The sequence below is a fragment of the Alteromonas sp. ABE4_545 genome, from assembly GCF_056161325.1.
In genome coordinates this window covers 115,344-173,014 of the sequence record NZ_JBSWYY010000002.1, presented here as the reverse complement: position 1 = coordinate 173,014, position 57,671 = coordinate 115,344, and the positions used below count along the sequence as shown (strand labels likewise).

Annotated in this window: 48 protein-coding genes (2 of these 48 cut by a window edge); 19 read left to right on the top strand and 29 right to left on the bottom strand. The window is 46.2% G+C overall.

Annotation, left to right across the window (positions count from 1 at the left end; translation table 11 throughout):
* The 3 genes in view from waaA to ACXAH6_RS03185 are tightly spaced (at most 35 nt apart) and all read left to right on the top strand, a layout consistent with a single transcriptional unit that may run on beyond the window.
* On the top strand, window positions 1–925 hold the 3' portion of the coding sequence (gene waaA / locus ACXAH6_RS03195; RefSeq protein ID WP_474875189.1) for a lipid IV(A) 3-deoxy-D-manno-octulosonic acid transferase. 416 nt of this gene lie to the left of the window's left edge; only the last 925 of its 1,341 coding nucleotides appear in the window; its start codon lies off the left edge, out of view; its stop codon occupies window positions 923–925.
* Window positions 926–960: 35 nt separating this feature from the next.
* On the top strand, window positions 961–1,536 hold the full coding sequence (locus tag ACXAH6_RS03190; protein ID WP_474875188.1) for a hypothetical protein: 576 nt from the start codon (window positions 961–963) through the stop codon (window positions 1,534–1,536).
* A complete protein-coding gene (locus ACXAH6_RS03185; protein ID WP_474875187.1) occupies window positions 1,536–4,436 on the top strand; it encodes a prolyl oligopeptidase family serine peptidase in 2,901 nt (966 codons plus the stop codon). The genes ACXAH6_RS03190 and ACXAH6_RS03185 overlap by 1 nt, the downstream gene beginning before the upstream one ends.
* Before the next feature lie 299 nt (window positions 4,437–4,735).
* Here ACXAH6_RS03185 and ACXAH6_RS03180 read toward each other — a convergent pair whose 3' ends face one another.
* Window positions 4,736–6,535, bottom strand: coding sequence for a cation:proton antiporter (locus ACXAH6_RS03180; RefSeq protein WP_474875186.1), 1,800 nt, complete (start codon window positions 6,533–6,535; stop codon window positions 4,736–4,738).
* Window positions 6,536–6,734: 199 nt separating this feature from the next.
* On the opposite strand from ACXAH6_RS03180, the gene ACXAH6_RS03175 reads away from it, so the two are divergent.
* Window positions 6,735–7,589 (top strand): hypothetical protein, encoded by an 855-nt coding sequence (locus ACXAH6_RS03175; RefSeq protein ID WP_474875185.1) that lies wholly within the window; start codon window positions 6,735–6,737, stop codon window positions 7,587–7,589.
* Between the two features lie 41 nt (window positions 7,590–7,630).
* Here the strand turns inward: ACXAH6_RS03175 and ACXAH6_RS03170 are convergent, their stop codons facing one another.
* The 3 genes from ACXAH6_RS03170 to thpR form a co-directional block, all read right to left on the bottom strand.
* Complete coding sequence (locus ACXAH6_RS03170; protein ID WP_474875184.1) at window positions 7,631–9,802, bottom strand: M3 family metallopeptidase; 2,172 nt, start codon at window positions 9,800–9,802, stop codon at window positions 7,631–7,633.
* 147 nt (window positions 9,803–9,949) lie between these two features.
* Window positions 9,950–10,804: a formyltetrahydrofolate deformylase gene (gene purU, locus ACXAH6_RS03165; RefSeq protein ID WP_474875183.1), complete on the bottom strand. Its 855-nt coding sequence runs from the start codon at window positions 10,802–10,804 to the stop codon at window positions 9,950–9,952.
* Between the two features lie 128 nt (window positions 10,805–10,932).
* Window positions 10,933–11,544, bottom strand: coding sequence for an RNA 2',3'-cyclic phosphodiesterase (gene thpR, locus ACXAH6_RS03160; protein ID WP_474875182.1), 612 nt, complete (start codon window positions 11,542–11,544; stop codon window positions 10,933–10,935).
* A 53-nt stretch (window positions 11,545–11,597) separates the two neighbouring features.
* On the opposite strand from thpR, the gene hrpB reads away from it, so the two are divergent.
* The 3 genes from hrpB (at window position 11,598) to soxR (ending at window position 15,900) form a co-directional block, all read left to right on the top strand.
* The gene (gene hrpB / locus ACXAH6_RS03155) at window positions 11,598–14,075 is read left to right on the top strand and encodes an ATP-dependent helicase HrpB (RefSeq protein WP_474875181.1); all 2,478 of its coding nucleotides are present in this window, start codon (window positions 11,598–11,600) and stop codon (window positions 14,073–14,075) included.
* A 349-nt stretch (window positions 14,076–14,424) separates the two neighbouring features.
* A complete protein-coding gene (phbB, locus tag ACXAH6_RS03150; protein WP_474875180.1) occupies window positions 14,425–15,147 on the top strand; it encodes an acetoacetyl-CoA reductase in 723 nt (240 codons plus the stop codon).
* A gap of 312 nt (window positions 15,148–15,459) precedes the next feature.
* A complete protein-coding gene (soxR, locus tag ACXAH6_RS03145; RefSeq protein ID WP_474875179.1) occupies window positions 15,460–15,900 on the top strand; it encodes a redox-sensitive transcriptional activator SoxR in 441 nt (146 codons plus the stop codon).
* Between the two features lie 40 nt (window positions 15,901–15,940).
* Here the strand turns inward: soxR and ACXAH6_RS03140 are convergent, their stop codons facing one another.
* The 7 genes from ACXAH6_RS03140 to ACXAH6_RS03110 all read right to left on the bottom strand — a co-directional run bounded on the left by ACXAH6_RS03140 (window position 15,941) and on the right by ACXAH6_RS03110 (window position 22,342).
* Window positions 15,941–17,164, bottom strand: coding sequence for a lytic murein transglycosylase (locus ACXAH6_RS03140; protein ID WP_474875178.1), 1,224 nt, complete (start codon window positions 17,162–17,164; stop codon window positions 15,941–15,943).
* Between the two features lie 66 nt (window positions 17,165–17,230).
* Window positions 17,231–18,448, bottom strand: coding sequence for a polyhydroxyalkanoate depolymerase (locus ACXAH6_RS03135; RefSeq protein ID WP_474875177.1), 1,218 nt, complete (start codon window positions 18,446–18,448; stop codon window positions 17,231–17,233).
* A gap of 143 nt (window positions 18,449–18,591) precedes the next feature.
* On the bottom strand, window positions 18,592–18,936 hold the full coding sequence (locus tag ACXAH6_RS03130; protein ID WP_474875176.1) for a phasin family protein: 345 nt from the start codon (window positions 18,934–18,936) through the stop codon (window positions 18,592–18,594).
* 23 nt (window positions 18,937–18,959) lie between these two features.
* The gene (locus ACXAH6_RS03125) at window positions 18,960–19,574 is read right to left on the bottom strand and encodes a phasin family protein (RefSeq protein ID WP_474875175.1); all 615 of its coding nucleotides are present in this window, start codon (window positions 19,572–19,574) and stop codon (window positions 18,960–18,962) included.
* A 167-nt stretch (window positions 19,575–19,741) separates the two neighbouring features.
* On the bottom strand, window positions 19,742–20,173 hold the full coding sequence (phaR, locus tag ACXAH6_RS03120; RefSeq protein ID WP_474875174.1) for a polyhydroxyalkanoate synthesis repressor PhaR: 432 nt from the start codon (window positions 20,171–20,173) through the stop codon (window positions 19,742–19,744).
* A 137-nt stretch (window positions 20,174–20,310) separates the two neighbouring features.
* Window positions 20,311–22,086: a PHA/PHB synthase family protein gene (locus ACXAH6_RS03115; protein ID WP_474875173.1), complete on the bottom strand. Its 1,776-nt coding sequence runs from the start codon at window positions 22,084–22,086 to the stop codon at window positions 20,311–20,313.
* 16 nt (window positions 22,087–22,102) lie between these two features.
* A complete protein-coding gene (locus tag ACXAH6_RS03110) occupies window positions 22,103–22,342 on the bottom strand; it encodes a DUF6489 family protein (RefSeq protein WP_474875172.1) in 240 nt (79 codons plus the stop codon).
* Between the two features lie 171 nt (window positions 22,343–22,513).
* On the opposite strand from ACXAH6_RS03110, the gene mrcB reads away from it, so the two are divergent.
* Entirely contained in the window at window positions 22,514–24,829 is a 2,316-nt protein-coding gene (gene mrcB, locus ACXAH6_RS03105) for a penicillin-binding protein 1B (protein ID WP_474875171.1), read from the top strand.
* 125 nt (window positions 24,830–24,954) lie between these two features.
* Here mrcB and ACXAH6_RS03100 read toward each other — a convergent pair whose 3' ends face one another.
* The 4 genes from ACXAH6_RS03100 to ACXAH6_RS03085 form a co-directional block, all read right to left on the bottom strand.
* Window positions 24,955–25,125, bottom strand: coding sequence for a hypothetical protein (locus ACXAH6_RS03100; protein ID WP_474875170.1), 171 nt, complete (start codon window positions 25,123–25,125; stop codon window positions 24,955–24,957).
* Between the two features lie 5 nt (window positions 25,126–25,130).
* Complete coding sequence (locus ACXAH6_RS03095; RefSeq protein WP_474875169.1) at window positions 25,131–25,430, bottom strand: hypothetical protein; 300 nt, start codon at window positions 25,428–25,430, stop codon at window positions 25,131–25,133.
* 305 nt (window positions 25,431–25,735) lie between these two features.
* A complete protein-coding gene (locus tag ACXAH6_RS03090; RefSeq protein WP_474875168.1) occupies window positions 25,736–26,650 on the bottom strand; it encodes a DUF808 domain-containing protein in 915 nt (304 codons plus the stop codon).
* A gap of 62 nt (window positions 26,651–26,712) precedes the next feature.
* Complete coding sequence (locus ACXAH6_RS03085; RefSeq protein ID WP_474875167.1) at window positions 26,713–27,480, bottom strand: hypothetical protein; 768 nt, start codon at window positions 27,478–27,480, stop codon at window positions 26,713–26,715.
* A gap of 263 nt (window positions 27,481–27,743) precedes the next feature.
* Here ACXAH6_RS03085 and glnK point away from each other — a divergent pair, with 263 nt between their 5' ends.
* From glnK to ACXAH6_RS03065, 4 genes are all read left to right on the top strand, one after another.
* Window positions 27,744–28,082 carry a P-II family nitrogen regulator gene (gene glnK, locus ACXAH6_RS03080; RefSeq protein WP_474875166.1) on the top strand — a complete coding sequence of 113 codons (339 nt, stop codon included), beginning with the start codon at window positions 27,744–27,746 and terminating at the stop codon, window positions 28,080–28,082.
* Window positions 28,083–28,116: 34 nt separating this feature from the next.
* Entirely contained in the window at window positions 28,117–29,352 is a 1,236-nt protein-coding gene (locus tag ACXAH6_RS03075; RefSeq protein WP_474875165.1) for an ammonium transporter family protein, read from the top strand.
* 151 nt (window positions 29,353–29,503) lie between these two features.
* On the top strand, window positions 29,504–31,192 hold the full coding sequence (gene ggt / locus ACXAH6_RS03070) for a gamma-glutamyltransferase (protein WP_474875164.1): 1,689 nt from the start codon (window positions 29,504–29,506) through the stop codon (window positions 31,190–31,192).
* Between the two features lie 40 nt (window positions 31,193–31,232).
* Window positions 31,233–32,150, top strand: coding sequence for a Dyp-type peroxidase (locus tag ACXAH6_RS03065; protein ID WP_474875163.1), 918 nt, complete (start codon window positions 31,233–31,235; stop codon window positions 32,148–32,150).
* A 1-nt stretch (window position 32,151) separates the two neighbouring features.
* On the opposite strand, the gene ACXAH6_RS03060 is transcribed toward ACXAH6_RS03065, so the two are convergent.
* Genes ACXAH6_RS03060 through ACXAH6_RS03050 form a run of 3 tightly spaced genes read right to left on the bottom strand, consistent with a single transcriptional unit; the run spans window position 32,152 to window position 35,565 of the window.
* Window positions 32,152–33,252 carry an adenylate/guanylate cyclase domain-containing protein gene (locus ACXAH6_RS03060; protein ID WP_474875162.1) on the bottom strand — a complete coding sequence of 367 codons (1,101 nt, stop codon included), beginning with the start codon at window positions 33,250–33,252 and terminating at the stop codon, window positions 32,152–32,154.
* 15 nt (window positions 33,253–33,267) lie between these two features.
* Window positions 33,268–34,548 (bottom strand): glutamate-1-semialdehyde 2,1-aminomutase, encoded by a 1,281-nt coding sequence (hemL, locus tag ACXAH6_RS03055; RefSeq protein ID WP_474875161.1) that lies wholly within the window; start codon window positions 34,546–34,548, stop codon window positions 33,268–33,270.
* A gap of 3 nt (window positions 34,549–34,551) precedes the next feature.
* A complete protein-coding gene (locus ACXAH6_RS03050; RefSeq protein ID WP_474875160.1) occupies window positions 34,552–35,565 on the bottom strand; it encodes an aspartate carbamoyltransferase in 1,014 nt (337 codons plus the stop codon).
* Between the two features lie 329 nt (window positions 35,566–35,894).
* Here ACXAH6_RS03050 and ACXAH6_RS03045 point away from each other — a divergent pair, with 329 nt between their 5' ends.
* Window positions 35,895–36,587 (top strand): DUF2982 domain-containing protein, encoded by a 693-nt coding sequence (locus ACXAH6_RS03045; RefSeq protein WP_474875159.1) that lies wholly within the window; start codon window positions 35,895–35,897, stop codon window positions 36,585–36,587.
* Between the two features lie 16 nt (window positions 36,588–36,603).
* Here the strand turns inward: ACXAH6_RS03045 and ACXAH6_RS03040 are convergent, their stop codons facing one another.
* Window positions 36,604–39,741 (bottom strand): hybrid sensor histidine kinase/response regulator, encoded by a 3,138-nt coding sequence (locus ACXAH6_RS03040; protein WP_474875158.1) that lies wholly within the window; start codon window positions 39,739–39,741, stop codon window positions 36,604–36,606.
* Window positions 39,742–39,978: 237 nt separating this feature from the next.
* On the opposite strand from ACXAH6_RS03040, the gene parC reads away from it, so the two are divergent.
* The 3 genes from parC (at window position 39,979) to ACXAH6_RS03025 (ending at window position 45,064) form a co-directional block, all read left to right on the top strand.
* Window positions 39,979–42,264 (top strand): DNA topoisomerase IV subunit A, encoded by a 2,286-nt coding sequence (gene parC, locus ACXAH6_RS03035; RefSeq protein WP_474875157.1) that lies wholly within the window; start codon window positions 39,979–39,981, stop codon window positions 42,262–42,264.
* Window positions 42,265–42,389: 125 nt separating this feature from the next.
* Entirely contained in the window at window positions 42,390–42,929 is a 540-nt protein-coding gene (locus ACXAH6_RS03030; RefSeq protein ID WP_474875156.1) for a heme NO-binding domain-containing protein, read from the top strand.
* Window positions 42,929–45,064, top strand: coding sequence for a putative bifunctional diguanylate cyclase/phosphodiesterase (locus tag ACXAH6_RS03025; protein ID WP_474875155.1), 2,136 nt, complete (start codon window positions 42,929–42,931; stop codon window positions 45,062–45,064). Before ACXAH6_RS03030 ends, ACXAH6_RS03025 begins: the two co-directional genes overlap by 1 nt.
* 82 nt (window positions 45,065–45,146) lie before the next feature.
* Here the strand turns inward: ACXAH6_RS03025 and ACXAH6_RS03020 are convergent, their stop codons facing one another.
* From ACXAH6_RS03020 to rpe, 8 genes are all read right to left on the bottom strand, one after another.
* Window positions 45,147–45,956 (bottom strand): 2-oxoadipate dioxygenase/decarboxylase family protein, encoded by an 810-nt coding sequence (locus tag ACXAH6_RS03020; protein WP_474875154.1) that lies wholly within the window; start codon window positions 45,954–45,956, stop codon window positions 45,147–45,149.
* Window positions 45,957–45,959: 3 nt separating this feature from the next.
* Window positions 45,960–47,444, bottom strand: coding sequence for a succinylglutamate-semialdehyde dehydrogenase (gene astD, locus ACXAH6_RS03015; protein ID WP_474875153.1), 1,485 nt, complete (start codon window positions 47,442–47,444; stop codon window positions 45,960–45,962).
* A gap of 15 nt (window positions 47,445–47,459) precedes the next feature.
* The gene (gene astA / locus ACXAH6_RS03010) at window positions 47,460–48,494 is read right to left on the bottom strand and encodes an arginine N-succinyltransferase (protein WP_474875152.1); all 1,035 of its coding nucleotides are present in this window, start codon (window positions 48,492–48,494) and stop codon (window positions 47,460–47,462) included.
* A 22-nt stretch (window positions 48,495–48,516) separates the two neighbouring features.
* Window positions 48,517–49,725, bottom strand: coding sequence for an aspartate aminotransferase family protein (locus ACXAH6_RS03005; protein ID WP_474875151.1), 1,209 nt, complete (start codon window positions 49,723–49,725; stop codon window positions 48,517–48,519).
* A 350-nt stretch (window positions 49,726–50,075) separates the two neighbouring features.
* Window positions 50,076–51,239: an HDOD domain-containing protein gene (locus tag ACXAH6_RS03000; RefSeq protein ID WP_474875150.1), complete on the bottom strand. Its 1,164-nt coding sequence runs from the start codon at window positions 51,237–51,239 to the stop codon at window positions 50,076–50,078.
* A 92-nt stretch (window positions 51,240–51,331) separates the two neighbouring features.
* Window positions 51,332–51,928: an anthranilate synthase component II gene (locus ACXAH6_RS02995; RefSeq protein WP_474875149.1), complete on the bottom strand. Its 597-nt coding sequence runs from the start codon at window positions 51,926–51,928 to the stop codon at window positions 51,332–51,334.
* A gap of 28 nt (window positions 51,929–51,956) precedes the next feature.
* Window positions 51,957–52,961, bottom strand: coding sequence for a tryptophan--tRNA ligase (gene trpS / locus ACXAH6_RS02990; protein WP_474875148.1), 1,005 nt, complete (start codon window positions 52,959–52,961; stop codon window positions 51,957–51,959).
* A gap of 24 nt (window positions 52,962–52,985) precedes the next feature.
* Window positions 52,986–53,663 (bottom strand): ribulose-phosphate 3-epimerase, encoded by a 678-nt coding sequence (gene rpe, locus ACXAH6_RS02985; RefSeq protein ID WP_474875147.1) that lies wholly within the window; start codon window positions 53,661–53,663, stop codon window positions 52,986–52,988.
* Between the two features lie 499 nt (window positions 53,664–54,162).
* Here rpe and ACXAH6_RS02980 point away from each other — a divergent pair, with 499 nt between their 5' ends.
* From ACXAH6_RS02980 to ACXAH6_RS02970, 3 genes are all read left to right on the top strand, one after another.
* Complete coding sequence (locus ACXAH6_RS02980) at window positions 54,163–54,879, top strand: TorF family putative porin (RefSeq protein ID WP_474875146.1); 717 nt, start codon at window positions 54,163–54,165, stop codon at window positions 54,877–54,879.
* A gap of 167 nt (window positions 54,880–55,046) precedes the next feature.
* Window positions 55,047–55,379, top strand: coding sequence for a hypothetical protein (locus ACXAH6_RS02975; RefSeq protein WP_474875145.1), 333 nt, complete (start codon window positions 55,047–55,049; stop codon window positions 55,377–55,379).
* Window positions 55,333–55,563 carry a DUF2970 domain-containing protein gene (locus ACXAH6_RS02970; RefSeq protein ID WP_474875144.1) on the top strand — a complete coding sequence of 77 codons (231 nt, stop codon included), beginning with the start codon at window positions 55,333–55,335 and terminating at the stop codon, window positions 55,561–55,563. The genes ACXAH6_RS02975 and ACXAH6_RS02970 overlap by 47 nt, the downstream gene beginning before the upstream one ends.
* On the opposite strand, the gene ACXAH6_RS02965 is transcribed toward ACXAH6_RS02970, so the two are convergent.
* Both ACXAH6_RS02965 and ACXAH6_RS02960 read right to left on the bottom strand, forming a co-directional pair.
* On the bottom strand, window positions 55,555–56,394 hold the full coding sequence (locus ACXAH6_RS02965; RefSeq protein WP_474875143.1) for a Dam family site-specific DNA-(adenine-N6)-methyltransferase: 840 nt from the start codon (window positions 56,392–56,394) through the stop codon (window positions 55,555–55,557). The two genes, ACXAH6_RS02970 and ACXAH6_RS02965, sit on opposite strands and share 9 nt — an antisense overlap.
* Before the next feature lie 273 nt (window positions 56,395–56,667).
* Window positions 56,668–57,671, bottom strand: the 3' portion of a protein-coding gene (locus ACXAH6_RS02960; RefSeq protein WP_474875142.1) for an SPOR domain-containing protein. Its footprint extends 445 nt past the window's final position; the window shows 1,004 of its 1,449 coding nt (coding positions 446–1,449); its start codon lies beyond the right edge, outside the window — the gene reads right to left on this strand; the stop codon is at window positions 56,668–56,670.

Sequence of the window (57,671 nt, the reverse complement as noted above, 5' to 3'; positions counted from 1 at the left end):
CGGCATGCTAAAGCGGGTGCAGCCCAAAGCGGTAATGATCACAGAAGTGGAACTGTGGCCCAATATGATCCATGCATGTTGGAAGCGCGGCATACCGACGTTTGTGATTAACGCGCGCATGACGGATCGTTCTGCCAGACGCTACAAAAAAGTCAATTTGCTGTTTGGTCCCATGCTGAAAAAGCTCGCGCATGTGTGCGCGCAAGGCGAGCGTGACTATGCCAACTACCAGTTTTTAGGTATGCCCGCAGAGCGTCTTACCCTCACTCATAATATTAAATTTGATCAGGTGAATGTGAACAATCCAGAGGTGTCGGGGTTTCTCAATTTGCGAAAAGGGCAGCGACCTATATTGGTGGCAGGCAGTACACATGATCCAGAAGAAAGCACGTTACTCACTGCGCTACACACAATACAAGAGAGCCAACCCAACGTATTGTTGGTATTGGTACCGCGCCATCCCGAACGATTTTCTGTTGTAGCAAATATGCTGAAGGACTCTGGGTTTTCTTATTGCCTGAGTAGTCAGGTAGACGACGTACCAGAGACAACACAGGTGTTGCTGGTGGATGAAATGGGTAAGCTTAATCAGGTATACACGGTGGCTTCTATGGCGTTTGTTGGTGGAAGTTTAGCCGACCGAGGCGGACATAATGCATTAGAGCCAGCCGCTCAGTCGTTGCCGATTCTGATGGGGCCACATACCTACAATAACCCCGTCATTTGCCAGAGCCTACAAGACGCGGGAGCACTTCATATTGTTCACTCAGCAGATGAAATCGCTACTCTTGCTTTGGGCTGGATTCAATCGCCAGCAGAAGCTCAGAAAACGGGGAGAGCAGGATTTACCGTATTGAACACCAATTGCGGAGCATTGGAGAAAACCTGCACGGTGATAAATAATCTGATTGCGAATAAGTCCTAAATAGAGAACAATAACAATCATCTACGGATGCCAACATGTTCTTGGGAATGTTTATGCAGGGAATGCAGTGGCGCCACTTTTTTGGCGCGTTCTTTTGGGCCTTTTTCCTTTTCGGGTGCACTGCGACAAAAGTCGCGACTCAAGCCGAAGATCAGGATGTATTAGAAGATAATTCCCAAGGGTATTTGTTAATTGGCGTAGTGAATAATTACTCACTTGACGGCGTACTGATTTGGGGAGAAATAGACCTTAAACTCACCCCTAATGATCTTTCGGCTGGGGAAAACTATTTTTTAGTGCCTGTGCCAGCGGGTAACTATCGAATTGGACAAATCAACTACAGCAGTTACGTGCGTATCAAATTAGATGATGCGTACTGGTCGTTTTCTGTTAAACCCGGCACCATCAATTATGTAGGTCACCTCAATGTAAAACGATCAGCGTATTACTTCTTTGCAGATGATATTGAGTTAAAAAATCAAGCCGTCGATGCGTTGGAGTATATGGAAACCTACTACCCCACAATTTTATCTGATCGAGCGTTGATTTATGGTGGCCCTGGCAATGATTTCTTTTATTCATTTGTCGCAGGACTAGGAGCAGATGAGTAATGCGGCCGTTGGTATGTTTGCTAATTTTTTTTACCTTCGCAGTTGTCGCCAGAGAGCACCGTGTAATCGCCCCAGTGCCCGCTCAATATATTTTTGAAAACGTACGTTTGTCGGTCCCTCAACTTTCACCAAGTGGCGAGTACATTTCGATTTTCGAAAGTGATGAAAATGAGGCCACATTGTCGGTCATTGACACTTCCTCCTATGAGATATTCAGACTCGTTGATTTAGGGATGGATGGGAGGCTAAATGATTATCAATGGCTCACAGAAAAAGATCTATTAGTTAATGCGAGAGCAGCAAACGAGGAAGTCGAAAAAGATATTTTGATGGTAATGCGCATTAGCAAAAGCGAGCAAGGTGAAATATCTGTTGAACACTTTGTGTTTCCAGCGCAAGGATATGTATTGGGGCCAGTTGCTAATCAGCCTGGCATGGTGTTGTATGCACTTGAAAAACGTGACGAAACACAATTGTTCATTATAAGTCCCGAAGCGTTGGCGGAGCGGGATTTTGATAATGCGATTGAAATTAAAGATTTGCCTGATGATGGTGTTACCTACTTTTATGATGAGCACGCCGACCTGTTAATGTCGTTGTTTTATGATGAGGATAAAGAAACCGTAGAACTTTGGTATCGCGATTTATATGAAGGGGAATGGCAAGTCTTGTTAAAAGATTTTAATACGGAGTATACGTTTGAGCCAGTGGGTTTCCTTGATAAAAGCACTCTTGCAGTACTCAGCGACATCAATACAGACAAAGTCGCTCTGTATGCCTACGATATCAACAGCCAGTCTTTTAAAAATGTGTTGTATGAGCATGCGAATTACGATTTAGTCGATGCCAATGTTAATTATGGTTATGGCACGGTAGCTTCTGCGTCTTACTATCGTGGTGGGCGTTATGAAATTAACTATATTGATTCTATCCACGGCGAACGTCAGCAAACTCTCGATAGTAATATTGTCGGCCGTAAAGTGGTGTTGATCAGCTATAGCTATGCCTCTGATACCTATTTGGCCGCAGCTTATGCGTCAGATGCTCCGCCAGATTATTACACCTATGACGTTAAGAATAAGCAAGCTAAGTTATTGTTTAGTACCCACCCTGAACTTGATAATTTTACCTTTTCCAAAACACAGGTATTTACTTTTGATTCTGATGGTACCGAAATTGAGGCTTACTTTAATCCAGCAGTAGGGCCTCGCAATGGCGTGCTATTAGTGATGCCTCATGGTGGACCCGTTGGTGTGAGAGACACGTCTGAGTTTAATCAAGAGGTACAGTTTTATGCCACCCGAGGCTACGATGTGTTGCGTGTGAATTACCATGGATCTGAGGGCTTTGGTAAGGCGTTCAAAGAAGGTGGTGTAGGTGAATTTGGTCGACAGATTGAAAGAGACATCATGGGCGCGATAGGTATTATTCGCGAGAAGTATTCCACACCACATATTTGTGCAATAGGGGCAAGTTACGGTGCTTATTCTGCACTGATGTTGAATATTCTCAACCCCGATCTTCTGGACTGTGCAATAGCCCGTTTTGGAATTTATGACCTCCCTCTTTTGTTTAATGAAAGCAACTTGCGTCGACGCGATGAGTGGCTTGATATGGTGCGTAATACCGTGGGTGAATATAGTGATAGCCTGAAAGATATTTCACCGGTTTATTTGGCAGAGAATATCACAGTCCCAGTTTTGGTCACCGCCGGGTATGCAGATAAAGTCGCGAGCTTTGAGCATACCCAGCGTCTCGATTATGTACTGAATAAGTTGGGAAAAGATTACGAAACACAGTATTACTATCGCACGGGACATGGTCATAATAATTGGCAAGGAGACCGTCATGAACATCAAGTTATCGACGAATTTATTCGTCGCAAGCTCCATTTGCCAGAAAATCGGTACCTGCAAGACAATAAGAAGCTGCAAGCTCTATATGCAGAGGACCTCCTCGAAACGGGAGACACGTATGTCGATTACGACAATGTGAAAAATGATGAAGAAAAAGCACACTTGTTTTATCAAAAGGCGGCAGATTTAGGCAGTAGTGAGGCGCTTTATAAACTTGCTAAAACCGAGTTATATTCTCGATCGAAAATATACGATGTTGCGCAAATAGATGCGAGCCTGAAACTAGCAGCTGAGCAGGGAATTGGTGCAGCGGCCTATTTACTTGCTTCCGCCTACTATGATGGCATTCAATTGCCGAAAGATGATCAAGCGCACCTTATTTATGCACAAAAAGCGATAGAGCTAGGGTATGGGTTACGTGCTGAGTATCTAGTTGCAAGGGCACAATGCCTCGGTATCGGTATAGCCGTGGATGTTGAGCGTTGCTTTGAAACACTGTCTCAAAGACCAGATGAGTCATTGGACGAGTACATTGATATATTTTGGAGTCGTCGCAATATGGTTGCTGACATTATTCTCTCTAATCAAATACCAGCAGAAAGATTACTCACTTTTTTAGCCACATCTTTTGATATCACTTTTAATAACGTTTCTTTCACCAGACTTAGTAGCGGTATTGCGAAAGACCAGCCAAATGGCAAAACCGACTATATCACTGAGAACACTTATCTTAATGAGGAAGACACTGAGTTTGGCGTTTTGTTTGAAATACACCCAAGTGGCTTGTTTGGCTCGTCCAAAGACCGCTTAGGCGTAGTTGTGGCATGGTACAACATTGAGCCTGATGGCTCCGAAATTGAACGTACCAGTACTTTGCTGACAGGTTTTCCTACTTATGACTGGTCGACGATCGTAAAGCTGACAGAACGAGATTCGTCTTTGACGGCATTGCGGGTAGAAGTTAGAGATATCCACAATGAAGTGTTATTCAAACAGGTATTCCCATTACATAACGCAGGAGATACGGCGCCTCGTTTGCACTAAAAAGTGAGGCATAAAAACGTATTGTTTAATATGTAGGCCCCATAAAAGGGCGTTTATGCAATCGGTTGCACAAAAATGGCATTGTTGGTTGTCGTCGATTGTATGTATAACAACCTGTTTTTTATTATGCTTCTGTTTTATATGGGAATTTTAATTTTGGCACGCTGAGTGCATTAATAAGCGCGACGGAGTAATCGGGTCAAACATTAACAATAATGCTCGATTTAATCGCGCGCTTGATTACACGTTTTCCAGGGAGAGGCACCCTGCCGTTGGGTAGGGTGCTATTCCTCCAAACCTCACTCGTTCGAATCTCTTTCTACTTCAATCAAACTGATTAACTTCCAGCCTGATTTAGGTTGCAGTGGTTTGCCTTGAACCGCTACATGTATGCGCTGATTTTCGTCCAATGCAATTAATAACGTGGCGCGAATACCATATGTTTCGCGATAATCACTGTAAGAAAACTCTTCCGATAGACGCGTTGTTTTGATGGTAGCCCCTCGGCTCACCGCTGACGCCAAATAGCCATACGTCATTCCTTCGTCAAACAATGACAATTTATCAGCATACTCGTTTGCAACCTGATGACTGGGGCGAGTCTGTTGCTCGTTATTGGTTAGCCCCCATACCTTGCCTTTTCCTAATGCGTACTCAAAGTGATAAGTAACTAAGGGGTTGAGCTGGCGATAAGGCGACATAATTAAAACCGTACCCAGCCGTGTCATATCTAAATGTCGCGAGGCATGTTCAGACATAGGGTTTCCGAAATAGACCGGTATTTCTTTCATACGGGCGGCGCGGATTGCGTCCCAGTTGGTGTCTGCAATCACCACGGATAAAGATTGCTTCTGCATTTCTGACGCCAACATTCTACTGAATTGGCTACCCCCAAAGATCAAGAACCCTGTTGGTGAGGGAGCGCGGACTTTCAGCAGTTTAGCAATGGGTTTAGCTGTAAGACTTTGCAAAACCACAGACGCGATGATGACCAAAAACACCATTGGTACAATCACGTCAGCTTGTTCGAAACCAATTTGCTCCAATTGCAAGGCAAATAGTGCGGATACGGCTGCGGCGACGATCCCCCTTGGTGCAACCCAGCTCAGTAAGGCAATTTCTCGCCAGTTTAATTTTGTACCGACAGACGAGGCGATGACAGAAAGTGGCCGAGCAATAAATAATAGCGCGATAAGAACAATAACCGCACTGGCACCCATATCAGCTATCGCATTGAGATCTAGCCGTGTTGCCAGAAGAATAAAAAGCCCCGATATGAGCAGTACGCTGAGGGTTTCTTTAAACTCTAAAATATCTTCTACGTCGACTTGTTTCATATTGGCCATCATCATGCCTGCAATGGTCACGGTGAGCAGCCCTGATTCATGGGCGATGGCATTCGAGAAAGCAAACGCTGCGAGTATGATGGTGAGAACAGCAGTGTTCTCCAGATAGTGGGGTATCCAACTCTTGCGAATGGCAACGCCTAGGCTGTATCCAACCAAAGCTCCAATGCCAATCCCTGTTGCCAAGGTAAGAGCAAATGCTTGTGCCGTGTGTAACATTGCGCTTTGAGACGACACAATATATTCGTACACCAATACGGCCAGTAAGGCCCCAATGGGATCGATGACAATCCCTTCCCAGCGTAAAATATTGGCGATATTCGTTTGCGGTCTTACCGTTCTAAGCATGGGTACAATAACCGTAGGGCCAGTTACTGTGACTATCGCACCAAATAGGAAAGCCAATTGCCAACTGATCTCAAGGGCAAAATGCGCCGTGACGGTAGCGATTACCCAAGTAATGGCTACGCCAATGGTACACATGTTGCGCACCATATTGCCGTGCCCCGCAATATCGCTAAATTTTAGCGTTAAAGCGCCCTCAAATAAGATAATAGCCACCGACAATGACACAACAGGGAACAAGAGGTCGCCAAACAGTGCGTCGGCGTCAAGTAGGTGCAATATGGGGCCAACGAGCATGCCCACGACTAATAAGGGCAGAATGGCTGGCAAACGAATTTTATAGGCCAAGTATTGGCACGCGCTGGAAAGTAATCCAACGCAGACCAAAGCGATCATAGGGTCTGACACAATAATTTTGTCCTTATCAACTGTGCTTCAACGTATCTTACATGAAAATCGTGTGCATACAGGCTGAACTTTGGCAGTATAGAAATGACTGAGGTAAAGCGTACCTAAAGTGTAGTTCTGTTTTACTTTTTTGGCGTTCAATTCGATCACAGCACATCGATGTTGTCGCCGTTAATTTTATCAATATTCGAGATTTATCATGTTTCTTCTCATTCGTTCGTTTGTACTGACACTTCTGTTAGTGCCTATGGCTTGCTCTAGCAATACAACACCAGACTCACCACACTACACCTTAATTGCACGTACGACATTAGATGCGAAATTGGGCGAAACGTCGGGCCTTTCATGTGATGAAGAGGGCGCCATTACCGTCAACGACTCAGGCAATGACCCTGTGCTTTTTCAACTCAATGAGCGTGGAGACATTCTTAAACAGACCAAAGTCAAAGAGAAAAATCATGATTGGGAAGCGGTAACCAGTGATGATAAGTATTATTACGTCGGTGACATTGGGAATAATCATGGTGCGCGTAAAAATTTAACTGTGCTTAAAGTGGATAAAACAGATTGGTCTACTACGGCGCGTATTGCGGTAAATTACGACGGATACCAACCGGGTACCTATGAAAGAGTCAGTCACGACTTTGATGCAGAAGCGCTGGTGGCACACGATGGCCAACTATTACTTTTCTCAAAAAGCTGGGCTACTCACAAAGTACATATCTATCGCCTTCCTCATGATACGGCGCAAACATCTACCGTTGCGTTGAAGCCTGTGGCAGAAGTAGCGGGTTTGCCTGGAGTGGTAACTGGGGCGGACTGGGATGAGTTTAATCAGCGTTACGTTGTGGTTGGCTATAGCCTGAAAACGTTTGGTTTCTTTGAGCCCTTTATGGCGTTTATCAGTGAAAAGTTTGAAGTGATCAACACCTTTCCGCTTGCCCACAGTGCGCAAGTAGAAGGTGTGTGCGTGAAAGATAAGCACGAAATTTGGTATACGCAGGAAAGCGCGCCGCTCAGTACAGCGAGTTTATTTCGCATTCGGGTAGAATAAAAAAGGAGACGGTATCGTCTCCTTTATCTTGGTTTAGAACTTTAGTCTTTCTTTGGTACTGGGAAGCCACGATCACGCATTAGTGCTTCGACGTTTGCGTCACGCCCACGGAACTTGCGGTAGGCTTCTGCTGGGTCCATGGCATTGCGTACTGAGAATAAGTACTTCACTAGCTTACCCGCCATTTCTTCATCATAGAAACCCCCAGGTGCTTCTGCAAAAGCTTCAGCGGCATCAGCGGTGAGCACTTCCGCCCACATATAACCATAATAGCCTGAGGCATAGCCCTCACTTGAGAACACATGGCCAAATTGCGTGCTGCGGTGGCGCATCACAATTTCTTCTGGCATACCGATGGCCGCTAATTGCTCACGTTCAAATTTGTCGGGGTCAATAGTGTCTGGATCGGTTGTATGATACAGCAAGTCCATAATGGCCGACGCCATGTACTCTGTGGTTTTGAAGCCTTCGTTGAAGGTCGACGCTTTATTGATTTTTTCAACCAAGCTGTCAGGGATAGGCTCCCCCGTTTTGGCATTCACTAAGTAATTATCAATCACTTCATCAGTGGTTAACCAGCGCTCTAGTAGCTGAGACTGGAACTCAGTGTAATCACGTACACCTGAGTGCGACGTTGGGTACGCGACTTTGGCTGATAAGAAGTGTAGAGCATGGCCAAATTCGTGGAAAAAGGTCTCGGCGTCATCCCAAGACACCAACGATGGTTCGCCATCGGCACCTTTTACGAAGTTAGAGTTGTTCGATGCTAATACGGTTTTCTTACCATCAAAAGTGGTATAGCTGCGGTAGGTAGTTGCCCACGCACCAGAACGTTTGCCTTTGCGTGCGAAGGGGTCGAGGTACCACAAACCAATGTGTTCGCCAGAGTCTTTGTCGGTCACTTCCCATACCTTTACATCAGGGTGGAATACGGGCACTTTGCCTTCTTCAACAGGCGTAAAGTTAAAGTTGAACAAGCGACCTGCCACATAGAACATAGCTTCTCTTAACTTGTCGAGCTGAAGGTATTGCTTCACTTCGTTTGAATCTAGATCGTACTTAGCCTGACGTACCTTCTCGGCGTAAAAGCGGTAATCCCAAGGTGCAATCGTGATGTCTGCGCCTTCTTCATCAGCAATGGCTTGCATATCTGCCACTTCTTCGTGAACACGGGCTACAGCAGCAGGCCAGACTTTCATCATAAGATCCATCGCGTTTTCGGGGTTTTTCGCCATGCGATCTTCTAAACGCCACTGTGAGTAATTCTCGTAGCCAAGTAATTCAACACGCTCGTCACGTAGCTTGAGAATTTGTTTAATAATCTCGTTGTTATCAAACTCGTCACCGTTGTCACCGCGGTTGTAGTAGGTGCGCCACACAGTTTCACGTAACTCACGATTGGTTGAATACGTTAGGAAAGGGTCCATTGAAGAACGGGTGTTAGTAATCGCATATTCGCCTTCGTGACCACGTTCTTTTGCGGCAGCCGCCGCCGCTTTTACAAATGACTCAGGCAAGCCGTCTAGCTGATCTTTGCTGATATAAGTGACATAGTTTTCTTCGTCAGCCAATACGTTAGTTGAAAACGCAGTCTGTAGCTTGGCTAGCTCTTGGTTAATGGCGGCATAGCGTTTTTTCGCTTCCGCATCTAAGGTTGCGCCATTGCGTGCAAAGCTGTTGTAGGTAAGCCAAGTAATACGTTGTTCTTCTGGTGTGAGGGTTGCAAGCTCATCACTCTCGTAAACGGCTTTCACCCGTTGGAATAGCTTGTCGTTCTGAGTAATCTTACTCGAAAATGCAGATAACTTGGGTGACATTTCTTTTTGAATGTCACGGAATTCCGCGCTTGATTTATTTGAACGCCAAATACCGTAGTAGGTGAATACGTTACCTAAGGCATCGCCTGCTTTTTCCATTGCGACAATAGTATTGGCAAACGTCGGAGGTTCTGGGTTATTAGCAATGGCTTCTACTTCCGCCAAATTTAATGCCATGGCTTGTTCTAGCGCAGGTTTTAAGTCGGCCAGATCCATTTTATCAAATGCAGGTACGCCGCCGTAGGGGCCGCTGTAATCTTGCATAAGCACATTGTCGTATTGCGGTGCTGTGGTGGCGGTAGTATCAACTTGGGTAGTTTCTTGTTTGCTCTCTGAACAAGCGCTCAATGCGAGCACAACCGCGGCTGCGGTAAGAGTGTGTTTTATTGTTAGCATGTTATTTCCTGTCGGATTCGTTATGTTGCGCAAGAGTGCAACCTGCACCCTCAAGCTTCACATGCTAACTTGGCCTTTGTAAAGGGCAAAGGCCATTGGTCGTGAGGTTTAGGTTGCACATCATGTGTACAACCCATGTGGAAGGGCTTACGCGAATACCACGGTTTTGTTGTGATGAATAATCACGCGGTCTTCAAGGTGATTACGCACACCGTGGGCTAAGGCGGTTACTTCACAATCTTTACCTTTGCGAACCATATCGGCAGCGCTGTCGCTGTGGCTAATACGCTTGACGCTTTGCTCGATAATCGGGCCTTCATCTAGGTCTTTTGTCACATAGTGACATGTTGCGCCAATGAGTTTCACGCCGCGATCGTAAGCTTGCTGATAAGGTTTCGCGCCAGCAAAAGAGGGTAAGAAACTATGGTGAATATTAATGGCGCGCCCAGCTAATTGCGAGCATAAGGTGTCTGGTAAAATCTGCATAAAGCGTGCGAGCACGGTTAAATCAATCTTGTACTCTTCAAGTAAGGTGGCAATTTGGGCAAAGGCTTTTTCTTTGCCAAGCGCTTTAAAGTCGACCCAGTGAAATGGCACTTTATACCAATCGGCAAATTGTTTCATTTGCGGGTGGTTGGCAATAATACACGGAATGTCACAATTCAATTCGCCAGTGTGCCAGCGGTGTAGCAAATCAACTAAACAATGAGATTCCAAACTCGCTAATAAAGCCACGCGCTGTTTGTTTTGTGAATTGGTTAGCTTCCATTGCATTTGGTATTCATTGGCAATGGGTGTGAATTCTTTAACAAAATCGTCGTAGCTCAAGTTGATCGAGTCTGCCCCAATTTCGTGACGCATGAAAAAACGACCGGTTTGTAGGTCTGTGTGATGATTGGCTTCAACGATAGTGGCGCCATGAGAAGCGAGAAATTGAGAAACACTGGCAACCAAACCAATTTGGTCTGGACAGTCGATAACAAGGCGATAAGTTTGCTGCATTTTATGAAAAGTACGAAACGCTGAATAAATAATGCATTCTTTTTACCCAGCCTACTCGACTATGTAAAGCCTGATCCAGCATAAGTAAGTGTAAAAAGTTAGGTCTTAGCCAGGAAAATGGCGAAAATCTACAAAATACCTTGCCGCAATCGCTCGCGGATACTGCTTCCTGCGTCGAGTGACCAACTCTGACGTATGGGGTATTGCACGCCTGATTTACCCGATACCGACTCGAACAAGTGAAAGGCATTAAAAGTACATGCGACCTTGGGAGCAATTATGGGCAGGGGCGTTGAATTATTTGCCTTTCTCAACACAGTAACATGAGGTTTGTATTCGCGGTTCTCTACTTGTATGTGCGCCTCTCTCGCCGCTTTACGACAGGCCGAGGCAAGCAGTGACAAAGGTTCTGGAATTGTTAATGGTGCAGCAAATTGAATTTTGGGGCCACTCCACGCGCCAAACCCATCGAGGGTCAGCGAAAACGGTGGTAAGTTAATTGTATCTAAAGCGTCGAGCAAGGCTTCGTGTTGTATCTCTGTGATATGACCTAAAAAACATAAAGTCATATGAAAGTTAGCCACTGGCACACATTGTGGCGTTGCTGGGCCTTGGGCTTGCTTGCTATGATTGCGCGACTTTACTGGCGCTACCCCATAATCAGGCATTGCCTGAGTGCGCCAATCATCAAGTGCAAGTTTTTCCTGCGCTGATAAATCTAATCCAATAAAACTGCGCATGTTGAACGAGGCTCCTTTTCAGTGTTGCTTCAACGGCAAAGAGAGTGGCAATAATGAGTGACCCAGTGTTTCCTGTACAGCATATTTTTCCAGACTTAAGTCATGCGTTACAAGCAGGAAATGCGATTGTATGTGCGCCCCCCGGTGCGGGCAAATCAACGCAGTTACCTTTGCATCTGTTGCGCACTATTTCAAACGGCAAAATACTCCTGATGCAACCTCGCCGCGTAGTAGTGCGAAATCTGGCTCATTTTTTGGCTAAACAACTAGGAGAGCAGGTAGGAGAAACCATTGGGTATCGCATCAAAGGCGACACTAAGGTCAGCGCCGATACGCGATTAGAAGTGATCACTGAGGGAATACTCACGCGTATGATGCAACACGATCCTGAGTTGGAAGGGGTTGCCGTTGTAGTGTTTGATGAGTTTCACGAACGCAGTATCCATGCCGATTTCGGTTTGGCACTCGCTATCGAAATCCAGCAAGGTTTGCGAGACGATTTACGCCTAGTCGTGATGTCGGCAACGCTCGATGTGCAAAGTGTGCAAAGGCTATTACCTGATGCGCCGGTGCTTGAAAGTCAGGGGCGAATGTTCGAAGTAGAAACGCATTATGGTGGGCAAACTTCGCCAGAAAAGTTGTCACAAACTACTGTGCAGACTATTCATCAAGCCCTCGATAATCACGTGGGCGATCTACTGGTTTTTCTGCCTGGCGCAAAGTGGATATTACAGTGTGAGCGTATGCTGCAAGAATACGGTCGACTGACGTCACATGCTGCGGATGTACATTTATTGTATGGGGCACTGAGTACTGACGACCAATTGGCAGCTATTCAACCTGCGCCAGCTGGCCGGAGAAAAATAATACTCGCTACCAATATTGCAGAAACGAGTTTGACCATTGAAGGTATTACCGTGGTCATCGATTCAGGGCGTGAACAAGCAGCCCAATTTCATTTGGCCACCGGTGTGAATGAATTAACCCTTCAAATGATCTCGCAAGCTTCAGCTATTCAAAGACAAGGGCGCGCTGGCCGTGTTCAAGCGGGGGTGTGCTACCGCCTGTGGCCGAGAGAGCAACAAGGCCGGTTAGCCAAAACCGCTACGCCGCAAATCCTACGTGAGGATATTACGCCCCTGTTACTTGATACTTTGCAATGGGGCACAACTATTAATGCGCTAGCGTTAATTGATCAGCCTTCGCATGCTCAGCAAAATCACGCATTTGATACTTTACTTTCTCTTCAAGCAATAGACGACACAGGAAAGCTACTTGCACGTGGTAAAGCATTGGCTAACTACCCATGTCACCCGAGAATTGCGGCGTTGTTGGAACGAGTGAAAGAGCGTGATGAGCAGCCATTACATGTCACCGCTGCTTGGGTTGCGGCGTATTTAGAAGACTTGCCTCGGGCATCAGGCTTTGTGAGTGATGTGTTACGCACGTTGCCGGAATTATCCAAAAAGCGTTTGTTGCAGCAAGCCAAACGCTTTGCTACCACCTTGCAATGCCAAGTAAAGTTGAGCGATGTAGATACGCTTATATCGGATGATATTGCACTGTGTTTAGCGTTGGCCAATCCTGACTTTATTGCCAAAAAACAGCAAACCCAATTTAAGCTAGCGGCTGGTCGAGGTGCAACCTGGGACACATTAGACACCAGCAAGCTAACTTGGGTTTGTATTGCTAATGGCCAAGTTAAACACAGTGAACTGCAAATATTTAATGCTGAGCCAATTGAAGAAGCGACACTTCGCCAATGGTTTTCCAAGGCTTTTCATCAGCAAGACTGGGTAGCCTTTAACAAAGCTAATGCGCGAATGGAAGCGCGCACTGGGTATCGGTTCGGGCATATTACGCTGTCTAGTGAACCCACGCCTAAGGTCGCAAAATCAGCATGGGCGCAGGCGTGGCGTGAATGGTTGTTGGCCCAACCCCTGACAGAGTGGCCATTAGATGAAAAAGCCCATCAATGGTTGTGTAGAGTGGCGTTGGCAAAAGACAACGCATTGCGTCAACCACAAGCTTTTGATGTGGCAGAACCATGGCCCAATTGTACTGAAGACACAGCCTGGCTGGTGGATTGTGTCATGGCATCATTAGCACAGTGTAAAACGCTCAGCGACCTTACCAAACTGAATTGGGCGCATCATTGGCAACAAGCACTGTCATGGCCACAGCAAGATGCATTGAATCAATTTTTACCTACTAGTATGTCGGTGCCGAGTGGGCAAGTACGCGGGTTGGAGTACAAAGAAAATGGCGACGTGCTATTGCCGGTCAAACTGCCAGAAATGTATGGCCTGAGTGAACCTATTCGTATTGCTGACGGCAAGGTAACGGTCACAATAGCGTTGCTTTCTCCTGCGGGCAGGCCCATTCAGTTAACACAGGATTTAGGCCGTTTCTGGTCGGGCACATACAAAGAGGTACAAAAGGAAATGAAAGGGCGTTACCCCAAACATTTTTGGCCCGACGACCCCGCAACGGCAAAACCAACGACTAAAACTAAACGAAATATGAGTTAGCTTTATGTGTGGTTGATAATTATACTTGCGTTCGACTTATTGTAAATAAAAGGTTAAATTAGGTTTTTTGAAAACGTTTTCCAATCATATTTAGATTTCCTGAAATTCATCTTTTCTTTGAATTATATTTATATAATTCAATCGTTTGTTTTTATTTCATGCTTCCGTAAATATTACTTTACTTGTGTTTTTTTCGTCTTAAATAAAATTTATTAATTGATAAATAAAATCTTAGTTGTTTAAAAGTTTTGGTTTTTTATTGGTCAGTTCTCGATTTTGTCATCTATGCTTTATATAAGCGGTATAGGATTGACTAAAACGTGAGCATGACAAAATAGAGGACAACAGCATGAGCAAAGTGGCACTGGTAACTGGAGGTACACGCGGCATTGGTGAAGCAATCTGTACGACGCTGAAGGACGCTGGGTATACAGTCGTTGCCAATTACGGAGGGAATGAGGAAAAAGCTAAGGCGTTTACAGAGCGCACTGGTATTCCGGCCTATAAATTCGACGTGGGAGATTTTGAAAAAACTCAACAAGCGATCTCGCAAATTGAAAGTGACTTTGGCCATATTGATATTTTGGTCAACAATGCTGGTATAACCCGCGACGGTACCATGCATAAAATGTCATTTGACCAATGGGATGCAGTAATTCAAACAAACCTCGCATCATGCTTTAACACATGCCGTTCTGTGATTGACGGTATGCGCGCGCGAAGTTTTGGACGTATTGTAAACATTGGTTCTATTAACGGACAGGCGGGTCAATATGGGCAGGTCAATTACGCTGCTGCGAAGTCTGGCATTCATGGGTTTACCAAAGCGCTAGCTCAGGAAGGAGCGGGTAAAGGGATTACGGTTAATGCGATTGCACCCGGATACGTCGACACTGAAATGGTGCGAGCAGTGCCAGAAGAAGTACTACAAAAAATTATTGCTAAAATTCCGGTAGGTCGATTGGGTAAACCAGAAGACATTGCTAAAGGTGTGCTGTTCCTTGTGAGTGATGACTCAGGCTTTATTACAGGTTCTACGCTGTCGATCAATGGTGGTCAACACATGTATTAAACGCTATTGCGTTGTAGCGAAACGGCACAGGTTGTTACTCACGTTAAAGTAGTGCCGTTTCTGCTTTGTTTTCTTTCTTCGTTTTCATTTGTTTGCCATAGCGCCATTAAAGTAGCGCCAACACTGTTGCCAAAACTTTCTCCGTTTCCTTATTACTTCCCTTTCCGGAACATTCTCTTGTTTACTCATTAGCATGGTGTTTCGCATAGTCATTGTATTCATTTTCGTTCCTCTTTTTGGTGGTTAATTCATCAATGTATGGGTATGCTAAAACCTCAACATATGTTGAGGTAAAGGGCTTATTTAAAAAAAATGGAAAATTTATCGGTAGGGCAAGTTGCGAAGCGCTGTGGGGTAAAAGTGTCTACTTTGCACTTCTATGAACGACAACAACTTATTTTTAGTTCGCGAAACAACGGTAATCAGCGGCGATACGGGCGCGATACCTTACGCAGAGTGTCATTGATTAAAGCGGCTCAGAAAATGGGTATTTCATTGCAGGAGATTCAGGCGGCCTTTGTTGATTTGCCTCAGTTTAGTGCACCTGATAATGAAGCATGGCAACAGTTGGCGATAAAATGGCAGGGCCAACTCGATCAGCGTATTGAGAGCTTAACAAGACTGCGAAACTTGTTGACGGGGTGTATTGGCTGCGGGTGCCTTTCTTTGAAAAGCTGCCCTTTATATAACCCTGAAGACACGCTCTCTGAAAAGGGCCCTGGGCCAGTTATTTTGGATAAGAGACACGAATAGGCGCGCCCTTATCCAACGTTAATCTAACAATGGCATTAGGTTAACTGGTAACCGCTAATGGCACCCCAATAGCTTGCATAACGGCAAGTGAAGGAAAACCGTCGGCGATCATGTTTCTTTCTTGCTGAAAGGCGCGAATACCAGCGCGCGTTGCAGGGCCAATAATACCGTCTGGTTTACCAACGTCGTGGCCATGCTCATTGAGTTGTTGTTGTAACTGTACAATATCTTGCCTGGTGTATTTAGGTAAGTTTGGTAAGGGAGCGCTCAACTTCCCCGCCCCTGCAATACGATCAGCAAGTCGACCTACGGCAATGGCGTAGAATTCAGAATTATTCCACCGCATGATCACTCTAAAATTACTATAAACCAGAAAAGCTGGCCCCTCATGGCCCGCAGGGATCACGATATAGGCACTGAGATCTGATTGACCCAGCTTAGAGCCATCCGATTTAGTAATGCCTAACGTTTCCCACTCTGTGAGTGAGCGGCGCTGACTATAGCCCGATAATGTGTAATTGAAATTGGTTGGTAGAGTAATTTCTCGTCCCCAGCGAAAACCCGGTTGCCAACCTAAATTGGCGAGGAAGTTAGCGGCTGAGGCTAAGGCGTCTTGCTCACTTTCCCATAGGTTAATTTGACCGTCTTTATCTCCGTCTACCGCGTAGTTTGCGTAGGCCGATGGCATAAACTGTGTGTGCCCCATCGCACCAGCCCATGACCCCACCATGATGGCTGGGTCCAGAGACTCTCGCTCTACGATTTTGAGTGCGGTGATTAACTCTTGGGTAAAATACTGGCTTCTGCGGGGATCACAGGCGAGCGTTGCCAATGAATCTAATACTGGCATTTTACCTTTATACCCGCCAAAGTTGGTTTCTAATCCCCAAAAAGCCAGTAAATAATGAGCAGGAACACCGTACTTATCGTTTAGCGCTTTGAGAAAATCTCTGTGTTTAACCGCCATGGCTCGGCCTTTATCGATTCGCCATTGGTTAACGCGTTTGGAAAAATAATCAGGGAATGTTTGTACAAACTCAGGTTGACTCTTATCTAGCTCAAGTACGCGATTTTGTTGTTTAAGCGCTGGAATTAATTGTTCTGCGGTGGCTTTGCTGACACCCGAGGAAATCGCTTTTTGCTGTAGCTCACTCTTACACGCCTCGAAATCTGCGGTGTTAGCAAGGGCGGTTACAGGGAAAATAAAGAGAGCCGAGAAAACTTGAAGTCGGGCACGAGAAGGAAGACGGAAAAAACAACGCATAAGTCAGTCCTGCTATTTTAGAGTAGCGTCCATGCTACCTGTTTTCTTGACCGAACGGGAGTCGGATCAGGCGTATTTATGAATAAAGTCGCTAATTAACGGGCGAATATGTTGGCGGAATTTCGAGCCACTAAATATGCCATAATGCCCCGCCCCCTGTTGAATATGATGTTTGCGCATCGAATCAGGGATATTCTTGCAAATGGTTTGCGCCGCTTGAGTTTGGCCTAAACCACAAATGTCATCATCAGCGCCTTCTACCGTCAGTAAGGGCGTGTGATCAATGGCTTCAAAATTAACAGGCTCACCCTGATAGGTTATCGCGCCACGGGCCACTTCGTTGTTTTTAAACACCCGCTCAATGGTTTCGAGATAAAACTCGGCAGGCATATCTAGCACGGCGAGGTATTCGTCGTAGAACGCGCGAAAACGGTCGGCATCTTCCTCTTCGCCATAAACCAAGTTTTGATAAAAGTTTACGTATTTCTTCATGTGGCTTTTGTGGTTCATACTTATAAAGCCACCGAGCTGCATAAAGCCTGGGTAAACGCGTCGCCCCTCTCCGGGGTAACCACGCGGCACCCGCATGATCGCTACATTTCTGAACCAAGACATTGGGTGCTTGTGAGCAAACTCGTTTACTCGACTCGGGTTTTTTGAGGTGTCCAAAGGCCCTGCCATCAATGTTAGTGACTTAGGCGTGCATGAATGTTTTTGCTCAGCCATTACTGCAGTCGCAATTAAGGCTTGTACCGTTGGCTGGCAAATCGCAATCATATGGGTGTCTGGACCAAGGTACTCAAGAAACTCAATTAAATATGAGACGTAACAATCGAATGAAAAGGGGCCGGCATCTAAGGGCACATCACGGGCATCAGCCCAGTCAGTAATATACACCTCGTGATCAGGCAGCAAAGCTTCTACGGTGCCCTTTAACAAGGTAGCGTGATGGCCTGACAAGGGCGCCACTAATAACACTTTATGGTTGTCTTTTTTGCCAATACGATTGAAATGAATGAGATCGCAAAATGGCTTAGCCATGGCGACTTCTTCTTTCACGCTATGGCGCTTACCTTCGATGGTGATCTCGTCAATATCAAAGCCCAATTTCTCGTAGCGCTGCGTTAAGCGCATCGCAGTTTCGAGTGAAGCGCGCGTGACTCTTCCGGGTAAGGTATGAGAGAAGGGGTTAGAAGGATGACTCGCTATGTCATTGAGCAAACTAAATCCTTCGTGCATAAAATGTGCACTGCGGGCCATGTAATCATAAGCTTGATAATTCATACGGTCACTCCTCAAGAACTGGACTTCGAGCAATGTTAAGACTGCGTTAATGGCCGTAGGTTCCCTTTTGTACAGGGGGCTACAGTCAAAAAGAAGGGGCCATAAGTTTCCTTACAGCCCCTTGTTATCCTTAACTTGCTGATTTATTTAGCAGCAGCTGCGAATTTCGATGTGTATTCTTCGCTCAAACCTTTTAGCATTTCACCGGCTTTAGTTTGTGCTTCGGTAATAATGCCGTACGATGTTTTCGCCGCGTCTGTAACGGTTTCTTGCATGCCTTCAAAGTAAGCTTTTTGTGCTTCAGCAAGACTCATGATGTCTTTTTGCTGGGCCGCTTTTTCCATAAAAGACATACCGTCAGACATCAATGTAGAGAACAGTGAATTTTGTTTCTCGGCAAGGTCTTGCATGGTATTCATGTTCAATGTTGCCAAATCAGTCACAGGCTTCATCGCGCTTTGAAATTGTTCGCTCATTTGTTCAAACATAATGGCTCTCCTTAAAGAGTAAGTTAGCTGGTTGATTTCGAACTAGTTGTGGTTGACTTCGCCGGCGCTTTTTTGGCTGCCGTTGTTGTTTTACGGGTACGAGTGGTGGTTTTCTTCGGCGTTGCCGTAGGCTTAGGGGCTGCTTCAGTAGGCGCTTTAGCGACTTCTTTTGTTTCAGTCGCCACTTCTTTCACGGCTTCAACGGTCTTTTCAGCTGTTTTTGCTGCCGGTGCGGCTGCTTTCTTCACAACCTTTGGTGCTGCTTTTGTTGCTTTGGCTACTGGCTTGGTTACCGCCTTAACCTCTTCAGCTACCTCATTGGTGGCTGAGTCAAATGAGCCTTTAACCACATCGGTCATCTTGGTCTGCATCTCACTCAAGGTGCTGTATGCTTCTTTTGAAGCGCTTGCGAAGCGCTCTCGCATCGACTCAGCATAAGCTGAATTGGCAGCGACAATGCCTTTCATTTCGGTTTGCACAGACACGCTTTCTAAATACTTCACGCTGTCACTTAACATACCGGTAAAAAGCTCTGTCTGATGCTGAGACAGGTCTTCTAACGTCTTGGCGTTAAGCGCAAGGAACGAATTGACGGGCTTAGTTGATTTTTTCAGTTGCTCTGAAAACTTGCCAAACATATCTTTCTCCCAACGTGTTATCGTGTTTTGCTGCACTGCAACAAAATATTGGTTAGATAATAGACAATCGATCAACTATTGGTCAAGTTGATTTTGCTGCATTGCAGCAGGATGGTTAGAACGATTTTGTATAGCAATATAGAGTTTTATGTTGCTTTGCAGCAAAGCTATTTGTTAGATTTAGGTTTGTTGGCCTTTTGCCATGCATCCAGGTTTTGTTCCATCATCTTGCTGAACATCCCGAGTGGGCTAGTGTCGACCATATTCTTCATCATACTTTGGAATTGGTCTTGCTGCTCGATAAAGCTCAACAAGCTTTGCTCTAAGTACTGGCGCACAAAAACTTGCATATCACTGTCGTAAAAGCGAATGAGTTGTTTTAGCAGAGAGTTGGTTAACAGTGACTGATGATCATTGGTTTCTGATTCTGAAATGATCTGTAACAAGATGGTTTTGGTGATGTCTTCGTTGGTTTTAGAGTCGACCACAGCAAACTCTTGCCGTTCTTGAATGAGAGTTTTGATGTAATCCAAGTTGACGTATTGGCTACGTGAAGTGTCGTATAAACGTCTATTGGGGTATTTCTTTATCGTAATCATTCAAACGCGCCAAGGTAATGAAAGGTTGTGACTCTTGTTTGAGGGTAACGCATTTTCATGAATAAGGAAAAGGCCAAGTCATGCTGGTTGTTGACCAACATGGCTTGGATGTAACGTGATCTGGTAAAACGAGGGCCTTAGTGATCTAATCGCTTTTTTACATAACTGCCGGGGGCGGCTTCCAGTATCGGGTAATGTTTGTTTTTTCCCGGTTGAATGGCTTTTTGTTGGTCGCCGTTATGTGACGCAAGCCATGCGTGCCAATCAGGCCACCACGAACCTTCGTGTTTTGCTGCGCCCTCAAACCAATCACTGGCTTTTTCGGGTAAGTCTTGATTAATCCAGTGTGGATATTTACCGGTTTTGGTTGGGTTAATCACGCCAGCTAAATGCCCCGACCCCGCCAAAACAAAACGGGTGTCTCCTGAGACAAGCCTTGTACCCTTGTATGCGCCCTGCCACAGCACGATGTGATCAGCTAAGGTCGACAGGAAATAAACCGGCATGTCGATGTTCCCAAGATCAACGGGCACGCCGTCTATTTCAACAGCGCCCGGTGTTTTTAGCTTGTCTTCCCAATAGGTTGTGCGTACATATTGCTTAAAACAAGCGGCAGTAATATTGGTCGCGTCACTGTTCCAGAATAAAATATCGAAAGGGGCTGGGTCTTTTCCCTTGAGATAGTTGTTGATGAAATACGACCAAAACAAATTGTTCTCACGCAGTAAGCTGAAACTGAGGCCTAATATGCGCCCATCGTAAATGCCTTTAATATCGGCATTTTGTTCCATAATAGGTAACGCTTGTTCAGATAAATAATTACCAATTTCACCGGGTTCACTAAAATCGAGTAAGGTGGTTAGTAAGGTCAGTGACTGAATGCGGGTGTCGCCCTGTGCCCTTAAAAATGCAGCGGTCATTGATAATAAAGTGCCACCAACGCAAAAGCCGACCATGTTGAGTTGTTGTTGCTTGGTGATTTCACATACTACATCCATCGCCGCAATTGGCCCGTGTTTCATGTAACTCACAAAATCGTGATCGGCTAGGGCTTTGTCTGGGTTAACCCATGAAATCATGAATACACTGTGACCTGCTTCTAGCAAACCGGCCACCATCGACTTGGTTTCATCCAAATCGAGAATGTAATACTTGTTGATAAACGGCGGTACAAACAAGAGGGGAGTGGTGTAGGTTTGTGCCGTTTTGGGCTTGTAATGAATGAGCTGGATAAGTGGATTTTGGTATATCACTTCGCCTTCAGTGGTCGCCAGATTGTCCCCTACTTTAAAAGCGTGCATGTCGGTTTGTGTGATCTTAAACGCTTCTAATGGGCTTTGTTCAAGGTCGCGCATGAAGTTCTCAATGCCTTTAATCATATTTTGGCCATTGGTTTTGAGGATCTCTTCACACACTTCAGGGTTGGAAAACAAATAGTTAGTGGGGGACACTGAGTTGATGTATTGCCGAGTATAGAACTTAACTTGTTCTTCCGCTTTAGGGTCGTTAAACGTCATGGTGTCTAACATGCCTTGCAGCATTTTAGAGTTAATTAAATAGGCTTGCTTGAGGTAACTAAAAACGGGGTTATCATGCCAGTCGGTGTGACTAAAACGCCGATCAGCGCGTTCTTCGCTTGCTACCACATGGGCTTTTTCACCCAACATGGCCTTTGTTGCCTCTTGCCACAACTCGGTTTGCTGGCGCATAAACTCTATTTGTTGTTCAACTAATTTAGCGGTATCAACCTCCACTTTCCCTTGTAATAACGATTGTAGCTTTTGTGGGTCAAACATGGCGGCGGTGTCTTCACTGCTTGATTTTCGATTCAATACTTCGTGAACCATGTTGTTAAATTGTTGGGCGTATTTGTTCAGCGTATCCAGTAAAGCGTTGTTGTCCTGTTGCTGCACAGAACCTCCTCATACGTTATTTTTTGGTTGTGCCTGCTGTGGCAATACTCTCGAACATTTTTTGATAGAAGTTAAAAGCTTGCTGACTGCCATCCATGTAGGGTTTAAGCATAGACATGAGGGCTTCTTGATTACCTGATTGCAGTTGCTCTGCCATCATATTGATCGTAGTTTCGTGAAGTTTTGACATGTCAGGCCAGCCCATAAGTTCCCGAGCTTCTTGTGGGCTAAGGTCAACATCGATAGTGATTTTCATTCTAGATTCCTTTCCCTTGCTAGCGGTGGCGGCTGAATATTTGAACGCTATTTAACCAGATTAAAAACCAGACAATTAAATGTCCAGTACAATCTTTGTGAATACTGTGCTGGAAATTCTCAGTTGAAAACCGCAGAATTTAGTCACCATTTCTTTTAAAGCGTAGACTACGTGTCGAAAAAACAAACCGCACAGCCTAAAAAATCTTTTCACTGGCGCGCACTATTGTTCAAGCTGCTGATTGTTTTCTCAGTAATTTTTGCCGCTTATATGGTTTATCTTGACGCTCAAGTTCAGCGTTCATTCGAGGGAAATAAATGGGAAGTGCCAGCGCAGATTTTTGCTCGACCTTTGGCGCTGTCGGTAAAACAGGAAATTACAAAAAAAGAAATCCTCGATGAATTAACGTTATTGGGCTATCGAAAAGTATCCCAAGTGAAATACAGTGGCGAGTATTCAGAGGGGCCCGGAAAGTTAGTTATCATGCGCCGCGCTTTTCAGTTTCCTGATGGTTTCGACCCGCTGCGTAAGTTGAGTATAAAGTGGGAAGGGCCTCGTATTGGCTCTATTCTCGATATTGAAACTCATAAGTCGTTACAGAATGTGCGACTAGAGCCTTGGCTGGTTACGCGGTTGGTGAGCAGTAGTCGAGAAGATCGCATGTTGCTCGATATTAAAGATGTGCCTCCCATGTTAACTAATGCGCTGACCCTCGTTGAAGACCGCGACTTTTATCATCATCACGGCGTCGCTCCCCTCTCAATAATTCGTGCTTTAATGGCCAATATTGCGGCAGGTAGAACTGTGCAAGGTGGCAGTACGCTAACTCAACAATTAGTGAAAAACTTGTACCTCACACAAGAGCGTTCACTTGTAAGGAAGATAAAAGAAGCGCTGTTAGCGATCATCATTGATGCGCGTTACAGTAAATCTCGCATTCTTCAAACCTATTTAAACGAAGTCTTTCTGGCACAAAATGGCGAAATGGCGGTGCACGGATTTGGTCTCGCCAGTTATTACTTTTTCGACCGACCTGTTTATGAGCTGGATACCAGCGAGATAGCGTTGCTCGTTGGGATTATTAAAGGGCCCTCTTATTACAATCCGCGCCGAAATCCAGAGCGTGCCCTTGAGCGCCGTAATTTAGTCTTGCGCATATTGTTTGAGGCAAACGAGTTGTCTCGCGAAGAGTATGAGCTGGCAGTGAATCGCCCTCTCGGCTTGGCGTCTGGTGATAGCTTGGCAAGCGGTAAACATCCTGCGTTTATGGATAAAGTTCGACGAGAGCTTTTGGAGATCTTAGCCGATCCAAACATTCGTGAATCGGGAGTGAAGGTATTTACAACGCTGGACATCAACGCTCAACGCCGAGCAGAAATGGCTTTGACGAGCACGCTTGATAATTTGCAAGCCAATCGCGATGTGCCCCTAGAAGGCGCGGTAGTGGTGTCTGATATTAGCTCTGGCGAAATTCGGGCGATTGTGGGGGGCAAGCGCACCGCGTTTAAAGGCTTTAACCGCGCTCTTGATGCCAACCGACCCATTGGTTCTTTAGTGAAGCCTGCGGTGTACCTAACGGCGCTTGAATCGCCATTGCAGTATCATTTGGTTACCCCATTAAAAGACGAACCTATTACATTGAAGAGTGCGAGTGGGCAAACTTGGTCGCCTCAGAACTTCGACAAAAAGTTTCGAGGGGAAGTGCCCTTTATTACGGCACTCGTTAAGTCTTTGAATGTTCCAACAGTCAATTTGGGCATGGATGTAGGCTTAGAGAACGTTGCACAAACCCTGCATCGCTTAGGGGTGAAACAGGATATACAAGAAGTGCCCTCGTTATCACTTGGCGCGGTATCTATGTCGCCGTTAACCACAAACCAGATGTACCAGACTTTGGCGAATACAGGGCGCTATGCGCCATTGCATGCCGTGAGTGCGGTGGTAGCGCCGAACAATACGCTTATGTGGCAACACGCCGATTATACCCAGCAGCGAGTTGATGAAGCCGCCGCCTATTTAGTGAATTACGCGTTGTATAAAGTGACAACTGAAGGCACGGCAAAAAGGGTAGGCGCTAATTTCCCGCATATCAATTTAGCTGGGAAAACAGGGACAACGGATGATTATAGAGACAGTTGGTATAGCGGATACGACCGCAACAATCTCGTGACAGTGTGGATTGGTAATGATGACAATTTGCCAGTGAATCTAACTGGGTCAAGTGGAGCCTTACCGGTATTCATTGCATACGAAAAACAAATGGAGCCTAAGTCTTTGTCTCGGCGATTCCCTGCCACACTCGGCATTGCTCATTTTGATATTAGTACCGGTGCGGTATTAGAAGCTGGGTGTCCTAATAGCATGAGTGTACCGGCTATTCTGGCAAATTTGCCGCCCGCACAGGGATGCAAAACTACACAAGATGCGAAGTCAGCTGAAAAATCGAAAGAAAAAAGCTGGTGGCAAAAACTTTTCGGTATGGATTAAAAAAATCCTCAGGAATTTCATGGTAATAAGCGTGGGATTACGACCATGAAAAACCTGAGGCAAGGTCCTACGGGAGTAGTTAAGGTGTTGCTCCGTGAAGCCGATTAGGCTTCACGGACAGTGAATTAATGAGTAACCAAGTGCGAGCGCATGCGTGTTGAAACATGACGCTGGCTAATAGTTTGGCTCAGTGTTTTTGCTAGTAGCTTGTGGCACAGTGAAAACACACCAACAGCGGCAATAAACGTAGCTACAGGCAGTAATAGCAACAACATTAGTGCGGTGTAAGTGATCATGAGCTTTACTCTTCTTCGCCGTTCTCTTTGACTTCATCAGGCGCTAAGTCTTGGATACTGGTACGCGTTTTTACGCGTTCCTCTTTTTGCTCTGGTTCAAAATACAAACTTGCGGCAAGTAAATCTGCGGTCAGTGTTTGCTTCATTTGATATTGGCTGTGTTGGACTTCATAGTTAATCATGCCATTTAAAGCTTGCATCGCAGACTGGTTAACGCCTTTCCCTGTATCTGCCATTACCGGTGTGGCAAGCAAACCTAGGGCAACAAGTGCAGAAGCGGTAAGTGTTTTTGGCAGACGATTCATAATCCCATCCTTTTAATCAGTCAATTATGTGAAGTAGTTGTAGTGTTAATAGCTTAGTCGCAATAACTTTTGCGATAGTTGTGCCATATCTGAAATATTTTTTAAGCACATGAAAAATATGGGTTTATTTTTTTGAGTTGCTATCTCATATTTTAAGTTGAGATATTTACGACTAAAAATTAGTGAAAAACACAAACCTTGAATGGTCAAAAATACTAACAGGGGAAGTGAACGCCTACCGGGTGTTAATGCGTCGGCAGGCGAGATAGGCAGTGATAGTGAACGAATACGCCTAAAAGGTGTGATTAGCCTTTGAGCTTAGTCACCAATTTTACTAACGCGACTACAATGGCTCCACTGATTAGGCCGACTAAGCCGTCAAACCCAATGGCCGAAACCGTTTCTAATCCGCCACCGGTGGGCAGTAGTGCTTCTGCGATGTGGTGTACCATTGGTACGTTATGAGTGATGATGCCACCACCAACAAGAAACATTGCGATAGTGCCAACAATGGCGAGTAACTTCATTAATACAGGGGCGGCAATAAGCAGACCTCGGCCCATGTGGCGTTGCAATGCGTTGTATTCCCCAGTGAGTGACTTGCGCAGTAAATACAGGCCTAAGTCATCCATTTTTACAATGGCCGCAACGAGTCCGTAAACGCCTGCTGTAATACCAACACTGAGTGCACACAACACGCCTAATTGGGTGGAAAACGAGGCTGCTTGAACACTGCCTAGCGCAATAACCACAATTTCAGCTGACAAAATAAAGTCGGTCCTAATGGCGCCTTTAATTTTGTCTTTTTCCAGCGCGACAAGGTCAATATTTTGGTCGGAAAGGGCGGCTAGTCGCTGTTCTCTCTCTTCGTCATTATGCGAATGAGGGAAATATTTATGCAAAAGCTTCTCGGCACCTTCAAAGCAAAGGTATGCACCACCAAGGATCAACAGCAAGGTAATGAGTACAGGTACAAAGGCGCTGATCAACAACGCACCCGGTACAAGAATGACCTTGTTTAATAATGACCCTTTTGCAACAGCCCATACCACTGGTAGTTCTCGGTCGGGCTTTACTCCCGTGACCTGATTAGCATTGAGAGCGAGGTCATCGCCTAGCACTCCAGCCGTTTTTTTCGCGGCTACTTTTGACAAAACGGCAATATCGTCCAGCAGTGTGGCGATATCGTCAATGAGAGCGAGTAGATTAGCGGCAGCCAAAATACATCCTTAAATTTCTATTTTGAAAGGTCTTTTATAACAACAATCTGTGTGATGTGCGATCACTGTTTGTTTTTTCTATCTTCTATGAATTGGTTAAATTGACTGCGATCTGTGCAGGTTAAATTGCCACCTAATAAGCCACTGACAATTGCCATTGATTTATTGACGTTGGTACTGCAGTTGACCTTAACGGGTTTGGGTTTGTTTCGTTCTTCTTGACTCACATAACCTGCCGATAAATCCGGCGAGACTTGCTGGCGTTGGTAAGCTTTTGCGGCTTCTTCGGCAAGTATTTGCTGCTGATCAGCTCGTTGCGAAGAGAAAAAGCGGTCGAGTTGAGTTCGGCTAATATCGATTTTAGGGCGTGTTGCCGTGTCCGTTTTATCTTGTGTTAATTCCTTACCCGTGAGCGCTGGTGGTGTAGTGTCTATGGCGGGCTGCACAGCATCGGCAACTTCGGGCTTTTGTGTTGGCTCTGGTGTGGTTGGGGGTGCCATGTCGTTATTATCTTGTTCTTGCGTATTTTGCTCTTGAATACTCGGCACTGGCTCTTGTGCCACAGTTGGTGGTGCTTGTGGAGTTTCATCTGGTTTTACTTCTTCGCGTGGGGGCGCTGTCTTTACCGGTGGCGGGATGATCAATTGAGCATAAATGGGCTGCGTTTTCTTTGTCTGGATTGGCGTTGGCGTAGCTGTGCGGCTCAAGGCGATCACCACAGCAATGTGCAAACCAATAGAAAGCACCAATAAAGGGACTAACCGCTTAAACGCGTGAGTTTTGACCTCGGGTATTTCCCAATGTCGCTCTGGTGAGAAAAAATTATCCATACTATTCATGCTCAAAAGACCTGCGTATTCGGGATAAAGTTCCGGAAATTTGAGACGATCGGTGATGGATATTTCCCATTGAACAAATTTGGTGCATAAATTTTAATGTGCACCAAATTTGTGCCAAAAAATGTTTCAATTTGTATCCTCAATATCATAAATATATGATTTTCATGAATATTAATTTGTGGCACACCTCTTGTGTTATAGCTCTGTAAATCACACAACATGCAACAAAAGCAAACCACATTTGGGAGCAACACATGAAACTAGTCACAGCTATCATCAAGCCGTTCAAGCTAGATGATGTTCGTGAAGCCATTTCAGAAATCGGTATCGACGGTTTGACCGTGACCGAAGTGAAAGGTTTCGGACGTCAAAAAGGCCACACTGAGTTATATCGTGGTGCGGAATACCAAGTTGACTTTTTGCCTAAAGTTAAATTGGAAATTGCTGTACAAGACGACCAAGTTGATCGCTTAGTAGAAGCTATCGTTGGTGCGGCGAAAACGGGCAAAATCGGCGACGGTAAAGTGTTCGTTTATGACCTGGAAAGCGCAGTACGTATCCGTACTGGTGAAACTGACAGCGACGCGCTGTAAGCGCCTACGAGAACAATAAGCGGAGAAACGCACAATGGAAACAACTTTTGAACTAGCGTACGCGCTAGATACCTTTTACTTCTTGATGAGCGGTGCCCTCGTAATGTGGATGGCCGCTGGTTTTGCTATGTTGGAGGCGGGTCTAGTACGCGCTAAAAACACCACTGAAATTCTAACTAAAAACATCGCGTTGTTCGCGATTGCTTGTACGATGTACATGATTTGTGGTTACGACATCATGTATGGCGGCGGTATTTTCCTTGACGGTATCATCGCTGATGGCGCAACAGGTGTCGCTGAAGATCCAGCAACTTACGCACCTTCTGCAGATTTCTTCTTCCAGGTAGTATTCGTTGCAACGGCAATGTCTATTGTATCTGGTGCAGTTGCTGAGCGTATGAAGCTTTGGGCTTTCTTGGCATTTGCTGTGGTAATGACGGGTTTCATCTACCCAATGGAAGGTGCATGGACTTGGAACGGCGATGCTGTTTTCGGTATGTACGTATTGGGCGACCTAGGTTTCTCTGACTTTGCTGGTTCTGGTATCGTTCACATGGCTGGTGCAGCAGCTGCCCTTGCTGGTGTACTTGTACTAGGTGCTCGTAAAGGTAAATACACTGCAGACGGTAAAGTGAACGCTATCCCTGGCGCAAACTTACCACTTGCTACGCTAGGTACTTTCATCCTTTGGATGGGTTGGTTTGGCTTTAACGGTGGTTCAGTACTGGCGACTGCATCTGTAGAAAGTGCAAACTCAGTAGCGGTTGTATTCATGAACACTAACGCTGCTGCGGCAGGCGGTTGTATTGCTGCTCTTATCGTTGCTCGCATCATGTTTGGTAAAGCTGACCTCACTATGGCGCTTAACGGTGCGTTGGCTGGCCTTGTTGCTATCACTGCAGAACCTTCTACTCCTACTGCTCTTGAAGCTACTATCTTCGGTGCGCTAGGCGGTATCTTGGTAGTATTCAGCATTGTTGGTCTTGATAAGCTTAAGATTGACGATCCAGTAGGTGCTATCTCTGTTCACGGTGTAGTGGGTCTTCTTGGTTTGTTGCTTGTTCCAGTTACTGGCGAAGCAAGCTTCTCAGGCCAAATCATTGGCGCATTGACTATCTTCGTATGGGTATTCGTTACTAGCTTGGTTGTGTGGTTGATTATCAAAGCTGTGATGGGTGTACGTGTTAGCGAAGAAGAAGAATTCGAAGGTGTAGACGTAAGCGAGTGTGGTCTGGAAGCATACCCAGATTTCACTGGTGGTCGTTCATAAGCTTCGACACGTGATTTAAGATTGGGCAGCTAAATAATAATAATAAGCCTATATCCCTTCGACTGTAGCCCCGCTTCGTGCGGGGCTTTTTTCTTTTTATACGGGTCTAAGCAGAGTATGCTATGACAAACGGTAATAATAAGAATACGTTATGCAACGACTCTGTTTTCTCACACTCTTTGTTTTAGGGCTGAGTACGCCTTGTTTTGGTTATGACCGCGTGACGGGGGAAATGTTTGCAAGTCGCTCAGAAGTGATTGCACAACACGGCATGGCGGCGACGAGTCAACCTCTGGCTACGCAAGTAGCATTAGATATATTAAAGCAAGGGGGGAATGCCATCGACGCTGCGATTGCAGCTAATGCGGTACTGGGAGTGGTAGAACCCACAGGTGCTGGCATTGGTGGCGATCTTTTCGCGATTGTGTGGGATGCAAAAAACAAAGCGCTTGTTGGGCTAAATGCTTCTGGTCGGTCACCTAAGTCTTTGAAAAAATCCTATTTCGCTGAGCAGGGGCTGACGAAAATCCCTGCATTTGGCCCCTTGCCTGTCTCTGTTCCCGGTGCCGTAGACGGGTGGTTTATGCTGCATGATCGTTTTGGCTCATTGCCAATGACAACCCTGTTAACGCCAGCCATTCAATATGCCCGAGAAGGGTTTCCCGTTTCAGAGCTGATCGCGTATTACTGGGGCGTAAACGCGAAACGCATTGGGCAGTATCCCGATTTCGCAGCAACCTTTTTACCCAATGGTCGACCATTGAAAAAAGGCGAAATATTTACCAATGTAGGCCTCGCTGTAACTTATGAAAAAATTGCAACAGGCGGACGAGACGCCTTTTACAAAGGCGATATTGCACGAGCAATAGGTGCTTACATGCAAGCTAACGGCGGCTTTTTGTCGTATGACGATTTGGCGAGTCACACATCGGAATGGGTGAACCCTGTATCGACTAACTATCGCGGATACGATGTGTGGGAGTTGCCGCCCAATGGACAAGGTATTGCTGCGCTGCAAATACTCAATATATTGGAAGGGTATGATATAGATGGAATGGGGTTCGGTTCGACCGATTATATTCACACCTTTGTCGAAGCGAAAAAACTCGCCTTTGCAGATCGCGCTAAATTCTACGCTGCCCCTGCTTTTCACGACATTCCCACCGAACAACTGATTTCAAAGCAGTATGCCAACACGCGACGAGCGCTAATTTCGCCAATAAAAGCCGCACAACGTGTGGATGCCGGTATGGTGGATGGCGATACCATTTATATGACGGTGGCAGACAAAGACGGCAATATGGTGTCGCTTATTCAGAGTAATTATCGCGGTATGGGGTCTGGTATGTCTCCGCCGGGGTTAGGTTTTGTGCTGCAAAATCGCGGTGAGCTCTTCACCTTAGAAGAAGGTCATTACAATGAATATGCGCCTGGCAAGCGACCGTTTCACACCATTATTCCGGCTTTTGTCACACGGAATGGTCAGCCTTGGCTAAGCTTTGGTGTAATGGGCGGTGCAACACAGCCTCAAATGCACGTACAAATATTAGTGAATATGATTGATTTTGGTATGAACTTACAAGAAGCTGGCGACGCACCACGTATACTACACAGCGGCTCAAGCAGCCCCACGGGGCATTTGATGACAGAGGGCGGCTATATCAGTTTGGAGTCAGGGTTCGACCCTAAGGTGATACGAGAACTTCAAAAGCGCGGTCATGTTATACGCGATGTAGTAGGCGCATACGGCGGTTATCAAGCCATTATGAAAGACAGTGAGCATGGCGTATATTACGGCGCATCAGAAAGCCGAAAAGACGGTCAGGCAGCGGGGTATTAACGTGTTGAAATTGCGTCGAGAACAATAAAAAAGGAAAGCTATGTCTCAGCCACAGAAAGGTATTTGTGCCGAACCCAATCTGCATGCTCAATATCTGTTTTTTAATATCATCGACGATGATACGCAAACCGTTAGAAGTAAACTTGCTCGTGTGCTAGATATTTTCGACTACTACGATGCCGAACATTATGAAGCGATGGTTACGGGTGTGGTGGCTATTGGCAGTGACTTTTGGAATGAGATATACGATGGTCTCATTCCTCAGGAACTCGCCCCTTTTCCCGACATGCAGTGTGAAGATCGTATTGCACCAGTGACCCAATGTGACCTTTTTATTCAAATTCGGGCTGACAGGCTCGATATTTGTCATGCGATTGGCGTTGAGGTAATGGACTTACTGAGATTGCATGTGGACTTGGTTGAACAAGTGCGCAGTTTTCGGTATCTCGACGGCCGAGATTTAAACGGCTTTATTTATGCCGCAGACAACCCTAGAGGCATGCACCGCAGACAAGTCGCAATTGTGGGAGATGATGACACAGATTTTTGTGGCGGTAGCTATGTACATGTTCAACGTTTTCGTCACGATTTACGCCGTTGGCATAGCTTGTCGGAACGTCAACAAGAGGAAGCTATCGGGCGCACCAAAGAGCACAACTTAGTGAGTAGCGAGTGCTCCGACTATTCCCACGCCGTGCGCGCAGATACCAGACACGATGACGAGTCTCTTCCGGGGTTACTGAAACAAGGAATGCCTTATGGCGATATTATTAGTCAGGGATTAATGTCGATAACCTGTTCAGCGAGTGCGCAACCTTTCAAACGTATGTTGCATAGCCAAATTTTCGGTTCAGGAAAGGGCGACTACGACCGCTGGTTAGATTTTACAAATGCTGAAACTGGTGCTGCGTTTTTTGCCCCATCTGCTACCTTTATTAAAGCGCACGCAAAAGGCTAAGTTAGTCACGCATACTAAAAGAGCCGTCCCAATCGCTTGGCAGTGTTTGGGTTTGGTAGTGTCGACAAGACTCGATGTGATGCAGCAGTAGAGGGTCATCTGGGTTGACTGAAAGCGCTTGTTCAAAGATGGCCAGCGCAGCCTCAAAGTCTTGCTGTATGCGCAGTTGTAACCCTTGTTCGATAAGCGCTTTTGTTGCCAGCTTGGCTTGTTTTTGGTGGTCAGGTAAATGATTGAACACTTCGTATATTTTCACCGGTGCTTGGCGCCCTTTTACTCTTACCCAGTCTAATGGGCGATACTCAATTCCTTCCTCACCGCTTAAACACTCGCGTACTTGTTCACTTATAACGATATCAGCATGATATTTGGGCGCTAGGCCTTCTAACCGGAACGCAATGTTAACGCTGTCACCTATGACCGTGGTATCCATGCGGTCATCAGAACCCACGGTGCCAATGATAACGGGGCCAAAGTGAATACCTACACCAATATTGATCCCTTCGTAACCGCTATTCGCACGGTGTTGGTTGTACAAAAAGATTGCGTTGCGCAAGTCGATAGCGGCAAGGATGGCGTCGTAGGCCTTTTGCTGCGGGCTACCGCCGGGGTGATCAAACAGCGCCATAATCGCATCGCCAATAAATTTGTCGATAAACCCTCTATTTTGATGAATGGGGGCATTCATTCGTAAGAAATAGGAGTTGAGAAAATTCATAAGCTCCTGAGGTGACATTCGCTCAGATAAGCCTGTAAAGCCGCGAATATCGCAAAATAAAATCGCCACTTCGTCTTCGTCGGCGTGGCCAAGTTCCAGTACGTCAGAGCCGTGCTTGGCGAAGTGATCAACAAACTGTTTAGGGACGAATTTCTGAAATGTTTGATTGAACCGCATGGCTTCGTCGGCTTTGTCTAGAAAGCGCTGACTGGCTTGTTCTTGTGCGGTTGAGCGGATAGTACCGCCGTGGGGAATAACGCGCTGTTGTGCTTTTGCTTGCCGACGTTGGCGTTGTTTGGCTCGCACTACACCTAAGGTTAATACAATACTGTAGACCGACGTTATCGCGAGTGCGAGGTATAGCCAATTTGAAACGTCGGTCACAGTACTTCTCTCCTGTTACAGCGCGCCTAACACCTTATCAGCTGCAGCTAGGGTGTCTGCTACAATCTCTGCTGAGTGCGCTTTCGACATAAAACCCGCTTCGTATGAGGCTGGCGCTAGGTAAACACCTTCGTTTAGCATGCCGTGATAAAAGGTTTTAAATTGCTCTGTATTGCAATTAATGGCTTGTTGATAGTTGGTCACTTTCTCCACGTCTGTGAAGAATAGCCCAAACATGCTGCCTACGTAGTTAATAGACATTGGAATACCGTGTTTGTTCGCCAAGGCTAAAAAGCCCTCAGCTAATTGCTTGGTATTCTCAAAAATGGACGGGTACAAATCATCAGCCTGTAATTGATCAAGTGCGGCTAGGCCTGCAGCCATTGCTACTGGGTTACCCGACAATGTACCTGCTTGATAAATTGGGCCTGTCGGCGCAACATGAGTCAATATTTCGCGCTTGCCACCAAACGCCCCAACCGGCATACCACCGCCAATAACCTTGCCTAAACAGGTTAGATCAGGCTTCACTTTGTAGTGCTCTTGCGCTCCACCGCGACTCACGCGAAAGCCAGTCATCACTTCGTCAAAAATTAACACTGCACCGTATTGGTCACAAATAGCTCTTAGCCCTTCTAAGAAGCCGGGCACCGGCGGAATGCAGTTCATGTTGCCCGCTACTGGCTCAACAATGATGCAGGCAATGTCTTCTCCGCATTCTTCAAACACGGTTTTTACGCTGTCTAAATTGTTAAATTCAACCGTTAGCGTATGTTTGGCGTAATCGGCAGGGACACCAGGTGAACTGGGTACGCCAAGAGTGAGAGCTCCCGACCCTGCTTTTACCAGTAGTGAGTCGGCGTGACCGTGATAACACCCTTCAAATTTAACGAGCTTGTTGCGACCAGTATAACCACGAGCCAAGCGAATGGCTGACATGGTTGCTTCGGTACCCGAATTTACCATACGTACCATTTCCATCGACGGTACCATAGCGGCCACTTTTTCGGCCATGATCACTTCGGCTTCTGTCGGCGCGCCAAAACTCAATCCATTTTGTGCGGCTTCTATTACTGCGTTGCGAATGCGCTCATTATTGTGGCCCAACACCATTGGCCCCCAAGACTGGATGTAATCGATATAACGTTTGCCGTCTACATCCCAAATGTATGGGCCATCTGCTTTAGTGATAAAACGTGGGGTGCCACCGACGGCTTTAAAAGCGCGAACAGGGGAGTTCACACCACCGGGGATTGTTTGTTGGGCTCGCTGGAATAGGGCTTCTGATCGTTGCATGTATTACTTGCTCTTGTTGGTGAACCACACAACGTCGCGTTCGTAGTTTTGTACGATATCGGCTACGCCTAGCGTGAGCGCAAACAGCGCCATTCGTACTAACACGCCGTTGTCTGTCTGACGAAATATGGCCAGATTGGGGTTGAGGTTAAGGTCATTGTCCAGTTCATTGGCTTCCATACGAGAATCGCGAGGTAATGGATGCATGATCACGGTTTTAGACTGGAAATGCTTGGTGTAGATATTTTGATTTAGACGAAACTTACCACGGTACTTATTGGCTTCATCTTGGGACGGGAATCGCTCTTCCTGAATACGGGTTTGATAGCAAATATCCGCATCCATATTCCCTTCTAGTTGGTCTGTGATCGTTAATTTGTGACCAGAACTTTCGATGGTATCAAGGATCTCAGCTGGCATTGACAATTCGACTGGCGAAATTAACGTAAAGCGGATTTGTTTAAACAAACACAATAGCTTCGACAAAGAGTGAACGGTTCTGCCGTGGCGCAAGTCGCCAATCATCGCAATGTGCATACCGTCAATGCTCTTGCCGTGGTACTCAAGCTCCCGCTGAATGGTGAATAAATCTAACAGCGCTTGGGTAGGGTGTTCGTTGGCGCCGTCGCCGCCATTCAATACTGGTACACGGCTGCCTTCAGCAAATTCACTGACAGAACCCGCCGCCGGATGGCGCATCGCGATAATATCGGAATAGCCACTGAGTACACGTGCGGTATCGTAGAGTGATTCGCCTTTGGCTAAGGCCGAATTGGCCATCCCCGTGGTTTCGCGTACTTCGCCACCGAGAAGGTTAAATGCGGTGCCAAAACTAACCCTTGTGCGTGTACTGGGTTCGAAGAACAGGTTACCTAAAATGGCACCGTCCAGTACAGTTGTGCGCTTTTGCCGGTTGGCATAAGGTTGCATGTTTTTAGCGACGGAAAAAACGCGATCAATAGCATCGCGATTAAACTGATTTACAGAGAGAATATGATTGCCGGTGAATTCTGACATGAGTACTTGAATGCTTGATTGAACCGCGACTAGTCTAGCAAATAATCACTGTAACTCGCAGTAAATTCCCATTAATATTTTGATCATGAGCAACACAATCTGCCCTTTCTTTTATCGCACGTGTATCCCGTGACGGTATTAAACGGGTTGACGCAGTGATCGCATTGTCGCAATTATCGATATAAAACCTGTGGTAACTGAACCTGTGACGAATCAGCAAAAAAACAAAGTGAAGGCGAGACAAGCTTGGTGGCGAACCAATTGCCCTCGTTGTCAGCGCATTCGCCTTTATATTATTTGGGCCATTATTATGTTTGTGGTGTATTTCTATGTCTGGCAGTAATGAGGCGGTCATTGCCGTACGTGCGAACGCGAAACGCAATGGCATCACAACACTGATTATCGGCGGAGTAGCTCTGCTGGTGGGTACTCTATGGCTGGTGCTACTGCCCGAATGGCTTTTTTTAGCCGGTATATTTGTGGTGAGCGGCGCATTAGTCACGCTGTTGATTGGCTGGTTTAAACTCCGAGAGCCTGAGCACAGCTTGCTTATTACCCCACATGCAATCCGCTACTTACACAGGTCTGGAAATTGGCTGTTAGAATGGGACAACATCCAACGCTTTGGTTGCCCGCGTATACGCCGAGGGTTAGACCATTTAGAGTTGGAGATGATTGCGCTGCGTATAAAAGACTACGGGCCATTTATACAGTCGTTGTCGCCGCGGCTTGCCACTCATTTATTAATGGAGCAACGCCCGTTGTTGTTGCAAAAAGACGATGACAATTGCGCTACGGGCGCCTGCTACAATCAAGATTTTCTCGATGATACGCACTTTAAACTTACCAATGGTGAGGTGTTGAGTGGAGTACAAGCCATGATAGCTAATCGTATGAAACAACTGCGAGCGGGGTTGGGATACGATGTGTTTATTGCGGCCAATGAACTCGACCGTTCACCACAAGCGTTTATTCAGTTACTTCACGAATGCCAAAACACTCGCACTGACGCACAGTCGTGAGCTTGTCGCACCGCTATTAATACAGGGTGGCGTCTTGCAGCATTTTGTCACCTTGTGCACACAATATCTCGGCTTCTAAAATCAGCGCGGGCAATTGCTCGGCAACAATAAAGTGTTGGCTGGTTTTTAGCGCGCCTTCTATTTCATCGGCTAGCGCTTGCAGTTTGGGCGACCCGGTATAGCACGCAGCTCCATGCAGGCGGTGAATTTCTAATTGCAATTGGTGGTAGTTGCGGTCGTGCCACTCGCGTTTAATGATTTCAATCGAACTGGGTAGCATGTCGAGGAAATCTCGCAGTAATTCACGCGCCGCATCGTCGCTACCATTAGTGCGTTTTATGGCTAATTGCCAATCGAGAGTGGGCAAGGCCATGGTTGCTTCGGTTGCCGAATCACACCAGCGGTGAATTAAGTCGATCAAGGCCTGCACATCGATGGGTTTTGGTAAGTAATCGTCCATGCCAGACGCAAGTAAGCGCTCTTGCTCTTCTTTAAAGGCGTGGGCTGTTACCGCAATAATCGGCGTACCTAAGTTTAACTCTGTTTGACGAATATAACGGCAGGCTTGCAAACCGTCCATTCCGGGCATTTGTACGTCCATTAAAATAAGGTCGTACTCATTTGCCTGACACAGTTGTACCGCTTCTTTACCGCCTCCTGCGAGGGTGAGTTGAGCCCCTGATTGACTGATCCAGGTTTTGAGCAACTTGAGGTTCATTTCCATATCATCCACGGCCAAAATACGCACTCTCGGCAAGTTTGCCAATTTACTTTGTAGTGGGTTTTTCGGCTTGGCGCCACGCTGATGTTGTAGCCCATCGAGCTTCCAAGGCGTCATGGGCATACGAGCTTGTGTATGGAAATGCTGGCTCAAATTGGGGTGTTGATTAAACGGGTCTGGGCCTGAATACCACAGCACGCGCTTTTCCGCTTTAAACTGAATCAGTTCAGGTAACCGCTTTTCTCTTTCAAACAGCCGCGACACTGGCATCACAGCAAATAAATAATCGGGCACAAAATCGATGGTGCGGAGAAAGTCCATATGCTCAACGGTTGTCACCTTAGCGCCCAAATAATGCAGTAATGCGGCACCCGCTCGTCGAGTGGCAGGAATGGGGTCATACAACACGACTGTTTTACCAAACCACTCTTGTGTGGGCGTGAGAGAATACCGTTGGCTTAGTTGGTTAGTGCGCAGCGTGATACTAAAGCTACTGCCCAAACCTGGGGTACTTTGCAGTTGCAAATTACCTCGCATCATCCGCACTAATTCTTGGCAAATAACCAAGCCTAGGCCAGTACCCTGATAATTGCGGTTGATGGCATCGTCGACTTGCGAAAAAGCGGTAAAGAGCTTTTTTCTGTCCTTGCGGCTAATACCAATACCCGTGTCTTCAATGATAATTTCAAGTTCGTGGATACCGTGAGGGAGCTGGCGACCTTTTACTCGCAACGCAATATAGCCTGAGGAGGTAAATTTCAGCGCATTGCCGAGCAGGTTGTTCAATACTTGTTTGATGCGAAACACGTCGCCGATGAGCTTTTCGGGCAAGGGCGCAAGGTCAAACACGAACTCGATTTTTTTCATGTGCGCCGATTTCGACATCATAGTGACCATTTCTTCCAGCAATTGGCTCGGAGAGAAAGGCTGATTATTAATTTGCAGTTTACCGGCTTCGATTTTAGAAAAGTCGAGCACGTTATTAACAATAGACAATAAGTTGTCTGCGGCAGAGTTGATAATACGTACTTGCTCTTGTTTTTCGGGGGCAAGTGACAAATTGTTCAATTCTTTACTGAATCCCAGAATGGCATTCAGTGGTGTACGAATTTCATGGCTCATATTGGCCAAAAATTGTGATTTAACGTTGCTTGCTTTGATGGCGTCTTTTCGCGCGATATCGAGACGCGCGTTTTGCTCTTCAATCAGCTCCATGTTGTGGCGCAATTCGTCGGTGGCGTTATTCACTTCTTTCTCAAGCTGGCTGCGGCTTTTTTCCATCAGCGCGAGAGAAAATAAGCCAGCTTCAAGGAACACGCCCACTTGGAAGCAGTAGGTAGTAAAGGTGTTCGATGGCAATACGCCAATTAAGCTCAACATGCCTATCACGGCACCAGAAGCGAGTAAGCTCCACGCGAATATGAAATAACGGGCAGGTTTAAAGTGGTTAAAGTAAGCCTCGAACCCGGCAAAGATATAACTGCATATGGCGGCGATACCGATGCCATAAACTAGGTTGTTTTCCCATATATGCGGCAACACACCAGCAAGAGAAACCAAGCCCATTAAAATTTGTAACGCCAATAAAAAAATAACAACAGGTGATGCGGTTGGCGCGTGTTCTCGAATGTCCAGGAAGGTGACGGCGAAAAAGCCGGAGCTTATGCCTATAATGACAAAAATCAGTTCAGTGTGTTCAGCTAGCCATGGCGAAAGCCCCATAGGTGCAAGCATTTGCACGTGCCCGCCCCATACAAATTGCCATAACAACACCGTGATAATGTACCCAACATAGGCCAGTAAGCTCGGTTCTCTGGCTCCGAAATAAAGCACTAAGTTGTAGATGGCGAGAATGATCAAACCGCCATAAAACAGCCCCCACAGTAAGTTGTCTAACTGTAACTCATAAGTGTGTTGTGCCGCGGGGATAACCATGAGCGGCGCAATCAGGCTTGAGGAATGACTCTCAACTCGTATATAAAGCTCTAGAGGCTGGGCGAGTGGCAATTCTGCGCGAATTGTCGGGCGCCGATGCAGTTGCTCTGATTGCCTTTTGCCTTGATGGCTTTGAAACAACACGCGGTTATCTGCCACCAGATAAAAGTCGACTTTGTCGAGTTGGGAAAAGTTCATCTCGAACACCCACTCTCGAATATCACTCACGTTACTAATTTTATTGGATAGCCAAAGCCCTCTATTGTGAAAGCCAAAGTTGGGGTTGTCGTCGATATGCCAAAGAAAATCACCGCGTACACTCATGACTTCGCCAATGGTCATTGGGCCATTTTCTTCAAAATAATACGCGTAGTAATCTGACAGACGCACCGAGGCGTCATCACCATAGAGTTGGACGGTCGACTGCCCGAATGCAGATACGCTCAACAACAGCATCAACAACGCTGTGAGAGTCTGGCGGATAACGTTCAACTGCATGGGCGAAGAATTATAAGTGTAGTGTGTTGCTATTAAACCATTAGTGAATGCGAGTCGCAAAAATTATGTGCCAGAGTTGGTAACCGCTATCGCAACACGTTAATTTACGGTGACAATCGCTTGATGACTGCACGCAGGCGTTGCACTGTGAATCACTTTACCCCACAATGAGTTTGAGCGTGCAAGCTTCATCTCCAAGCGCCCTAAAGCAGTGAATAACGAGAACAAGAATAATCCATGAGTGACGAAATTATTATCAATCGTGATGGCATAGAGCAACTTCCGTTACGTAAATTTACCGAAGACGCGTACTTGAACTATTCGATGTACGTAATTATGGATCGCGCCTTACCTCATATTGGCGATGGCCTCAAACCCGTTCAGCGACGCATTATTTACGCCATGTCCGATCTTGGCCTTAGCGCGACAGCAAAATACAAAAAGTCTGCGCGTACGGTAGGTGATGTGCTCGGTAAGTTCCACCCTCATGGTGACTCTGCTTGTTACGAAGCCATGGTGTTGATGGCGCAGCCTTTTTCTTATCGCTATCCGTTGATCGATGGGCAGGGTAACTGGGGTGCTCCTGACGATCCTAAGTCGTTTGCTGCCATGCGTTACACCGAAGCGCGTTTGTCGCGTTTCAGCGAAGTTTTACTGTCTGAATTGGGGCAAGGTACGGCCGATTGGGTACCGAACTTCGACGGCACGCTAAAAGAGCCTAAAGTCTTGCCTGCGCGACTGCCGCATATTTTACTCAATGGAGTAACGGGGATTGCCGTTGGTATGGCCACAGATATTCCGCCTCACAATGTGCGTGAGTTGGCCAACGCGTGTGCGCTGTTGCTAGACAACAATAAAGCGGAACTGAGCGACTTACTAACGTTTGTTCAAGGCCCAGATTTCCCCACCGACGCAGAAATCATTACACCGCGCGATGAAATTGCGCGTTTGTACACCACAGGGCGAGGGTCTATCAAGATGCGCGCTGTGTTCAGTGAGGAAAACGGCGATGTAGTGATTACCGCGTTGCCACATCAAGCCTCAGGAGCGAAGGTGCTGGAGCAGATTGCTTCACAAATGCAGGACAAAAAGTTACCCATGGTGTCAGATTTACGCGATGAATCGGACCATGAAAACCCAACGCGTTTAGTGATCACGCCACGCTCAAACCGCGTCGATACTGAACAACTAATGCAACACTTGTTCGCCACAACGGACCTAGAAAAAAGTTATCGTGTTAACCTCAACATGATTGGTCTGGATGGACGCCCTCAAGTAAAAGACTTAAAGACCATTCTCAGTGAGTGGCTGGTTTACCGAAAAGACACAGTAACGCGACGCCTGCAATATCGGTTAGACAAGGTACTGGCACGCCTACACATTTTAGAAGGTTTATTAATTGCCTTCCTAAACATCGATGAAGTCATCGAGATTATTCGTTATCACGACGAGCCGAAAGCTGAGCTGATGCGTCGGTTTGGCTTAAGTGATACGCAAGCTGAAGCCATTCTGGAACTCAAATTACGTCATCTTGCCAAACTGGAAGAAATGAAGATCAAAGGCGAGCAAGCGGAACTCGCTGAAGAACGCGACAAGTTACAAACATTGCTTGGCTCGGATCGCCGCATGAAAACGCTGATTAAGAAAGAGATTTTAGCCGATGCCGAGAAATACGGAGATGATCGCCGTTCGCCGCTAGTAGAGAGAAGCGAAGCCAAAGCGCTTAGCGAGAAAGAGTTGATCCCAGCTGAGGCTGTGACAGTGGTTGTGTCTGAAAAAGGATGGGCGCGATGTGCAAAAGGGCACGATATTAATGTTGAAGGGCTGAGTTATAAAGCGGGTGATGGTTACCTCGCCAGCGCGAGCGGTAGAAGTAACCAACCTGTGGTTTTCCTCGACACTTCAGGACGAGCTTTTTCATGTGATGCACACAGCTTACCTTCGGCCCGTAGCCAAGGCGAACCTCTGACAGGACGTTTTAGTTTGGTTGCCGGGGAGCAATTTTCTCATGTGATCATGGGAGAAGAAAATCAGCACTATTTGATCGGCTCAGATGCAGGCTATGGTTTTGTTGGCACCTTTAAAGATATGGTCAGTAAAAACAAAGCCGGTAAGGCGTATTTGTCGCTGCCGACAGCCGCAAAAGTGATGGTACCCAAGCGAGTAATTAATTTAGACAGCGATTGGTGCTTGTGTATTTCGAACGAAGGGCGCATGCTATTATTTCCATTGCGTGATTTACCCAGCTTAGGTAAAGGAAAAGGTAACAAGCTGATCAACATTCCTTCTGCCAAATCGCAGTCGCGGGAAGAGTACATGAAAGTACTCACCGTTGTACCTGATGGCGCGGCGGTAAAAGTGATTGCAGGGAAACGCAACATGACCTTAACGGCCAGCGACCTAGAGCATTATCAAGGCGAGCGCGGGCGTCGAGGAAACAAATTACCACGAGGCTTACAACGTGTTGACGACGTTGAAGTCGAGCTACCTCAGGCGGCACCTTCAGAGGACGAGGAAGCCTAGTTTTTCGTGTAAAAACAATGCGGGTAGGGCTGTTGTTCACTTTTAGTCGATAATGAGAGTGATGCGCTAGACGATTGCATATTATTGTCTACACTCAAAATTATACGGCTATTGGGAGAACCGCTTTGCTCGGAATTGTATTTACGACCCTCGTGGAGATGCTCGAAGAGAAAATCTCTCCAGAGTTCGCCGATGAAGTCTTGGTGGACGCGCAGTTAGAGAACGACGGTGCTTTTACCGCCGTCGGATACTACCCCTTCGAAGACATGCAAAAATTGCTTGGTGTGCTTTGCGAAAAAACAGGCAAAGAAGCCAACGAGTTATTGCACATGTTTGGCGAATACTTATTTGGCGTGTTGGCAGCAGCACATTCCCAAGTAATGGACAGAAAAAACTCACTGTTCGCCACCCTGCTTAGCCTAGACGATGATATTCACGTTCAAGTTCTCAGGTTATATCCAGACTCTGATTTACCTTCGTTTCAAGTTGTCGACCATTCAGAAAACTTCTTACGCATTAAATATGTCTCTAAGCGCAATTTGTATGCGTTAGCTGAAGGATTGATCGACGGCGCGGCGGCTCACTTCAACGAAAAAATAGAGCGTGAAACACGTGAATGTGAGCAACCCAATACGTACGAGTTCACAATTAAGCTGGTGAAATAGTGACAACGGTCGACGCTTCACAGTCTATTTTAGAGCGGCGCTTAGCTCGAGAGCGAAAAGCGCGAAAGCACGCCGAGCTTTTGTTGTCGGAGAAAAGCTCGGAGCTTTATGAAGCGTTGAAAACCAGCCGTACCTCGCAAGAAAAGCTTGAGTTGGCGTTGTGGGCCAGCCAAGAGTCGTTATGGGAGTGGGTGGCCGAAAACGACGCCTTTTCGGTGCGCTCTTTTACCCGTCGAGGAGCAAAACCTCGAGAGTGGCATGGTTCGGCTTTTGAAATGCTCGCTCATGTACACGATGACGACAAAATCAATTTGCAGTTCCATTGGTCAATGGCGGTGCACAGTGGCCGCGACAGTATAGAAGTGGCATTTCGATATCGCAGTTTACAAGGCATGCAGTGGATGCGTATGCGTGGGCGTGTATTGGAGCGTGATGAAAATGGCACGGGTATTTTTATCATCGGTACCACCAAAGATATTACCCAGCAGCGCAAAGCTGAGCAGTCGTTTCATTTAATGGCGTCGGCTTTTTCCAGTTCACGAGAACCCATGTTGGTACTGTCACCAGAGCTGACAATTACGGAGTGTAATTCGGCGTTTTTAAAAATGATCGGGGTTCAGCATCGCGAAGCGTGTATTGGTGACTCTCTGGCAAAATACTTAGTTGACGCACAAGATTCGCTACAACTCATTATGCAAAAACCACAATTGCGGTTTGAAGCTGAGTTAAGCGTGCAAGATGAGCCAGCTATACCAGTAGATGTATCGATTGCCGTTTTTGAAGCGCAATTACAAACATCGGCTTATCTCATTGCCACATTACGGGACATCAGTGAGCGTCAGCGCAATGAATTGCGCTTGCGTCAATTAGCATTACACGATGATTTAACCGGTCTTAAAAACCGTTGGGGTTTGCGGGAGAGTATGACGAAGGAGTTGGAGGAGCACGCCGAGTTTTGTGTTGTTTTCCTCGACTTAGACGGTTTCAAGCAACTCAACGATGCGGCAGGTCATGAGGCTGGAGATACAGGTCTAGTGCGCGTTGCCAAAATACTGCGCGACCGATTTGAACCCCAAGGTATTGTAACCCGCTGGGGAGGCGACGAATTTGTGGTGTTGGTGCCCCATCTGACCAGCGAAGGCTGCAAACACATTTGTGAAGACCTGATCGTCGAGATAGAAGCAGACGTGGTTAAAGTACAACATACCGAGTTGTCGCTGTCGGCCAGTGTAGGTATAGCGCGCTTTCCCGAACACGGTAATACCACTGAAAACTTAATTCAGAACGCCGATGCCGCCATGTACCAAGCCAAAACCAATGGCAAACGGCAAGTGTTTATTTATCAACCCGGTCTCACTGAGAGTATGAAAGAGCGGGTGAGCATGGTGAGTGAGTTACGTCGAGCGATCACTAATCGTTCGTTAGACTTTTATTTGCAAGGTAAGTACACCGTTAACGGTAAGCTCAAAAGTGCTGAGTTGCTGTGCCGCTGGAATTCCACCTTACATGGCATGGTGTCTCCGGCGGTGTTTATTCCATTAGCAGAGGCTAACAACCTCGATATGGACATCGGCTTTTTGGCGGTAGAAGCCGCGTGTGACTACCTGTCGTTGTACACCGAACACGATATTGCGATCACCATGGCGGTGAACATCAGTGCAAACCAGTTATTGGATTCAACCTTTGCAGAAAAAGCCCGAGACATGTGTGACCGGAAAAACGTGCCGCCTCACTTGTTAGAAATTGAAATTACCGAATCAATATTTATGCGTGACGAAAAAAGCGCATTAATGGCACTGAGTCGGTTACGTGATAAAGGGTTTAAAATTGCCCTAGACGATTTTGGAAGCGGGTTTTCGTCGCTGGGATATCTGCGTAGTTTCGAGTTTGAAGTAGTGAAAATTGATCAAACCTTGGTCAGAGATATTCATATTAACAGCAAGGTACGCTCGTTACTTCAAGGTATTGTGTCTATGCTGGAAGGGTTACAAGTTGATATTGTAGTGGAAGGCGTGGAAAGCGTGGAATACTTACCGCTATTAAAAGAAATGAATGTCACTCTGCTGCAAGGGTATTTATTTGATAAACCCATGCCTTATGAGGCGTTTTTACTCAAGCACTCACGTGCAGGTTAGTGCATTGCTTAAGAAATAAAAACGCCGCGTGTCAGTGATAAACCGCGGCGTCTTTGTTCGGTACACAAAAGGTCAACAAGCCTTAGCTATTGACGTTTGTGCTCTCAAAGATTTTGTCGGCAGATGCTGCAACAAAGCCCTGATAGTATTCACCGTTTTCCATTTTGTAGCGTTGAGCAAACTCGTAAAAGCAGCTCGGGATTGCCACGGTTGTATCGGCGAAAGCCACATCGTGTTTATCGGCCATAGTTGAAGACTGTGCAAGGCATACATCTTCCCCACCCTTAATTTCACCGCCAGAAGTATTCAAGACAAAGCCCGCTTCTTTGAGCAATGTATTAACGTCTACCAGCTCTTGGGTTTGCGCTAGATGATTAACACTCACTGTAAAGTGATTGGCTCTAAAGCCCCAAGCAGCAAGCCAAGCGGCGTATTCAGACTCATTGAGTAAAGTATCGTATTCTACTTTACTAACCTGCCAGTGTTGGCCAGAGTACAGAAAATTGTCTGCGGTCACTGCATTGCCATCCATTTGCTCCACGAGCTTGTGGATAATGGCTTGAGCTTGGCTGCTCAGCTCTTCAACCCGCAACTCGCTAATAAACACCTTGGGCTTAGTGGTATCAGGGTGCTCATAGTGCTTAGCGGTGAGCTTCTTAGCTTCAAAGTTGTAGTTGCCTTTCTCTTCGTAGCCAAGTGCTAAAAAGTGGGCAGCTAACTTAGGTAATGTGGTTTTATCTAAGTTAAAAGTGCGAAACGCCACGTGGTCATTCACAATGTCGCTGGTACTTTCTTCACCGAGTAACAACGCGTGAATTTTTTCCGCTGAAGGCGTAATGCGAATGTAGTCTTCCCACATGTTGCCAAATAATTGATCAATATTCGTATGCATGGCTTATGCGCTCTCTTTGTCAAATGACAAACCTGGGCTCAGTGCACCTGGCATAGCAACTTTATCTAACTCAACTGAGGCTACAGGGTAAGCGCAGTAGTCTGCTGCGTAGTAAGCACTCGCTCTGTGGTTGCCACTGTCACCGATACCACCGAACGGTGCGGCACTGCTCGCACCAGTAATAGGACGGTTCCAGTTAACAATGCCCGCGCGAATACGGCTAAAGAAGTGACGGTAATCACTTTCATTGTCGCACAGTAAGCCGGCAGACAAGCCAAAGCTTGTGTTGTTGGCTTCGTCAATCGCGGCGTCAAAATCGGTATAGCGAATCACTTTAACCAATGGGCCAAAATGCTCTTCATCAGGCATGCTATCAAGGATATCTGTCACGTCGATAATGCCTGGCGTCACAAAACCTGTTGCTTCGTCTTGGTGTTCAAGTGACACAATAGACGTCGCCCCTAAATCCAATAGTGATTGTTGCGCCTGTACCATCATCTTGGCCGCATTAGCAGAGATCATGGCACCCATGAATGGCTGCTCTTCTGCGTCATAGTGGCCGACTTTGATTTGCTTGGTAACAGCCACAAAGCGCGCAAGAATTGCATCACCTTCAGGTGTCGCAGGGATGAACAGACGACGAGAGCAGGTGCAACGCTGGCCTGATGTCACGAACGCGGATTGCACAATGTCGTGTACAGCGGCATCAACGTCGGCAACGTCTTTGACGATAAGTGGGTTATTACCGCCCATTTCTAGGGCTAAAATTTTGCCCGGATGGCCGGCAAACTGTTCGTGTAAAATCTTACCTGTACGCGAACTACCGGTGAAAAACAAACCGTCGATGTTAGGGTGCGAAGCCAAGGCTTTACCCGTTTCTACTTCGCCTTGTACAAGGTTAAGTACGCCCGCTGGTAAGCCCGCTTTTTCCCATAGCTTAACGGTTTCTTCCGCGACTAATGGGGTGAGATCACTAGGCTTAAATACAATAGTGTTACCTGCGATTAGGGCCGGTACAATATGCCCGTTTGGCAGGTGGCCGGGGAAGTTATAAGGGCCAAATACCGCCACTACACCATGTGGTTTGTGGCGAATAAATGCTTCACCCACAGGCATTGGGTTTTGTACAACACCCGTGCGTTCGTTATAGGCTTTTTCTGAAATACCAATTTTGCCCATCATGGCACCGACTTCAGTGGCCGTTTCCCATTCTGGTTTTCCGGTTTCTTTCGCGATGACTTTAGTTAGGTGAGCTTTGTTTTCACCAAGTAATTCGCCAAAGCGTTTAATAATGGCTAAACGCTCGTCAACACTCAATGCAGCCCATGCAGGGAATGCTGCACGTGCGGCTGTAATTGCGCTGTCAACTTGGCTTTGGCTTGCCGCTTGCCCTTGCCAAATCGTGGTGTTTTTAGCTGGGTCTATTGAGGCGATGGCATGCCCTTCGCCTGCGACCCATTGCCCATTAATAAAATGTACTGTCGTCATGTAGGGGTCCTGAAATTAGTCTCTGAATTTTACCGGCGCAAAACGTATCATGTCGCCCGGTTCAATATTTAAAGCAGTGGCGATGTCTTGACTGACAAGGGCCACTTCGCGGGCTTCATCAATATGAATGTCGCCCAATACTGCTCGGAATTGCTCAACTTTTGTATTTATTATGTAGTGTGTTTCCGCTGAAGCGTCCGGTGTGTTATCAATTTCAATCGGCATTTTTCGGCTTGCTTGCGCAGTGCGAATATGACTTAAGTTAGCCTCAACAGTGGGGCCTGCGTCAAAAATATCCACATAGCCACGACAACTAAAACCTTCCTGTTCTAACAGTTGTAATGCCGGTTTGGTTTTCTCGTGCACTTGCCCGATCACAGCTTGTGCTTCGGGAGACAATAAGTTCACATAAATAGGATACTTGGGCATTAGCTCGGCAATAAATACCTTATTGCCAATGCCTGTGAGGTAATCCACCGTGGGGAAGTCCATAGAGAAGAAGTGCTCTTCTAGCCATGTCCAAAATGGGGATTTACCCTGTTCATCACTCACACCACGCATTTCTGCAATAATGGTTTCTGCGAAGCGCTCGCGATGTTCCATCATGAACAAGAAACGCACTTTAGAGAGAAAACGGCCGTTAAACCCACCACGGGCTTGTTCGCGCAAGAACAAGGTACATATTTCAGTTACTCCGGTATAGTCATTACAAAACGTAAGAATTTCTACCGTATTGTGAATTTGCAGCTCGCGAGATGCATGCACCACTTTACTCAAGTGGTAGTGGTAAAACGCATCGTCGATGCCAACTGCAGCTTCAATACCCGTTGTGCCTAAAACCATGCCGGTCTCTGAGTCTTCCATTACAAACAGGTAAGACTCATCGCCAGGTTGAATAACCGATTTTACAAATGAAGAGGTAGAGCGCGTAATTTTTCGCTTTAATAAATCTTCATTCACTGGCAACGACGTAAAGCCGATGCCAGATTCTTCAGCAATGGCGTACAATGCTGGGTAGTCTTGCTCAGTGATGGGGCGAATTATAATCATAGACCGTCCTCTACGAAGCGAATTACTTAGCCTCGGCGACTGCCGCTACAGCGCGCTCGAAACGACGAAGACCTTCAATGATATCTTCATCAGGAATGATCAATGACGGCGCGAAACGCACAACGTTAGCACCCGCAACCAAACACATTAGGTTTTGCTCAGTTGCAGCGTTTAAGAAGTCACGAGCGCGGCCTTGATATGCTTCTGAAAGGGCACAGCCGAGCAACATACCTTTACCACGAATTTCACTGAATACCTTGTATTTTTCATTGATTTTGGCAAGTTCATCGCGGAACAATTGTTCTTTCTTCAATACTCCGGCTAACACCGCAGGGTCGTTAACGATATCAAATGCTTTTTCAGCAACAGCACACGCAAGAGGGTTACCACCATAGGTGCTGCCGTGTGTACCCGGTTTTAAATGTTCTGCGATTTCAGCCGTGGTCAACATTGCACCAATTGGGAAACCACCACCTAATGATTTGGCAGTCGTTAGAATATCAGGTGTAACGCCGAGACCCATGTAAGCATATAGATGACCAGTACGACCAACGCCTGATTGTACTTCATCGAAAATGAGCAGTGCGTTGTGTTTATCACATAGCTCACGTACGCCTTTCACAAACTCTGGCTCTGGAGAGATGATACCGCCTTCACCTTGAAGAGGTTCCATCATTACTGCACATGTACGGTCAGAAATAAGCGCTTCAAATGCCGCTAAATCGTTGTACGCACAGTGATCAACAGCACCAGGCTTAGGACCAAAACCATCTGAATAGGCTGCTTGGCCACCTACTGTAACGGTAAAGAAGGTACGGCCGTGAAAGCCTTGGTTAAACGCAATGATTTGATCTTTTTCTGGACCAAATTTTTCTAATGCGAAACGGCGCGCCAGTTTTAGGGCAGCTTCGTTTGCTTCTGCACCTGAGTTGGCAAAATAAGCGCGGTCAGCAAACGTCGCGTCGGTTAGCTTTTTCGCTAGACGCAATGCGGGTTCATTGGTGAATACGTTACTTAGATGCCAAAGCTTGCTGCCTTGCTCTTGTAGGGCTTCTACCAAAGCTGGGTGACAATGACCCAATACGTTTACGGCAATGCCTCCGGCGAAATCAACGTATTCGTTACCTTCTTGATCCCAAACGCGAGAGCCTTCACCGCGTACCGGTACCATTTTCGCAGGCGCGTAGTTAGGCACCATCACTTCATCGAACGTTGCACGAGTTACATTCATTGTTTCACCTCATTTTGGCTTGCCTGACTGTTTAGGAGTTAGGACAAATCAGACACATAAAATTCAAAAACAGATAACACAGTATGCCAGCTTTTGCGTCTGTTGTCTTTATTGTGAAATGGCTGAAGGCCTTGATATACAAGGCATTTGGCAGAATTTGCAGGAAAAGTGAATAACTATCCAGAGGGCCTGAAATCCTGATTAAACCTACACTCTGATGCATCTCAAGGGGTTAAAGACCCCAGAGTAGGTTCGCTGGATGAATGATTATACAGAATAAAAAATGTCTGATTTTGGCGAGAAACGGCGGGCTTTTAGCCAAATTAGTCGTGTTTTATGGCTAAAACGGCTTAGTCTACGTCGACTTCGAGTGGTAGTTGTCGCAAGTCGAGTTGTTGCAGAATGTCGAGAGAACCAGTGGGAAAATCACAGGGGCCCAACATACGTTTGGCCTCTTCTTTACTGATGACTTTTTGTTCCCATAGCATTCTGAATTGCGCATAGGTACGTGCTTGATACACCACTCTAGCAAGCCCATCTTCGGTATCGAGTATTGGAAAGTCGGCGAGTTGACGCATGGGTTCTGTAATCGCTAAGCGTTTAAACACCATGTGTTCGAACATGTCTGCTGCCAATTTATCAGCGTATTCATTTTGCATCGCCGTGAGGTAGTTTGCCGACGGCAGTACTTTGAGTAGGCCTTCGTGAAGGTCGGGATACTTTTGCTCTTGTGCAGACAAAAGCTGGGCTTTGTGCGTGTGGTCAAAAAGCTTGAAATAAGCCCGTCCCACAATATTCCTCCCTACCACACTGATCATGGCCATCACATAGGCGTCGTAGGGTTTTACATTACTAAATTTGGCTAGCTCTCTGGCACTCAATGCACAGGCTAAAGCGTATTGCCATGTACGTTGTTTTATTTGCGGGTAAGGGTCGGTGATGGTCGGCAAAGTGCGTTTTAAAACTAACGCCGGAAACAGCAATTTAAGGTTGTCGATACCCATAAAGCTCAAGGCAGTGCGCAGCGTTTCTACTACCACAATACGGCCTTTTGAGTCGCGTCGCCTGTGTTTAGGTGAATTGAGAATTTTAATCAGTTCATCATAAAGCCACGGCATACCTGCGGCGATGGGTTCTAACTTTTTGACACTACACGCTTTAGTGGCTAGCGCGTCAATCATGTGAGTTACATCGTCGGTCAGGTTAAGCACTTGCTTATACACATCACCGGCATGGCTGGTCATGCGAGAGAACTCATCGAGTATCGTGTGATGTAAATGTTGGCTCAGTGAGTCAATGAAGTTGGCTTCTGACATCGCCATCACTTCTTTACTGCGAATGGCGATTTTCTCCACGTGTAGCAATTCGCGACGTGCGTCACTTTGCTCTGACTCTTCAAAGCGCACTTCGCCTGGGCTACGGCGACCAATAAGCTTGTTCACTCGCGCGATATCAATCAGCAAGTTATCAAACTTTTCTTCTGTAGACGGTGATTGTGCTTCAGCACTCATCATGCTGAGTGGTCTCCGCTTGGCGTTATCGCGCCGCGTTATACTTGTTGTTAACACCAGAAGTTACCACAGACCTGCTATATATTCACAATTAATTATGTATCGGCATTCAGCCGCGATAGCTTGAGAAAATTGCGAAGCAGTTGGTGGCCGTATTCTGTGAGCAGTGATTCAGGGTGAAATTGCACACCATATACGGGTAAAGAACGGTGGGCGATGGCCATGACTTCTCGATAGCCTTTGTCGTCTTCACACCAAGCTATGGCTTCCAGTGGTTCAGGAAGGCTGTCTGGCGCTAATACTAACGAATGATAGCGGGTGGCATTAAACGGCGACGGTATATCGCTAAATAAGGCATGATGATTGTGCAATACCGGTGAGACCTTTCCGTGTCGAACTTCTTTCGCGTGGGTGACGCGAGCGCCCAACACCTGACCAATACTTTGATGCCCAAGGCAAACACCCAAAATAGGGATGTGGGGCAGATAAGCTTGGATCACCGCCAAGCTCACACCTGCTTCATTGGGGGTACAAGGACCGGGAGAAATGACGATTGCATCGGGCTTGATCTGCGCTATGTCTTCAACCGAAATTTCATTGTTGCGAACCACATTTACCTGGCTGCCAATTTCTTCAAAATAGCGAGCCAGGTTATGTGTAAAAGAATCGAAGTTGTCGATAAGTAGGAGCAAAACCGCGCGCACCTATAACATGAGTTAATTAAGGCTTAGGAAGAAAGCCAATTGTTTCGTACACGTTTTTCAACGTTTGTGCGCCACGGGCAGACGCTTTTTCTGCACCTTGTGCCATTACCTGATTCAAGAAATCTCTGTCTTCGCGATAGGCTTTAAATTTCGCTTGAATGGGTTCAACGAGCGCCACAACCGCGTCAGCAACATCGCCTTTTAAATGGCCATACATTTTGTCTTCGTACTCAGGTACCAAGCTTTCGATTGACTTACCAGTGGCGCAAGAAAGCAAGGTTAAGAGATTCGATACACCGGCTTTTTCTTCGCGGTCGAAGTAAATGCGGGCTTGCTCGTCTGAGTCGGTGACAGCGCGTTTGATCTTTTTCGCCAGCTTTTTAGGCTCTTCAAGTAAGCCGATGAAGTTGTTCGGGTTGGTGTCTGATTTTGACATCTTTTTATCAGGCTCTTGCAAGCTCATGATACGAGCGCCAAACTCAGGAATGTAGGGTTCAGGTAGTGTTAGCACGTCACCGTATAAATTGTTAAAGCGCGTAGCGATGTCGCGAGTAAGCTCCAAGTGCTGCTTTTGATCTTCACCCACAGGTACTTTATTGGCGTTGTACAGAAGGATGTCGGCTGCTTGTAATACAGGGTAGCTGTATAAGCCTACGTTGATGTTATTCTCGTTGCGCGCAGACTTGTCTTTAAACTGAGTCATGCGGTTGAGTTCGCCCATTTGCGCGTAACAATTTAAGATCCACGACAATTGCGCGTGCTCTGGTACGTGAGACTGAACGAACAGTGTGCTTTTTTCTGGGTCGATACCACACGCCAAATAAAGCGCAAGACCATCTAAACATGCATTGTAAAGCTTTTCAGGTTCCTGACGCACCGTAATCGCGTGCAAATCAACAAGCATATAAAGGCAGTCGTGGTCGTCTTGCATCGACACCCACTGTCTTAGGGCACCCATGTAATTACCTAACGTAAGTTGACCTGAGGGCTGACAGCCGCTTAATACAATGGGTTTGCTCATGAATTTAATACCTTGCTTTATGACTTATGCCTGATGGTTCGATGCCAGTTGTTCGCGCATTTGTTTGATCACTGCTGCGTAGTCAGGCTGATTGAAAATAGCTGAACCCGCAACGAACATATCTGCGCCCGCTGCGGCGACGTCAGCGATATTATCGACTTTGATGCCGCCGTCAACCTCAATTCGAATATCGCGGCCACTTTGCAGTACTTTCTGCTTTACTTGGCGCAATTTATCCAGCGTAGATGGAATAAATGACTGACCCCCGTAACCCGGGTTTACCGACATCAACAAAATGTGATGAAGTTTGTCCATTACATAATCTAAATAGTGTAAAGGCGTTGCCGGATTAAACACCAAACCCGGCTGACAACCTTTGTCGATGATCAGTTGTAAACTGCGGTCCAGATGCTGAGTTGCTTCAGGATGAAAACTAATATAGCTCGCTCCTGCGTCGGCAAACTGCTCAATTAAATCATCGACAGGTGACACCATTAAGTGCACATCTATCGGCGCAGTAATACCGTAATTCCGCAACGCCTGACAAATCATTGGGCCAAAGGTTAGGTTTGGCACATAGTGATTATCCATCACGTCAAAGTGCACAACATCGGCGCCTGCCGCTAAGACGTTCTCTACTTCTTCACCTAAGCGAGCAAAATCGGCTGAAAGAATAGAAGGTGCAATTAGATATTTATTCATACTTCATCTCTGGATTCACGGTGACTGTTATTCACATAATCGGCGCGTTTGGGCTTGAGCAATGCAGCTCAAACAGGGCGTCACTGACATCATTGGCGCATATTTTTATGCTCAATGCATTATTTTAACGCACGATTGACTGAGTGATGTGAGGGTTATTTTGCCATAAATTGACAAAAAACGCTCAATATCAGAAGAACTTGATGAAATATATCTTACCGTGATGCGCGATTATGGTTAAAACCTGTGCATTCATTTGGTGATTTTGCTCTTTTTTGGTGCGAAAGAGGCGTGGGGGTTTGATTGATGGCTAACAATAAGAAAAATTAGTGTGAATAAAAAATTAACAAAAACAATGTATTAGTTTTTATTTATGCATGTTTATGCGTTTTTGGCGTATGGGCATTAGTTTTGAATAGTTGTTCTCAAAATAAGAATAAAAAGACAGAAACAGAAAAGATTTAAAAAAACTAAATCGGTTTATTAACGGAGAACACACATGAAATTTAATAAAACACTAGTTGCTTTAGCTCTTGCTGGCTCTTGCCTAACCTCTCAAGCGGCATTCGCTGAAGTCACTGCAAACGTAAGTGTTAGCAACAACTACATCTGGCGTGGTCTTACACAGACTATGAACGAAGCGGCAGTACAAGGTGGTATCGACTACGCTAGCGAAAGTGGCTTCTACGCTGGTACTTGGGCATCTAACGTAAAGTATGGTCCAGAAGACAACTTTTCGTACGAGCACGATCTGTATTTCGGTTTCTCAGGCGAGTCTGGTGACTTCTCTTATGATGTAGGTTATTTGTACTACAACTACGATTCAGCAGCTGGCTTCGACTTCGGTGAAATCTACGGTACTGTAGGTTTCGGTGGTTTCAGCGCAACGCTATACGTACTTGCTAATGCTGAACCTGATGAAGCGCCAGGCCAAGATTTTGGTTTCGGTTCTACCACTTACTTGTCACTTGATTACGGTTTCGCGCTAGAAAGTGGTACAGAGATCGGCTTCCATGTTGGTTCTCACCAAGGTGACTTCAACGAAGCGTTCAACGGTGTTCCAGACGACTATATCGATTACTCAGTGTCGGTATCAAAAGACGGATTTGGTTTCATGATCAGCGGCACCGACCTTGATGACGCAGGTGACGACGATTCTCTAGATAACGACGCGTTGAAATTCACTGTTTCTTACGCGGTAGACTTCGAACTTTAATTTGCACTAACAGTTCGTATCTCTGAACGCCATGAGGCTTTATGCTTCGTGGCGTTTTTGTATTTCTTTGGCGCAGTGTGGCATATTCGACTAATTGTTAATAGCTAGTTGCCAGAGAGAGAAAATTGTCTATAATGTAGACTATAAATTACCAACAGGATTAGGTTATGGCTGAGCAAAAACGGACGACGTTCACCACCTCATGCACCAAATGGGTTACCGTAGGTAGCGTGTTTGCGTGTGTGTTAACTGTTGCAGCAACAACAGGGATGCATAAAACCATTGAATTTCCTTGTCAGCCTTCTTTAACTGCGGCGGCTGAAAAGATAGTTACTGACTCACCTGGGCTAGTATGTGCTCAGCCTAAAGAAACCGTGAGTTGGCTGTCTTGGTTTACGGGGAAATCATCATCTTACCAATTCCATTTCTTAGACTTACTTGAGTTATTGTCGCGTGGCGACCAACAGGCTCAATCTTCGGCGAATCCAGTCGAAAAATAACCAAACAAACTGGTTAGGCATAGTACAAAGTGTCTTAGCCAGTGCTTTTGGTGTGCAACATTCAGCTAAACGCGAACAAGATTTTCAAGCAAAAAGCTTTGTCCCTTATGCCGTAGTAGGCGTGATATTTGTGGTGGTATTTGTTATTGGTTTAGCGCTGTTGGTAGGGGTAATATCAGGCTGAATGATCGCCGCCCGGCGGGAAGTAAGCGAGCAGTTCATTCACAGGCTTTCGCGATTCACCCTTTTGACTGATCGAACGCTTCACTGATAAATGATTTATTCTGGCACCTTCGTATAGCTTACGAGTGAACGGAAGGTCGTGATTCGAAATTAGCACGGGAATGTGACGTTTAAATGCTGCCCGTTCTGTGACTTTCGCCAGCTTCACCTGACAGTCGGTACTGAATTGGCGTGCAGCGTAACTGGTAAATTGTGCAGTTTTACTGATTGGTGCGTATGGGGGGTCACAATAGATAACATTGCCACGGCGAGCACGGCTAAAAACCTTTTCAAAGGGCAGGCATGTAAACACGGCGCGCTGAGATTTCTCGGCGAACACATACATTTCGTGTTCTGGGAAGTAGGGCTTTTTATAACGCCCAAAGGGCACGTTAAACTTGCCGGATAAACTATAACGGCACAAACCGTTGTAGCCATGGCGGTTTAAATACAAAAATAAAATAGCGCGATAAAAAAGGTCGCTGCTTTGATTAAACTCTTCTCTTAATTCGTAATAGCGCTTTTCATCGTTATTGTGATCAACGAAAAAATGTTTGGCTTCGTGAATAAGACTTTCTGGCGACACCTTTAACAAATTATAAAGGTTAATAAGGTCCGGATTGATGTCGTTGAGTAGATAGCGTTTGAAATTGGTATTCAGAAATACCGAACCTGCGCCCACAAAAGGTTCAATCAAGCGATTGCCTTCTGGTAGGTTCGCCTGAATCTTTTCAACCAGACTGTATTTTCCACCTGCCCATTTAAGGAAAGCCCGGTTCTTCTTGGCGATCATGGTGTTATTTTAATTTCCGCTCAGATTACGCTATCTATCCAATTACAGCCTGCGATACATATTATATTGAATATAGTGGGCTGCTAAGCTCGTGACTTTTATTGTTTGAGTTTTCACAGACAAGACGCATCGCACAGCATCGAGATTCTGCTCACTCTGACCTTTCACAAGTTAAGAGGTTGATTGTATATGGCATGGCTGATCACGACAACCAGCAAAGATTGGGATTAGTCGAATATCCTGAGATTACTGATCTGAATGGCGAAATATTGCTCAATTTGAGCGTGCGGTATTGTTATCAAGCTCGCGAAGAATCTGCAAGCTGCCTTTTACAAATGCCTTGTCTTTACCATTAAATGCCGGTAAATCATTCACCGAGTTACGCGCAGCGCGAATACTTGTGTAGGGTTCGTGCCACAACACCACGTACCAGTCGCCGCCATAACGTTGGGTTTGATAAACCAGTACTTGATTGGTTAGCCCATTGTCTCGAATAAAATCGGCCATAAGGGTAGGGTCTTTTAAACCGGAAAGCTGCAAATAGTATTGAGACTGTGCAAGGGTATTGCGCAGTGTGTCATTGGCCAAAGGCAAGGTATTTACCTCAGCAGTAACCGGTTGTGGCGTTTCGGGTTCATTTTGCGCGGTATTTGCTGTGGTTGTTGGGTTTGCTAGCACAATCTCCGCGGTATCGTCATTTTGGTTAGCGGGTTCTGGCACTGTGGGCGTCACATCAGCAGCGTTAATGTTGTCGTCGACCGCGGCTGGCGTTGAAGCAGACGACGATTTTTCTAGGTCTTTCACCGCTTGATCCCAAGATGTTACAAAACCATCAGACGTATTGGCTACATTCGCCTGAACTTGGGTTTGCACTTCTGCTTGAGATGGCGGGGGGCTTACCGTGGCAGTTTCGCTGGTATCCGATTCTATAATGTATGTGGGCGTGGTTTGAGGCTGTTCTTCCGGTAGCGTGACTTTTTGCGTTTGGTTATCAGTGATTGGCTCGTCGAGTGGTGCAAACAGCGTGCTTAAACTCGCACCATATTGCCACGCGAGCAGTGCAGCGAAAGAGCTAATGAACAATACAACAATAGCCATGATAAACCAGGGAGAGCGTAGGCGATTTACCGGCGCGGGAAGCTGGGCCGTGTCGCGCTGTTGTACGTGTCGTTCAAATGCGGCTCGCCGCTCTGTAAGCAACTTGTCGATCTCGCTGGAATATTGGTCACGAGAAACCGACTGACTACTGATTAACAGTGGCGTGTCTGTGTTTTTGG

Bases quoted from the DNA above. Each gene is read 5' to 3' on its own strand.
- soxR (WP_474875179.1), top strand. From the start codon at position 15,460: ATGGAAAATTTATCGGTAGGGCAAGTTGCGAAGCGCTGTGGGGTAAAA.
- ACXAH6_RS03075 (WP_474875165.1), top strand. From the start codon at position 28,117: ATGGAAACAACTTTTGAACTAGCGTACGCGCTAGATACCTTTTACTTC.
- ACXAH6_RS03000 (WP_474875150.1), bottom strand. From the start codon at position 51,239: ATGATGAGTGCTGAAGCACAATCACCGTCTACAGAAGAAAAGTTTGAT.
- trpS (WP_474875148.1), bottom strand. From the start codon at position 52,961: ATGAGCAAACCCATTGTATTAAGCGGCTGTCAGCCCTCAGGTCAACTT.
- ACXAH6_RS03190 (WP_474875188.1), top strand. From the start codon at position 961: ATGTTCTTGGGAATGTTTATGCAGGGAATGCAGTGGCGCCACTTTTTT.
- astA (WP_474875152.1), bottom strand. From the start codon at position 48,494: ATGATTATAATTCGCCCCATCACTGAGCAAGACTACCCAGCATTGTAC.
- thpR (WP_474875182.1), bottom strand. From the start codon at position 11,544: ATGCGCAGTTTTATTGGATTAGATTTATCAGCGCAGGAAAAACTTGCA.
- hemL (WP_474875161.1), bottom strand. From the start codon at position 34,548: ATGCAACGATCAGAAGCCCTATTCCAGCGAGCCCAACAAACAATCCCC.
- ACXAH6_RS03005 (WP_474875151.1), bottom strand. From the start codon at position 49,725: ATGAATGTAACTCGTGCAACGTTCGATGAAGTGATGGTGCCTAACTAC.
- ACXAH6_RS03125 (WP_474875175.1), bottom strand. From the start codon at position 19,574: ATGTTTGGCAAGTTTTCAGAGCAACTGAAAAAATCAACTAAGCCCGTC.
- phbB (WP_474875180.1), top strand. From the start codon at position 14,425: ATGAGCAAAGTGGCACTGGTAACTGGAGGTACACGCGGCATTGGTGAA.
- glnK (WP_474875166.1), top strand. From the start codon at position 27,744: ATGAAACTAGTCACAGCTATCATCAAGCCGTTCAAGCTAGATGATGTT.
- ACXAH6_RS03110 (WP_474875172.1), bottom strand. From the start codon at position 22,342: ATGAAAATCACTATCGATGTTGACCTTAGCCCACAAGAAGCTCGGGAA.
- phaR (WP_474875174.1), bottom strand. From the start codon at position 20,173: ATGATTACGATAAAGAAATACCCCAATAGACGTTTATACGACACTTCA.
- parC (WP_474875157.1), top strand. From the start codon at position 39,979: ATGAGTGACGAAATTATTATCAATCGTGATGGCATAGAGCAACTTCCG.
- ACXAH6_RS03130 (WP_474875176.1), bottom strand. From the start codon at position 18,936: ATGTTTGAACAAATGAGCGAACAATTTCAAAGCGCGATGAAGCCTGTG.
- ggt (WP_474875164.1), top strand. From the start codon at position 29,504: ATGCAACGACTCTGTTTTCTCACACTCTTTGTTTTAGGGCTGAGTACG.
- ACXAH6_RS03140 (WP_474875178.1), bottom strand. From the start codon at position 17,164: ATGCGTTGTTTTTTCCGTCTTCCTTCTCGTGCCCGACTTCAAGTTTTC.
- ACXAH6_RS03050 (WP_474875160.1), bottom strand. From the start codon at position 35,565: ATGTCAGAATTCACCGGCAATCATATTCTCTCTGTAAATCAGTTTAAT.
- ACXAH6_RS03095 (WP_474875169.1), bottom strand. From the start codon at position 25,430: ATGAATCGTCTGCCAAAAACACTTACCGCTTCTGCACTTGTTGCCCTA.
- ACXAH6_RS03185 (WP_474875187.1), top strand. From the start codon at position 1,536: ATGCGGCCGTTGGTATGTTTGCTAATTTTTTTTACCTTCGCAGTTGTC.
- ACXAH6_RS02965 (WP_474875143.1), bottom strand. From the start codon at position 56,394: ATGATCGCCAAGAAGAACCGGGCTTTCCTTAAATGGGCAGGTGGAAAA.
- hrpB (WP_474875181.1), top strand. From the start codon at position 11,598: ATGAGTGACCCAGTGTTTCCTGTACAGCATATTTTTCCAGACTTAAGT.
- ACXAH6_RS03045 (WP_474875159.1), top strand. From the start codon at position 35,895: ATGTCTGGCAGTAATGAGGCGGTCATTGCCGTACGTGCGAACGCGAAA.
- ACXAH6_RS03100 (WP_474875170.1), bottom strand. From the start codon at position 25,125: ATGATCACTTACACCGCACTAATGTTGTTGCTATTACTGCCTGTAGCT.
- ACXAH6_RS03135 (WP_474875177.1), bottom strand. From the start codon at position 18,448: ATGAATTATCAAGCTTATGATTACATGGCCCGCAGTGCACATTTTATG.
- ACXAH6_RS03175 (WP_474875185.1), top strand. From the start codon at position 6,735: ATGTTTCTTCTCATTCGTTCGTTTGTACTGACACTTCTGTTAGTGCCT.
- ACXAH6_RS02980 (WP_474875146.1), top strand. From the start codon at position 54,163: ATGAAATTTAATAAAACACTAGTTGCTTTAGCTCTTGCTGGCTCTTGC.
- ACXAH6_RS03040 (WP_474875158.1), bottom strand. From the start codon at position 39,741: ATGCAGTTGAACGTTATCCGCCAGACTCTCACAGCGTTGTTGATGCTG.
- ACXAH6_RS03170 (WP_474875184.1), bottom strand. From the start codon at position 9,802: ATGCTAACAATAAAACACACTCTTACCGCAGCCGCGGTTGTGCTCGCA.
- ACXAH6_RS03020 (WP_474875154.1), bottom strand. From the start codon at position 45,956: ATGCATACGAATATTGATCAATTATTTGGCAACATGTGGGAAGACTAC.
- ACXAH6_RS03085 (WP_474875167.1), bottom strand. From the start codon at position 27,480: ATGGATAATTTTTTCTCACCAGAGCGACATTGGGAAATACCCGAGGTC.
- astD (WP_474875153.1), bottom strand. From the start codon at position 47,444: ATGACGACAGTACATTTTATTAATGGGCAATGGGTCGCAGGCGAAGGG.
- ACXAH6_RS03065 (WP_474875163.1), top strand. From the start codon at position 31,233: ATGTCTCAGCCACAGAAAGGTATTTGTGCCGAACCCAATCTGCATGCT.
- rpe (WP_474875147.1), bottom strand. From the start codon at position 53,663: ATGAATAAATATCTAATTGCACCTTCTATTCTTTCAGCCGATTTTGCT.
- ACXAH6_RS02975 (WP_474875145.1), top strand. From the start codon at position 55,047: ATGGCTGAGCAAAAACGGACGACGTTCACCACCTCATGCACCAAATGG.
- purU (WP_474875183.1), bottom strand. From the start codon at position 10,804: ATGCAGCAAACTTATCGCCTTGTTATCGACTGTCCAGACCAAATTGGT.